We start from the raw sequence: 57,671 nt of genomic DNA, 5'->3' as shown, positions 1-57,671 counted from the left end.
TGCTGGCCGCGCTGCAGCGCGGTGAAGTGGACCTGGCGCTGGGGGTGGCGCTGGACTTGCCGCCACAGATTGAAGCCATCGCCGTGGCGCAAGACGACTTGGTGGCGGTGCTGCCCGTGGGCCACCGGCTGGCACACCGGGCACGCCTGACCTGGCAAGACCTGGCGGGCGAGCGGCTGGCACTGTTTGCGCGCGGCAGCACCTACGAGCTGGCCATGGCAACCTTGCGCCAGCACGGGGCCGACCTGGCACGTGCCGACCAGCTGCTATACAGCGAGTCGCTCTACAGCCTGGTGCGTTGCGGGCTGGCGGTGGGGGTGATCTCGCGGCTGTACACCCACAGCCTGCACGAAGACGCCGTGAAGGTGTGCCCGCTGCAAGCCCCGGTGATCTCGCGCAAGGTGGCGCTCATGGTGCACGCCGCCAAGGAGACCCGGCCCCCGCTGGTGCAGGACTGCCTGGCGTTTCTGACCCAGGCACTGCGCACAGGCTGAGCCTTCGGCCCGCCCAACCCGTTCAACAGCCTCAGTGGCTGTGCGCTGCCCCACTCACCATCGTGACCACCACCATGCCCGCAATCAGCCATGCAATCTGCGCAAAGGTTTCTCGCGCCGTCAGGCGCTTTTGCAACTGGGGAATCAAGTCGGCCAGCGCCACGTACACAAAACTGCTCGAGGCCACGGCCAGGAAGTACGGCAGAAAGTCTTGCAGCTGACCCACCAGGAAGTAGCCCACCACCCCACCCAGCGCCGTCACGGCACCTGCCAACGACACTTTGACCAGCGCCATGCGGCGGTTGGGGCTGGTCTGGCGCAGCACCACCAGGTCGCCCATGTGGTGCGGCACCTCGTGCGCCAGCACCGACACGGCAGCGATCACGCCCAGGCGGATATCGGCCATGAAGGCCGAGGCGATCAGGATGCCGTCGCCAAAACAATGCACGCTGTCGCCCGTCAGCACCGCCCAGCCGCCCGCACGCGGGCCGTGGTGGTGGTGCGCATGGCCGTGGTCATGGGCGTGATCGTGATGAGCATGGCCGTGTGCGGCGGGCTCTGCATGGCTGTGCTCATGTCCGTGGTGCCACAGCTCAGCCTTGTCCAGCAAAAAGAAAAACACCACACCCACCAACAGGGTTGCAAACAGGTCGTGGGCGCCCGCCTGGCTCTCGAACGCCTCGGGCAGCAGGTGCATGAAGGCCGTGGCCAGCAAGGCGCCCGCCGCCAGGCTGAGCAGATGCTGCGGGCCCACACTGTCGGCCCGGCCACCCAGGCCCAGCCGCATGAGCAAGGCGGCCAGCCACACACTGCCGATACCAGCGGCCAGCGTGGCCAGGATGATTGCTACCAAAGTCATAGCTTTTTGCGCTTTATCTGTAAGCCAAAGAACCTGTTCAAGCTCTGCACGCCCGATGCAAGATGAAAAAAGCCGCCCCGGGTATGGGGCGGCTGCGGGTGGCCTGGTGGGCCGGGGGTTTGTGAATCAAACCACACCGTGCGTCTTGAACCAGGCCAGCGCACGCTTCCAGCCGTCTTCGGCCGCATCCTTGCGGTAGCTGGCGCGGTAGTCGGCATGGAAGGCATGCGGTGCATCGGGGTACACCACAAATTCCGACGCCTTGGCCTGTGGCGAGCCACTGGACAAGGCCGCTTTCATCTTATCAACCGTGTCAAGGGGGATGCCGGTGTCTTTTTCGCCATACAGGCCTAGCACTGGCGCCTTGAGGATGGGCGCCAGGTCCACGGGGTGCTTGGGGGTGAGCTCGCTCGCCTGCCCCACCAGCCGCCCGTACCATGCCACGCCGGCCTTGACAGGGCCGTGTGCGGCATACAGCCAGGTGATGCGGCCACCCCAGCAAAAGCCGGTGATCCCCACCCGGGCGCCATCGCCCCCGTTGGCTGCGGCCCATGCCACAGCGCCGTCCAGGTCGGCCATCACCTGGGCATCGGGCACCTTGGACACCACTTCAGCCATCAGCTTGGCAATGTCGGTATAGGTGGTGGCGTCGCCCTGGCGCGCGTACAGCTGTGGGGCAATGGCCAGGTAGCCCGCCTTGGCAAAGCGACGGCAGGTGTCGGCGATGTACTCGTGCACGCCAAAAATTTCCTGGATCACCAGCACCACGGGCAGGCCGGTCTTGCCCGCCGGTGCCGCGCGGTAGGCAGGCACCTTGAAACCATTGACCGTGAAGCTCACTTCCCCCACCGTAAGACCGTCTGCCGGCGTGGCAATGGCTGTCTGCGCCATGATGGGGGTGGCCGCCGCCGCATAACCCAGGCCCAACGCTGCCTGCAGCGCAGTGCGGCGCGTAGCGCCCGCTTCAGTGGTGCGGCCGGGCAACAGCGCCTGAGCGTCGGTATGGAGGTCGTCATTGAACATCGGTTTTCTCCAAAAAAAGGGGGGATAGGCCACGGGGTGGATAGTGCCAGACCTGGAGTCTATGGGGTTTGCACGGCATCCGCATTCTCGGATACCGGAAAACGGGGAGCACTGCTAGACTTTCTGTGAGCACCGTCGCTATGGGCCAAGCCGCTGGCCTGCCACCGAGCACACGTCTGCTTGCCTGCCTCTTTTAACTTTTTTCTTTCAACCACCCGCCCGACCACATCCCGCAGACTACCCGCACCGACCCGAGCGCATGCCCCCTCTCCCCACACCACTCCCCCTGCGCGGACAGCTGCTGGTCCGGCTGGTGGCCGGAATTTGCGGCGCGGGTGGACTCGGGTTGCTGACATGGGCCCTGGCGCGCCAAAGCATGGACCCCGCCATGCGCCTGGCCAGCGTAGGGGCCGGGCTGGGGCTGGTGGCCAGCGCTGCGCTGTGCTGGTGGCTCTGCCTCAGGCTGCAGGCGGTGCTTGCAACGACCAAAGCTGCGCAGGAGGACGCGCAGCGGGCTACCGCCCAGCTGTGCGCCACGCTCGACATCCTGCCCGACGGCCTGGCAATCTACGACGCCGACGACCGCCTGGTGCTGTGCAATGCCCAGTACCGGGAGGTGAGCCCTGGCGCCACCATGGCGGTGGACTACGGCACCCGCTTTGAAGACGTGCTGCGCCGCGCTGCCGGATCGGGCCATATCGTGGCCGCACGGCAGGACACCCATGCCTGGCTGGCCGACCGCATGGCCCGCCACCGGTCCCCCGGCCACCCCGAGGTGCAAGAGGTCGAGGGTGACCGCTGGATGCTGATCACCGAGCGGCTGCAAGACGGGGGCGGCATGGTGGTGCTGCGCGCAGACATCACCGACGCGGTGCACAAGGAGCGCGCGCTCAAACAGGCCCTGCACGACGCCGAGCGCGCAGAGCGCAGCCTGCGCGAAGCAGTCAACGCCATGCCTGCCGGGCTGGACATCTACGACGAGCAAGACAGGCTGGTGCTGTGCAATGACCAGATGGCCCGGCTGCGCTCCCACCTGCCGGTGGCCGAGTCCCTGGGCAAGACCTACGAAGAACTGCTGCGCGAAGGCCTGCGCTACGGCATCCCCGAAGAGGCCAAGGGCCAGGAAGAACTCTGGCTGGCGCATGAGCTGGCCATCCGGGGCCACCGGCCCGGCCCCGAAGTGCGCCACTACCCCAACGGCACGTGGATGCACATGCACGAATGCCGCACGCCGTCAGGAATGACCGTGTGCGTGCGGCTGGACATCAGCGACCTGATCGAACAACGCCAGAAGGTCGAGGCCGCCCGCCAGGAGAGCCAGCGCATGCGCCAGCTGTTGGAGCGCGCGGTGGAGGCCCTGCCCGTGGGCATCGAAATCTTCGACGAGCAGGACCGGCTGGTGCTCTACAACCAGCAGTTGTCGCGCATGTACCCGCACATCAACTACGCGGACCACCTGGGCAAGGGCTTTGCGGACATCCTGCGTTATTCGGTCTCGCGCGGGCTGATCCCGTCGGCGCAGGGGCGCGAAGAGGCCTGGATCGCAGAGCGCCTGTCAGAGCATGGCAGCAGCACCTCCACCCTGGTGCAGCGCCTGAATGATGGCCGCTGGATCAACATCTACGAAACCCGCACCCCCGAGAACTACGTGGTGGCCGTGCGGCTGGACATCACCAACCTCATCGAGCAACGCCAGGCCCTGGAGGCCGCCCAGCAGGCCGCCCAGCAGGCCCGCCAGCTGCTGCAAGACGCCGTGGAATCACTGCCCGAAGGTTTTGCCCTGTTCGATGCCGACGACAAACTGGTGGTGTGCAACGCACAGTACCGGTGCCTCTACCCCATTGCGGCCCCCATGATCGTGCCCGGCAACACGTTTGAACAGATCGCACGCTACGGCGCCGAGCGCGGACAGTACCCCGACGCCATCGGCAACGAAGACGCATGGCTGGCCCAGCGCATGACCGACCACCGGTCCGCCAACCACGCAGTGCTGCAGCGCCTACCCGAGGGCCGCTGGCTGCAGGCCGACGAGCGGCGCACGCCGCAGGGCGGCATCGCCGGTGTGCGCACCGACGTGACGCAACTGGTGCGCAAGGAGCAGGAACTGGCCGCTGCCAACGCCAAGCTGGCGCTGCTGTCCACCACCGACGGTGTGACCGGCATTGGCAACCGCCGGCGCTTTGACGAACGGCTGGCCACCGAATGGATGCGCTGCGGGCGGCACCAGCTGCCGCTGGCTGTGATCCTGATCGACATCGACCACTTCAAGCTCTACAACGATCACTATGGCCACCTGGCCGGCGACGAATGCCTGCGCCGCGTGGCGCAGCTGCTGCAGGGCACCATCCGCCGGGCCGACGAGGTGGCCGCACGCTACGGCGGCGAAGAATTTGTGCTGCTGCTGCCCGACGTGCCACTGCCCGAGGCCGTGACGGTGGCAGAGCGCTGCATGGCCAGCCTGCGCGAGGCGGCCTTGGCCCACCCCCGCTCCCCCACGGCGCCCTACATCACGCTCAGCATGGGCATTGCCAGCCTGGTGCCACGCCCCGGCACCAGTTCTGACACACTCGTGCACGCGGCAGATGCAGCCCTGTACCGCGCCAAGTACGGAGGCCGCAACCGCTTCGAGGTCTTCACACCTCCGCAGTGACCCAGTTGCCTGCGGGTGTGCCGAAGGCCTCAGGAGGTCCGCGCAGGACCTCTCCGTTTTTTGCACACTTCGCATTCTTCGCAGGACAACGCTGATGAACATTTTGCTCACCGGCTCCACCGGTTTCGTGGGCCGCACCGTGGCCGCAGCACTTACCCGTGCGGGGCACCAGGTGCATGGTGGCGTCTCTCCCCGGCACCGGTTGCCCGGCGCCCTGCAGGTGCCCATGGACTTTGCACGCGACACCACCGCCCAAGCCTGGCTACCCCGTCTGGCAGGCATCGATGCCGTGGTCAACGCCGTAGGGGTGCTGCGCGACAGCCGGGCCCGCCCCATCGACGCCGTGCACCAGCACACGCCCATGGCCCTGTTTGATGCCTGCGCCCAGGCGGGCGTGCGGCGTGTCGTGCACATCTCGGCATTGGGCATTGAAGGCAGCGCCACCCGCTACGCCACCACCAAACGCGCTGCAGACAACCACCTGCTGGCGTTGGCTGGTCAAGGGGCATTGCACCCCGCCATCCTGCGGCCCAGCGTGGTGTTTGGCAAAGGCGGCGACAGCAGCGCGCTGTTCATGAACCTGGCACGCCTGCCGGTGGCACTGTTCCCCGGCCCCATGCTCACGGCGCGGGTGCAGCCGGTGTCGGTGCACGACCTGGCCGCCGCCATCGTTGCACTTCTGGGGCCCGCCATCGCCACCCAAGGGATCGTCGAGTGCGCCGGACCCGAGGCCCTGACCATGGGCGACTTCATTGCCAGCCTGCGCCAGCAACTGGGCCACGGCAAGGCCCATGTGCTGCGCCTGCCCGACCCGCTGACCCACCTGAGCGCCCGCCTGGGCGACGCAGTGCCCAGCGTGCCCTGGTGCACCGAAACCCTGAGCATGCTGGGCAGCGACAACGTGGGCAATCCGGCCGTTTTCGAGCAGTTACTGGGGCGCAAAGGCGTGCACTACAGCCAGCTGGTGGCCAGCGCCTGGCGCTGATGAGGTGACGAACGCCACGCGCGGCAGAAGGCCGAGCTTCTTCGCGCCAAAATTTCAAGCAAAAACGCCCTGTAGCGCTTATCAGTAAAGCGCTAACAGCTATCCAATCGATAGCATTTATAGCATTCAGAGCAGCGCGGCAGCAACCGTCAGCTGCACCGCATGGCACATCCGGCCATGCGCTGACACCGCTACAACGACATCGACGGGCGCGCCGCCATGGCCGCGCGCCAGCGCAGCAGGTGCGGTTGCTGCTCGCCCGGCTTGTGCTTGACCACACGCGCAAAGTCCACCGCTACCACGGCCGTGATGTCGGCCACGCTGAAGCGGTCAGTGGCAATGAAGTCGCGGTCTGCCAGGCGCTCGTTGAGCAGGGCAAAAAACTGCCCCACGCGCACCAGCCCGCGCTCGGCCAGGGCCGGGATTTGCGGGTAGTCCACCGCGCCGGGCAGCGCCCGGTTGGCCATGGCGGGTGCGCTGTTGCGCAGCGCCTCGGCAATGGCCTGCAGGCCCTCGAACTCCATGCGCCAGTTCCAGCTCGCAATCTCGGCCTTTTCTGCAGGCGTCTCGCCCAGCAGTGCAGGCTGCGGGTAGCGCGCTTCTAGATACGCCGTGATCGCCGCGTTGTCGGTCAGCAGCAGACCTTCTTCGCTGCGCAACGCGGGTACCGTGCACTGCGGGTTGATCTGGCGGTAGGCCTCGCCCAGTTGCTCGCCGCTGCGCAGGTCCACCTGCACGGTGTCGTGGGCCACGCCCTTTTCTGCCAGCAGGATGCGCGCCCGGCGCGGGCTGGGCGCCGTGGCGCAGTCGTACAAAGTGATCATGGTGACGCCTTGCAAAAACACTCAGCGTGCGGGGGAAGAAGCTGCTGCCGCTGCCGCCGCCTCGATCTTGTCCTGCGTTTTGGTGTCAAAGTCGCTGGCGTCATGCCGCTCGCGCAACTGGCTGGCCAGGTCGCCCTGAACACGGTTCACCTTGCGCCCGCGCTGCACAGCAGGGCGCTTGGCCACCTGCTCGGCCCAGCGCACCACATGCGTGTATTCGTGCACCTGTAAAAACTCGCCCGCGTTGTAGGCTTGGCCTTTCACCAACAAGCCGTACCAGGGCCAGATCGCGATGTCCGCCACCGTGTACTCATTGCCCGCCACGTACTCGGTCACGGCCAGGCGCTGGTTCAGCACATCGAGCTGGCGCTTGGCCTCCATCGCATAGCGGTCGATCGCGTACTCGATCTTGACCGGCGCATAGGCATAAAAATGACCAAACCCGCCGCCCACGAAAGGTGCACTGCCCATTTGCCAGAACAGCCAAGACAGGCATTCGGCCCGCGCCGCGCCGTCTTTGGGCAAAAAGGCGCTACCAAACTTCTCGGCCAGGTACATCAGGATGGCGCCGGACTCGAACACCCGCACCGGGTTGGCCGGGTCGGTACGGTCCAGCAGCGCCGGGATCTTGGAGTTGGGGTTGACAGACACGAACCCGCTGCCGAACTGCTCACCCTCGTTGATGCGAATCAGCCACGCGTCGTACTCCGCCCCGCTGTGGCCTTGGGCCAGCAGCTCTTCCAGCATCACCGTGACTTTGACGCCATTGGGCGTGCCCAGCGAATACAGCTGCAGCGGGTGGCGGCCTACGGGCAGCTCTTTGTCGTGTGTGGCTCCGGCAATCGGCCGGTTGATGCTGGCGAACTGGCCGCCGTTTTCTTTGTTCCATTGCCAGATGGCGGGTGGGGTGTAGGGGGTGGGATCAGACATGCGGAGGGGCTCCAAGCAAATGATGTGGATGAAGAGCGGAATGGCCTTTGCCGGAAGCGTTATTGAGTCGGCATCATTGAACTTGAAACAACCCTTCGGGCTGAGCCTGTCGAAGCCTTGCGCGGCGCTTTGACTACGCTCAGTGAACGGCTTCAAATGGGTTGGTGTCGACTCAATAGTGCTCCGGCTCACGGCCAAAACTGTGTCGTTTGACACGCAGCGAAATCATAGACCGTAGGCTCATCCGTGACGTGATACGCCTACCCCAAGCCTGCCGCGCCACGGCAGGGCTGAAAAACGCTGAAAAAGGCGGTCGACCCCAGCACCACCAGTCGATGCGCGCCTGTGCACGCGCGATTCCGGCAAGCGCCACGGGTGTCCGTAAAGTCTGCACCTACCGCGGCTTCCGTCGCTTTCGCGCGGCACTGGGCAGTTCGCCAAAATGCTGGCGATAACTCGCGGAGAAGTCTCCGAAGTTGTGAAACCCCGCTGCTGTGGCGACTTCTGCCACGGTGAGCGAGCAAGGCGACGTGGTCAGCATGAGATGGGCTTTTTCCAGCCGTCTTTTGAGTGCGTAGCGTATCGGCGATATGCCGACATGGTTTGAAAAAGCGCGGTGCAGGGTACGTATCCCTACACCCGTCACCTGGGCGAGGTCCTCCAGCCGAGGGGCCTGGTCCAACGAACTTTCAATGTAGTCCATTGCTCGTTTCACAATCGATGCCGTCGCCAGGTCCTGCGACTTGTACGGATGGTTGTCAGTTGGCCAGGTCAGCACAAGCTGCATCAGGAGCCCTTCACTCACTCTGCTTGCAAGGTCCACATCGGAGCTATGCCCCGTATGCGGCACCTGGGCCAAGCAAGCTACCGCAGATTGCAGCCAGCGTGATTCAGGGGATTGGGCATCCATCCAGGTTTTGAACCTCGGTGTGTCTCCGTCCCAAGAATGCCCGTATAGCATCTTGCAAGTCTTCATCAAATCGGAGGCGGGTATCTTCAAGTTGACGATTCGCGAGTCCGCAGAAAGGCGCATGGCAGGCTGGTCGCCGATATTGATCGCTGCGGCATCGCCAGCGCTGAAGACACGGTCATCCGTCTTTGCATACCCCCGGCACAGCATGCTGAGATTCAAATAGTCAGTCGGCACTGTCGTCGCGAACGACACGTCGCAGCCGTATTCGACCGAGCCGCAATGCAATGCGCCAAGTTCAAACTCACGGTAGCTGAATCGAACACGCTTGTCGCGCGGGATGTTGAGCGCGTGGGGGGTGTAAACACTCTGGAGAAGTTCCATTGCGCGGTCAGCGGTTTGGGTCTCCAACACGGTGCGCCATCGGGTGGTTGCAGGCCAACCGCCAGGCGCACCGTCTAAGGGAATGAACTCGGAGGACATGCCCAACTGTGTCTCCGAACCGCCCGTTTCTCTATCAGGGATGGTACTGAGACAACGGGGCCTACACCCAAAACCCGTTGCGCTTGGAGCGATAGCGTAGCGCCGCATAGGCAGCGTCGACCAGCGATTGGCCGCGTTCATTCAATGCCGCACCAGGGGCCATGCGTGTCATGTGATATCCGAAGGACATCTGCTCTGCCGGATCACCAAACCCGATACTTCCGCCAAAACCGGCGTGGCCGTAGGCGGTAGTTCCGAGGGCAATGGAGGCATTGGCAACGTGCTGCCGGTTGTCCATCGCGCCGTGGAAGCCCAGCCCGAAGCGGCTGGACATGCGAAACGTTTGATCTATTGCGGTGGCAGCGTGAATCGTACCGAGCTGCGCCGCGTAGTCGTCGGGAAGGAGCCGAACGCCATTAAAACCACCGGCATTCACCAACGCCGCATACATGGTCGCAAGGCCTCTTCCGTTGGTCACGCCGCCTGCTGCGCCTATTTCTGACTGAAGCGACAGCCGAGAGTTGTAGGCCGGCGGGGTACTGGGAGGCGTACCAAACCACCCCCCCGCGTTGAAGAAGACCGCCGCTTGCAAACCTGTGGGATCAAGCCCGATCCTGGACATGAAGGGATCCCCTGGAAGCGTTTCATTGGTGCCAAGCATCGGAGCCACGCGTTCCAGATGCTCCGACGGCAACCCAATCCAGAAGTCCATTCCCAATGGATTTGCGACACGATCATGAAAGAACTTTCCGAGAGAGACACCGGAAACACGGCGTATCAGTTCCCCTATCAACCAGCCAAAGGTAAGGGCATGGTAGCCCTGCATGGTGCCCGGCTCCCACCAGGGGCTCATCTGTGCGATGGCTTTGGTCATGTAGTCCACATCGGCCCAGGCCTGGTCAGGAACAGGGGTTGCAAACGGAATTGCGGGGACTCCTGCGGAGTGATGCAAGGCCATCCGTACCGTGGCCGCCCCTTTGCCCTGGGCCGCAAATTCGGGCCAATAGTGCGCGATGGGACGGTTCAGATCCAGTACTCCCTCGGCAATGAGGATGTGTGCGCACAACGCGGTCGCGGCCTTGGTGCAGGAAAACACGAGCGATAGTTGATCGCGCTGCCAGGGCCGACTTGGCTTGGCGGAGAGCGTGTCGGCAAAGCCCCCCCAGGCTTCGAGCGCTGGCAGGCCCTTGTGGGTCATTGCCAGAGATGCGCCAATTTCTCCGCGTTGCTCAAAGTTGCGGACAAACTCATCAAAAACCGGCATGAATCGATCACTCACGTAACCGCTGACCAGCGCGCCATTGGAGAGGCTGACTTGCTTGAGCGGCAGCGCGGTGTTCCATGAAGAGGCCGCGGCTTCAGCGGACCCACAGCCGGCGACCAGGCCTGCCGATGTTGCAACCAAGCTGCTACCAAGTGCCAAAAAGCCTCTGCGAGTCGATTGAGGGTGGATCATCTTGTCTCCTGAGTGTCGATGTTGTGAATCGCGGAGCACTCAGTGTCGGCAGAAGCTGCCACGGCTTCTACCGGAAAAAGGACAGCCCAATACCGAAAGTCGGCCGTGCTGTCGCTTGTGTTGCAGCAGGAATTTGGAGAAGACGCGCCGAGGAGACGCCGCTTGCCATAGCACCAGCTATGGCGGTGCCTGGCGCCGTGCAGCCGCGCAGGGGCAACATGGCCGATTGCTACAAATTTTATAGCTTACAGCGCTTACCTAGTAAGCGCTAGATGCCAAAACACCATAAATTCTGGTCTCCAGCCCGCCTGTCTTTGGTTCAGTGCGCCTTATCCCAGTTCAACCCTACACCGACCTCCGCCAACAGCGGCACCTTCAGCGCAGCCACTTCCGCCATCAAGCGCGGGATGTGGGTCTTGAGCCAGTCCACCTCGCTCTCGGGTAGCTCGAACACCAGTTCGTCGTGCACCTGCATGATCATCTTGATGTCCGGCTTGTGGGCGTCCAGCTCTTTTTGCACCGCCACCATGGCCAGCTTGATGAGGTCTGCCGCCGTGCCCTGCATGGGCGCGTTGATGGCAGCGCGCTCGGCGCCGGCGCGGCGGGGGCCGTTGGGGGAGTTGATCTCGGGCAGGTACAGGCGGCGGCCAAACACGGTTTCGACATAGCCCATGGATTTGGCGGCGGCCTTGGTCTCGTCCATGTACTGCTTCACGCCGGGGTAGCGCTGGAAGTATTTGTCGATGTAGGCGGCTGCGGCCTTGGTCTCTATCCCTAAGTTCTTGGCCAGGCCAAAGCTGCTCATGCCGTAGATGAGGCCAAAGTTGATGACCTTGGCGTAGCGGCGTTGCTCGCTGGTGACCTGATCGACCTCCACACCAAACACCTCGGCAGCGGTGGCGCGGTGCACGTCAAGCCCGGCGTGGAAGGCGTGCAGCAGCGAGTGGTCGCCGCTCAGGTGGGCCATGATGCGCAGCTCGATCTGTGAGTAGTCGGCGCTGGCGATCACACGGCCTGCGGGGGCCACAAAGGCCTCGCGCACGCGGCGGCCTTCGGGGGTGCGGATGGGGATGTTCTGTAGGTTGGGGTCGTTGCTGGACAGACGGCCTGTGACGGCCACAGCCTGCGCGTAGTGCGTGTGCACGCGGCCTGTGCGTGGCAGCGCCAGCTGGGCCAGCTTGTCGGTGTAGGTGCCTTTGAGCTTGACGAGGCTGCGGTGCTCCAGCAGCTTGGCGGGCAGGGGGTAGTCCTCGGCCAGCTTTTCCAGCACTTCTTCGTCGGTGCTGCGGGCGCCGGTGGCGGTCTTCTTCACCACGGGCATGCCCAGCTTGTCGAAGAAGATTTCGCCCAGCTGCTTGGGGCTGCTCAGGTTGAAGGGCTGGCCCGCAATTTCGTACGCCTCGGTTTCGAGCTGCAGGATGCGCTGGCCCAGCTCGTGGCTTTGCGCGGCCAGCGTGGGGGCGTCAATCAGCACGCCGTTGCGTTCGATGCGGTACAGGGCCTCGCTGCTCTGCATCTCCAACTCGTAGATGAAGCGCAGCTTGTCATCCGCCTGCAGCAGGGGCCACAGGGCGTTGTGCACGTCCAGGGTCTGGTCGGAGTCTTCGCACGAGTAGGCGGCGGCCTTGTCGACCGGCACTTGCGCAAACGGAATCTGGTGCGCCCCCTTGCCGCACAGGTCCTCATACGTGATGCCCTTGCGGCCGGTGTGGCGCTCGGCCAGGCTGGTCAGGTTGTGGGGCTTGTGCACTTCGAGCACGTAGCTTTGCAGCATGGTGTCGTGCGCGTAGCCCTGCACCTCGATGCCGTGGTTGGCGAACACATGGCGGTCGTATTTGATGTGCTGGCCCAGCTTGTGGTGCTTAGGGTTTTCCAACCAGGGCTTGAGGCGGGCGAGCACTTCGTCCAGCGGCAGTTGCGCGGGGGCATCGGGGCCTTCGTGGCGCAGGGGGATGTAGGCGGCCTCGCCGGGCTGTACGCTGAAGCTGATGCCGACGATTTGCGCACGCATTTCGTCGAGGGAGTCGGTCTCGGTGTCGATGGCCGTGAGCGGGGCCTTGTGCAGGCGCTCCAGCCACTGGTCAAAGTCGGCCCAGTTGAGGATGGTGTCGTACACCACGGTGCGGTGCTGGGCTTCCTCAGCCACGGTGCTGGCGGAATGATCGGCAAACAAATCGCCGCTTTGGCCGGGCATGGCAACGGTGGGAGCGGTGGCTGCGGGGGCCGATGCACCCTTGATGGCGGCGGCCAGGCCCTTGAAGCCGTATTGTTCGTAAAACGGCAGCAGGCCGGCGTTGTCTGGCGCGTCGAGCGTGATGTCATCAAACCCAGGCAGGCCGGGGATGTAGTCGGCCAGCGCGCAGTCGGTCTTCATGGTGACGAGCTGGCGGCTCAAGGCCAGCTGGCCGCTGGCAATCGCCTCGCGCAGGTTGTTGCCCGCCACGCCCTTGATGGCGTCGGCGTTGGCAATCAGGTTGTCGAGCGAGCCGTATTCTTCCAGCCACTTGGCGGCCGTCTTGGGCCCTACCTTGGTCACGCCGGGCACGTTGTCCACGGTGTCGCCCACCAGGGCCTGGTAGTCCACCATCAGCGTGGGTGGCACGCCAAACTCTGCCGTCACGCCCGCCACATCGCGGCGCTTGCCGCTCATGGTGTCGATGATGGTGATGTGCTCGTTGACCAGCTGGCTCAAGTCTTTGTCGCCGCTGGACACGATGACTTCAATGCCCTGCGCTGCGGCCATGTGGGCCAGGGTGGCGATCACGTCGTCGGCCTCCACGCCGGGCACGGCCACTACCTTCCAGCCCAGCAGGTCCACCACCTGGTGGATGGGCTCGATCTGGCTGCGCAGGTCGTCGGGCATGGGCGAGCGCGTGGCCTTGTATTCGGTGTACAGGGCGTCGCGGAAGGTGGGGCCCGAGGCGTCGAACACGCAGACGGCGTAGTCGGCCACCACCTCTTTGCGCAGGGCCTGCATCATGTTGATCATGCCGCGAATGGCACCGGTGGCAGGGCTTGTGGGGTCGCCCGGCACGGCCCGCAGGTCGGGCATGGCGTGGAAGGCGCGGTAGAGGTAGCTGGAGCCATCCACCAGCACCAGGGTCTTTTTGTTGCTCATGCGGCAATTGTGCACGGGCAGCGCCCGCCGGGCGGCGCTCTACAATCGCCCGATGCGCGCTGTTCACCTTCTCCTGCTGCTGGGCATGGCCTGCGGCAATGCCCTGGCCCAAACCCCGTCTCCATCCCCTGCCCCGACCGCCTCAGGCACTGGCGCACAGCGCGAGGCGCTGCCCGATCCCGAGCCCCTGTCTGGCCGCACCAACCAGCGCACGGAGCGCATCCAGATCGAAGACGCAGGCAGCCGTGTGGATGAGCTGCGGGTAGGCGGGCAGACCCAAAATATCTCGGTGCAGCCCAAAACCGGCAGCCTGCCCGCCTACGAAGTGCAGTCGCCTGACGGCGCGCGCAGCCGCGCTGGCGGCAACAATGGCGCAGAGACCACCACGGCACCCCGCGTCTGGAACGTGTTCAAGTTCTGATGGCCTGCAGGGTGGCACGCACACACTGCGCTGCCACCGGTTAAGCCTCCTCCCGCCGCCTGCTGTTTAGCCCCTCCCCTTCTCATTTCTTCGACCCCCTGAGCGATGGCCGTTTTTACCGAAGTCTCCAATCCCGAGGCGCGCGAGTTGCTGCGCCGTTTGCAACTGGGCGAGCTGGTGGAGCTGCGCGGCATTGAGGGTGGCATCGAGAACACCAACTACTTTCTGACCAGCGACCAGGGCGAGTTCGTGCTGACGCTGTTCGAGCGCCTGACGGCCGAGCAGCTACCGTTTTACCTGTACCTGATGAAGCACCTGGCGCACGGCGGTGTGCCCGTGCCTGACCCGCGTGCCGACAAGAACGGCGACATCCTGCACACCGTGTGTGGCAAGCCTGCCGCCGTGGTCAACAAGCTGCGCGGCAAGAGCCAGCTGGCGCCACAAGGCGTGCACTGCGCCGCAGTGGGCACCATGCTGGCCCGCATGCACCTGGCAGGCCGCGACTTTGACCGCCACCAGCCCAACCTGCGCGGCCTACCCTGGTGGAACGAGACCGTGCCGGTGGTGCTGCCCCACATTGACAACGCGCAGGCGGCGCTGCTGCGGTCCGAGCTGGCCTACCAGAACCACGTGGCCGCCAGCTCCGCCTATGCCGCCCTGCCGCGCGGGCCCGTGCATGCAGACCTGTTCCGCGACAACGTGATGTTCGAGGGTGAAGAGCTGACCGGCTTCTTCGACTTCTACTTTGCAGGTGTGGACACCTGGCTGTTTGACCTGGCCGTGTGCCTGAACGACTGGTGCATCGACCTGCCCACCGGCGCACACGATGCTGAGCGCGCCACGCGCATGCTGGACGCCTACCAGGCCGTGCGCCCGCTGACGGCCGCCGAGCGCGAGCTGCTGCCCGCCATGCTGCGCGCCGGGGCGCTGCGGTTCTGGATCTCGCGCCTGTGGGACTTTTACCTGCCGCGCGAGGCCTCCATGCTCAAGCCCCACGACCCCACGCACTTCGAGCGCGTGCTGCGCGGGCGACTGGCCCTGCCCGTGCACGCGGGCTGATCCCACAACGGACGGGCAGCCTCTAACCCCTGGCCCAGCCACCGGTTTGGGGCAGTGGGGTAAATTCGACCTTATTCGCCCACTCGGCATCGAAAGCCGCTCGGCGCCCCTTATTGGCGCCGGGGCGCAGCCAGCGGTGCTGGGCCTCTCCTCCTTTCCAACGTATTCATGAAACTCCACATCGTTCCCGCACGCACCGGCATGGCCTGGGTCAAGCTCGGCGTCCGGGCGTTCTGGCGGCAGCCCATGGCGCTGGCTGCGCTGTTCTTCATGACCATGGCGGCGATGTCGCTGGCCACGATGATCCCGCTGGTGGGCCCAGCCATTGCACTGGTACTGCTGCCGTCGGCAACACTGGCCATGATGGTGGCGGCGGCGCAGGCATCGCAAGGGCGGTTTCCGATGCCCACGGTGCTGCTGGTGGCGTTTCGCACCGGGCGCGAGCGGCTGCGCGACATGCTGACACTGGGTGTGCTGTATGCGGTGGCTTTCCTCGGCATCATGGGCCTGTCGGCCCTGCTCGACGGCGGGCAGTTTGCACAGGTGTACCTGGGTGGCGCGCCCATGACCCGGGAGATTGCCGAGAACCCGGACTTCCAGCGCGCCATGTGGCTGTCGATGGTGCTGTACCTGCCGCTGTCGCTGCTGTTCTGGCATGCACCGGGGCTGGTGCACTGGCATGGTGTGCCGCCGGTCAAGGCACTGTTCTTCAGCATCGTGGCCTGCGTGCGCAACTTTGGCGCGTTCCTGGTTTATGGGCTGGGCTGGCTGGGGGTGTTTCTGCTGGGCGGGTTGGTGGTCAGCATCGTGTCTGCACTGCTGGCCGTGGCGGGGCTGGCGGGATCGATGGCCGGTGGCATCATGGTGGGCGCCGCCATGATGATGGCGGCGATGTTCTTCACCTCGGTGGTCTTCACCTTCCGCGACTGCTTCGAGCCCCCATCCACCCCTGCGCAAGAAGAGGCGCCCCATGACAACCCGCCCCCCAATCCACCCGACACCCCCCCTGCAGGGCCGCTCTGACGACGAGCTGGTCTGGTTCCAGCGGCGCAGCGTGGTACAGGCCGCCGCGCTGTGGGTGGCAGGCGGTGGTTGGGCCGCCGCCCATGCCCAGGCGCGCAGCAACATCGTGGAGGTGCGGGGCGAGGTGCTGCGCAATGGCGAGCCCCTGACCGCGCAGCACACCATCAGCGCCAACGACCACATCGAAACTGGGCCCGGTGCCAGCCTGGTGTTCTCGGTGGGCGACAGCGCCTTCATGGTGCGGCAGAACTCACGCATGGCGATGGAGAGCGACACCCCCACGGCCGTCAAGCTGCTGCGCCTGCTCAGCGGTGCGGTGGCCACGGTGTGGGGGCGCGGCCCCGACCGGCAGATTGCGCTGCCCACGGCTACCGCAGGCATTCGAGGTACCGGCGTGTACGCCGAGGTGTTTGCCGACCAGGACCAGCGCGGCTACCTTTGCAACTGTTATGGCACGGTGGAGCTGACGGCAGGCGGCGAGCGCCTGGTGAGCCAGTCCAGCTACCACCAGTCGTTCTGGGCTGAGCCCGCACCCCGCAATGGCCGGCTGCTGACTCCGGCCGGTGCCATCAACCACACGGACGAAGAGATGGAGTTCTTGGCGGGGCTGGTCAACCAGCGCACCGCGTGGCAGGTGTCGGGCCGCAAGGGCGTCAAGGACGGCAGCGGCGGCGCGGCCGCACCGGCCAACAGTTACGGAAGCGGCAACTCCTACGGCCCGCCCGGCTCCCGGGACTGAACGCTGCTCAGCGGTACTCTGCCGCGCTGAGCCGCAGCGCGCCGCGATGGCTGCGCGGCGCGCATTGAGGTGCCGTTACGCAGTGCGTCAGGCACTGCGTCAAACCGTCACACAAACGTCAAACCACTGTCACGGGGCGTTCCTAGGATCGCGGGCTGGATTCCATGCCACCCGCCCCACACGCCTTTCCAACAAGGTTCCCGGTCGGATCAGGGCGTGGCATGCCCGTTCGCATACCCACTTGGAAACACTCCGAAAATGACCCAACCGACGATGCCCACCCGCCGCAAGGCCCTGCAACTGCTGGCCGGCGTTCCCATGCTGCCGCTCAGCGCCAGCGCCTCGGCCGCCCTGCTGACCGCCTGCGGTGGCAGCGACTCCGCCGCGCCCGGCTATGTGTCGGCCAGCTTCACGTCGATGGCAGCCCCCACCCTGGCCAACGCCGCTGCCATGGCCACGACCACCGTGGGCTCCACGCTCAACATCAAGCTCAGCGACGACTCGGTGCGCTCGTACCAGCTGGCTTACCAGCCGTTCTTCGTGACGGGCGACATGGTGTCCGACGGCAAGGGCGGCACCATCCTGTCGGGTGGCTACTACGACATCAACAACAAACCCATCATCGACGCCACGGTGGCTGGCAAGGAACGCCAGTACTTCTCGGACTCGCCCGACGGCACCTCGCTGCTGACCGTGGCCAACCCCACCGTGACTGGCCTCAAGGGCAAGGCCGTGTTTGCCGTGGTGCAGTTTGAATACACCACCTGGGCGCAAGACGGCAAGACCGACATGTACGGCAAGCTGCCCTCGCCCATCGCCGTGCTGACGCTGGACCAGGACCAGACCACCGGCAAGCTGAGCCTGGTGAAGTACCACAACGTGGACACCTCCAAGGTGCACGGCCTGTGGATCACCTGCGGCGCGAGCCTGTCGCCCTGGGGCACCCACCTGTCGAGCGAAGAATACGAACCCGATGCGTTCAGCATCGCCAGCAACGCCATGTTCAAGGCCTACAGCAAGAACTTGTATGGCGACGAAACCAAGGCCAATCCCTACCACTACGGCCACATGCCCGAAGTGACGGTGAACCCCGATGGCACCGCCAGCATCAAGAAGCACTTCTGCATGGGCCGCATCTCGCACGAGCTGGTGCAGGTGATGCCTGACAACCGCACGGCGCTGATGGGCGACGACGCCACCAACAGCGGCTACTTCGTGTTCGTGGCCGACAAGGAAAAAGACCTGTCGTCCGGCACGCTGTACGTTGCCAAGGTGGGCAGCGGCTTCTCCATCGACCCCAAGGTCGGCACAGCAGCGCCCCTCACCTGGATCAAGATGGGCTCGGCCACCAGCGCCGAGATCGAGAACCTGGCCAACACGCTCAAGCCCACGGACATCATGACCGTGAAGACCACCGACCCGGCCGATGCCAGCTACACCAAGATCGTGGCCAACGGCAAGACCGAGTGGATCAAGCTGAACCCTGGCATGGAAAAGGCCGCTGCCTTCCTGGAAACCCACCGCTACGCCGCCTACCTCGGCGCCAGCCTGGGCTTCACCAAGATGGAAGGCACCACGGTCAACGCCAAGGACAAGATTGCCTACTCTGCGCTGCAGAACATCCAGTCGTCCATGGTGGCAGGCAACGCCGCCAACGTGCCGGGCAACGGCATCTCGGTGCCCAAGCAACTGGTGGCCGGCGCCGTGATGGCGCTGAACCTCAAGGGTGGCCAGAAGGACACCGCTGGCGGCACCATCAACAGCGAATGGATGCCCGTGGACACCAAGGTGCTGCTGGCCGGTGAAGACATCACCGCCGACGCCCTGGGCAACACCGCCAACCCCAACAACATCGCCAACCCGGACAACCTCAAGTTCTCCGAAAAGATGCGCACCCTGTTCATCGGCGAAGACAGCAGCCAGCACGTCAACAACTTCCTGTGGGCCTACAACGTGGACACCAAGCAGCTGTCGCGCGTGATGTCGATCCCCTCGGGCGGCGAGTCCACCGGCCTGCACGCCGTGGACGAGATCAACGGCTGGACGTACATCATGAGCAACTTCCAGCACGCCGGTGACTGGGGCGCCATCCACAGCGTGGTCAAGGACACGCTGGACCCGATGATCAAGGCCAACTACAAGAACAAGAACGGCGCGGCCGTGGGCTACCTGACGGCAGCGGCCAAGCAGCCCAGCCTGAACCAGGCCTGAACTCAGCCTGAAACCAGCCTGAGCTAGAGGCCAACAGGGCTGCACCCGGTGCGGCCCGCTTCAAAAACCAACGGGGCCCGAGGGCCCCGTTATCATTGGCGGCCCCGGTTTGCTATACAAACAATAGCTACCAGGGCATAAGGTACTAGCGCTAGCAGGCGATCTAGCTCAAAACGCGCTATTCGACCACCGTCAGCTTGGCCACCGACAGCGCCAGCCACTTGGTGCCGTGGCGCGGAAAGTTGACCTGTGCACGTGCGTCGTCGCCGGTGCCTTCAATGGCCAGCACCTTGCCCTCGCCAAACTTGGTGTGGAACACGGCAATGCCCGCGCGCAGGCCGTGCGAGGGCGCCGCCTTCTGCGCAGGCACTGGGGGGCTGGCAAACGTCTCGGATTTGAAGCCAAATTGGCCTCTAGCGCTAGATCCATATGCGCTACCAGCTCCTGAATTAGTAGCGAAACTGGGCGTATACGAGCCAAAGCCCTGCTGCTTGGGCGTGATCCACTTGAGGGCCGCTTCGGGCAGTTCGTCAAAAAACCGGCTCTTGATGTTGTAGCGCGTCTGCCCGTGCAGCATGCGCGTTTGCGAGTGACTCAGGTACAGGCGCTTGCGGGCGCGGGTGATGGCCACGTACATCAGGCGACGCTCTTCCTCCAGGCCGTCGCGGTCGCTGGCGGAGTTCTCGTGGGGGAACAGGCCCTCCTCCATGCCGCCGATGAACACGCAGTCAAACTCCAGCCCCTTGCTGGCGTGCACCGTCATGAGCTGCACAGCGTCCTGCCCAGCCTGGGCCTGGTTGTCACCGGCTTCGAGCGCGGCGTGGGTCAGGAAGGCGGCCAGGGGCGAGAGGGTTTCGCCGGTGTCGGCATCCACAATGCCGGGCACAGCGGGTTTCAAAGGCTCGTCGAGTACGGGCGCGTTCGGGTCCAGCCCTTGGCTGACCACGCTTTGGGTGAGCGGCGTGCCGTGCTCGTCCAGCGGCAGCGCCACCGCGTCACGGCCAAAGCCCTCTTGCGTGACAAAGCTCTCGGCGGCGTTGACCAGTTCCTCCAAGTTCTCGATGCGGTCGGCGCCTTCCTTCTCGGTGCGAAAGTGCTCCACCAGCCCCGTGGATTCGAGCATCTGCTCGATGATGCCGCGCAGGTTCAGGCCCTGGGTCTGCTCGCGCAGCACATCCACCATGGCCACAAACGCGCCCAGGTTGGCCCCCGCCTTGCCGGGCACAGCGCTCACCGCATCGTGCAACGAGCAGCCTGCGGCGCGGGCCGCGTCCTGCAGCACCTCGATGCTGCGCGCGCCAATGCCGCGCGGAGGAAAGTTGACGACGCGCGTGAAGCTGGTGTCGTCGTGCGGGTTCTCCAACAGGCGCAAATACGCCAGCGCGTGCTTGATTTCTGCACGTTCAAAAAACCGCAGGCCGCCGTACACGCGGTAGGGCACGCTGGCATTGAACAGCGCCGATTCGATCACCCGGCTTTGCGCATTGCTGCGATAAAGCACTGCAATCTCTTTGCGCTCAAAGCCGTCGTTGCGCACCAGCTGCTTGATCTCGTCGACCATCCACTGCGCCTCGGCCAGGTCCGAGCTGGCCTCGTACACGCGCACGGGCTCGCCTGCGCCCTGCGTGGTGCGCAGGTTCTTGCCCAGGCGGCGGCTGTTGTGGCTGATGAGGGCATTGGCCGAGTCAAGGATGTTGCTGTAGCTGCGGTAGTTCTGCTCCAGCTTGATCTGGCGTTGCACATCGAACTCGCGCACAAAGTCGGTCATGTTGCCCACGCGCGCGCCACGGAAGGCGTAGATGCTCTGGTCGTCGTCGCCCACTGCGATCACGCTGCCGCGCGCTTCAAAGCGCCCGCCCACGTCGTTACCCGCCAGCTGCTTGAGCCAGGCGTACTGCAGCTTGTTGGTGTCCTGGAACTCATCGACCAGGATGTGCGCAAAGCGGCGCTGGTAATGCTCGCGAATGGGGTCGTTGTCGCGCAGCAGCTCGTAGCTGCGCAGCATCAGTTCGCCAAAGTCCACCACGCCCTCGCGCTGGCATTGCTCTTCGTACAGCTGATAGATCTCGACCTTCTTGCGGGCGTCGCTGTCGTGCGCCTCCACGTTGGCGGGGCGCAGGCCTTCTTCCTTGCAATTGGCAATGAAATACGCCAGCTGCTTGGGTGGAAAACGCTCATCGTCCACGTTGTGCTGCTTGCAAAGGCGCTTGATAGCCGAGAGCTGGTCCTGGGTGTCGAGGATCTGGAACGACTGCGACAGCCCCGCCGCCTTGTGGTGCGCGCGCAGCAGCCGGTTGCACAAGCCGTGGAAGGTACCGATCCACATGCCGCGCACGTTCACCGGCAACATGGCCGACAGACGGGCCACCATCTCCTTGGCGGCCTTGTTGGTGAAGGTGACGGCCAGGATACCGCCCGGCGTGGCGTAGCCGTTCTGCAGCAGCCAGGCGATGCGGGTGGTAAGCACCCGGGTCTTGCCCGACCCGGCCCCCGCCAGGATGAGGGCATGGCCTGCGGGCAGCGTCACCGCAGCCAGTTGCTCGTCATTCAGGTTAGTCAGAAGGGGGGATGCAGCCGAGGGCGCACCGGAGTGTGGGGGCACCAGCGCATCTGGCACACCCGAAAACGGGTCTTGTGGGAACATCCAGCCATTGTAGAAAGCCCCTGCCCCACGCTGCCCCACACCATGAAAAACATTGCCCTCACCCTGGCCAGCCTGTGGCTTGCACTGGCGCATGCCCCCCAGGCGCTGGCCCAGGCCAGTTGCAGCAGCGACGGCACCCCCAGGCCTTTGGCCGTGTTCGAGCGATTCATCAGCGCCGACTGCGAGGCCTGCTGGGGCGATGCTGCCACCCCGGCACCGTCGGCCAACGCAGGTGCCATGGTGCTGGACTGGATCGTGCCCGGCAAGACGGGCGATGAAGCCCCCTTGTCGGCTGCGGCCACAACCGATGCTCTGCCGCGCCTGAAGGCCCTGGGGCGCAAGCCGCCCATTTCCACCGATGTGTATGTCACACCAGTGGATGGAGCGGCACGCGGCCGGTTGCGCGTGGCCCACGGGGTGGCGTTCAATGACTATGTGGGCACAGGTATCAACTTCACCCCCTCCCCCGTGGCGCCACAGCGCAAGGCTGCTGCCACGCCCCTTGCCTTTCGCCTGCTGCTGGTGGAGGCCATCCCCACAGGCACCGACGGCACGGTGGTGCCCCGTTTCATCGTGCGCAACCAGTTCGAGGGCACCTGGCCCCAGGCATACCGGGCCGCAAGCAGCAAAGGCAAGCCGTGGGCATGGATGGAGACCCGCTCCATGCGCATCCCCGATGGCGCGCAGGCCGAGCGGCTGCATCTGGTCGGCTGGGTGCAAGATGCCTCGGGCAGCATCGTGGCGGCCGCCCAATCCGTATGCAGGTAATACCGGGGCCGTTATGACGGCCATTTGGCAGGCGGGTAGAATCAAGCACCGGGCCCAAGTTTCTTGACGCCCGGTTTTTTGTGCCTGCGCTCAGCAGGGTTCGGAGTGACTCTCACGTTCACTCTCGCAAAGCCGGTCTGACAGCCAAGCGCCCACCGCCGTCGAAATAGTTTGGCGGCGCCCCTTTATGGAGCTTGGAATCTCATGGAAATCTTCGACTACGACAACATCCTGCTGCTGCCTCGCAAGTGCCGCGTGGAAAGCCGCTCGGAATGCGACGCCAGCGTGGAGCTGGGCGGCCGCCGCTTTCGCCTGCCGGTGGTGCCCGCCAACATGAAGACCGTGGTGGACGAAACCATCTGCACCTGGATGGCGCAGAACGGTTACTTCTACGTCATGCACCGCTTTGACCTGGACAACATCCAGTTCGTCAAGGACATGCACGCCAAGGGCTGCTACGCGTCGATCTCGCTCGGCGTCAAGCAACCCGACTACGACACGGTGGACCAGCTGGTGGCCTTGGGACTCACGCCCGAATACATCACCATCGACATCGCCCATGGCCATGCCGACAGTGTGAAGAACATGATTGGCTACCTCAAAAAGCACCTGCCCCAGTCGTTTGTGATCGCGGGTAACGTAGCCACACCCGAAGCCATCATCGACCTGGAAAACTGGGGCGCCGATGCCACCAAGGTGGGCGTAGGCCCGGGCAAGGTGTGCATCACCAAGCTCAAGACCGGTTTTGGCACGGGTGGCTGGCAGCTCAGCGCGCTCAAGTGGTGTGCCCGCGTGGCCACCAAGCCCATCATTGCCGATGGCGGCATCCGCAGCCACGGCGACATCGCCAAGAGCATCCGCTTTGGCGCCAGCATGGTGATGATCGGCTCGCTGTTTGCGGGCCACGAGGAGTCACCAGGCAAAACGGTGGAAGTGGACGGCGCGCTGTTCAAGGAGTACTACGGCTCGGCCAGCGACTTCAACAAAGGCGAATACAAGCATGTCGAAGGCAAGCGCATCCTCGAACCTATCAAGGGCAAACTGGCCGAGACGCTGATCGAGATGGAGCAGGACGTGCAAAGCTCCATCAGCTACTCGGGCGGCACCAAGCTGATGGACGTGCGCAAGGTCAACTATGTGATCCTGGGCGGCGACAACGCAGGCGAACACCTGCTGATGTAACCCAGAAGCCGGGCGCGGATTCCGGCGCGGTCAGGCCCGCAGCAGGTTCTGCGCCATGTGGTGCAGGTCATGGCCGGGCTTGGCCAGGGCATCCACGATGCTGAAGTGATTCAACCCCGGCAAGGCCACGCTGCGGGGCACGAAATGGCTGCCCCAGGCGTGCTGCATGAGCTGGTTCTGGCGCAGGAACTCGGGGCTTTCATCGGCCCCGACGGCGCAATACAGTGTGCCGGTGGGCGGCTCCAGCAAACGCGCAGGGCTGCATTGCAGTACCTGCTGCTCGGTCAGGTGCAACACCGACTGGTACATGGGCGTATGCATGACGGGTTCGAGATCGTGCACCCCAGAGATCGACAGCGCATTGCGCACCAAGCCATCTGGCAAGCCCTTGCCGATGAGCGACCACACGCTGGTGAGCAGCAGCGCCGCCAGTTGCCCGCCAGCAGAATGCCCCGCCACGGTGATCCGCTGGGGGTCGCCACCATGGGCAGCAATGTGGTGCCACACCCAACCCAGAGCCTTCTCCATCTGCCGCGCGATGTGAGGAATGGTCACCGGCGCCTGCGGAGTGCCCGGGCACAGCGCGTAGTTCACCACCACCACACAAAACCCGGCCTGGGTAAAGGGCGGAGCGATGAACGAGTGATCGGATTTGTCGAGCGACCGCCAGTAACCGCCGTGGATGAACACCAGTACCGGCACCGGCCCACCCGCGGTGCGGGTGGACGGAAACACGTCCAGGGTTTCCCCGACACCTGTGCCATAGGTCACATCCAGCGCACAGGGGACATTGGCGCGTACCTGGGCCGAGTCTTGCGCCCAACGCTGGAAGTAGTCCATGTAGTCAGGGACAAGGGCGCGGTTGTTGTACATGCGCTCCAGCCAGGCGGGGTCATACAGGGGCAAGGTCATGGGCAGTGGTCTCCGTGTAGTGCAGGCTACATTCCGCGCGGTGGGGTGCGCCCTCTGAAGGCTCGGCAGGCACAGAAATGACGCTGGTGCTACAGAATCATCTGGCCAATCGCCGTACGCTGCAAGCTCCGTGACAGGCTGCAGCGCCAAAAAGGCACATGATGCCAACAGACACGCCCTTGAATACCTTTTCGCAGCAGAGCAACGCCATGACCACCACACCGCTTCGCATCGCCGTTCTTGGCATTGGCATGATGGGGTTGCCCATGGCCAGGCGGCTCAGCGAAGCAGGCCACCAGGTGCAGGCATGGAACCGGACCCGCGCCAAGGCAGAACCGCTGACGCAATGGGGTGTGACCGTGCACGGCAGCCCTGCCGATGCCGTCAAGGACGCCGACATTGCCATCAGTCTGCTTGAGAACGGCCCGGTCGTGGGCCAGGTCCTGTTTGAACAGGGCACTGCCCGGGCGATGCGCCCAGGCGCTCTTTTCATTGACATGGCCTCCATACAGCCCAGCGAGGCCCGCGACCACGCGGCCCGCCTGGGCGAGCTGGGCCTGACCCACCTGGACGCACCGGTATCGGGTGGCACCGTCGGTGCCGAAGCTGGCACCCTGGCCATCATGGCTGGCGGACGGCCTGAAGACTTTGCCCGTGCCCGGCCCGTGTTCGCCTGCCTGGGGCGCGCCACGCATGTGGGGCCACACGGCGCTGGGCAACTGGCCAAACTTGCCAACCAGATGATCGTGGGCATCACGATTGGCGCCGTGGCCGAAGCGCTGCTTTTTGCCGCCAAGGGTGGTGCCGATATGGCTAAGGTCCGCGAGGCCATCAGTGGTGGTTTTGCCGACAGCCGCATCCTGCAGTTGCATGGTCAGCGCATGGTGGAACGCGACTTTGCGCCCCGGGGCCGCATGGCTGTCCAGCTCAAGGACATGCGCAATGCTCTGGCCACGGCCAGGGAGACGGGTTTCGACGCCCCCATCACCGCACTGTTCGAGGCGCTGTATGCCGAGGGTGTGGACCACGGTCTGGGCGAACTGGACCACAGCGGTCTCTTTGTAGAACTGGCCAGTCGCAACGCAATGCAATAATTTTTGAGCACGACTTGCAGAGTGCTAAAAAATTAGTGCATAATTCGAGGCTCTGCAGCAATGCAGACAAATTTAAAAGATTTGGGTTCTTAGCTCAGTTGGTAGAGCAGCGGACTCTTAATCCGTAGGTCGAGTGTTCGAGTCACTCAGGACCCACCAAATCAAGCCGCAAGGCACAAAAAGCCTGTTACCCATAAGTAGCAGGCTTTTTTGTTTTCAGACCGATTGCTTCCCCGCTCGCGGCAGCCCGGCCCCATGGCACGGAGTCGTCCGCCGGCAGCACCATCGTCTGGCCGCCTGGGGCCCACGGCCCCGGTGTCCGCCCTCCACGGGTGGCAACGGATGTGTCTTTGCGAGAACCGCCGCGTGCTCTGCCCGCTGTCAGCCCACCATGCCATGGTGACCAGGCAGCGCCACGGATGCGCACCGATTTTTCGAACCATGAATCCAGGCATCTACTCTTCGCGTATCTGTTGCAGTCGGGCAGCAACAATGCTGAGGCAGCAATTGCAAACAAATGTCTTGCGAAGCGGCACGGCACGCTCCCGTCGATACACTTTGTCATACAAGTGACACCATCCAGGCATGGATCCGATGCGCCCATCCGCCAGGTACGAGCCAGTAAAAAGAACACTGTGAAATCCATTTCCGCCACCCGTGCACTCCCCCTTTTTATCGCGCTGATCACTGCCGGGCTGATTTCTGCCCCCACCCCGCAAGCCAACGCCCAGACAATCAAGGCCCGCAACACTGCTGCCAAAGAGAAGGCACTGGTAAGCCAGGAGCGTGAGGTTGCCCGCGCAGTGCAGACCAGCGACAGCGCGCGCGAAACCAATCCATTGACCACTCCTGCGCTACCCGCACGGCAGTGGAAAGTCAGCCTGAAGGAACTGGGCGTTGGGCGCCCAATCGCATTGCGCGGCGTGGAGAGTGAAGCCAGCGTGGGGGTGGGCGTAAGGCGTGACGAGGTCGTGGAAGCCGCCAAACTGCGCCTGACCTTCACGCTGTCGCCCGCATTGATCCCGTCACTGTCGCATCTCAAGCTGATGCTCAACGACGAAACCTTGCAGACCGTGGTGCTGGACAAGGAGCGGCTGGGCACGCCGCAGACGGTCGAACTCAACATTGACCCGCGCTATTTCACCGACTACAACCGGTTCCGCTTCCAGTTCATCGGCCACTACACGATGGAATGCGAGACGCCCACCCATTCAAGCCTGTGGGCCACCATCAGCAACGACAGCCAGCTGGAGCTTTCGTTGAGGCAGATCCCCCTGCGCAACGACCTCGCGCTGCTGCCTGCTCCGTTCTTCGACCCCCGCGACAACCGCCCCGTGAAGCTGCCATTTGTGTTCGGTAGCCAACCCAGCACCGGCACGCTCAAGGCATCGGGCTCCATCGCCAGCTGGATCGGCATGCTCGCAGGCTACCGAGGCAACCAGTTCCCCGTGCTGGAGAACCAGTTGCCGCGCTCGCATGCCGTGGTGCTGGCCACCAATGGCCAACGCCCCGCGTTCCTGCAGGACATGGCGCCGGTGACCGAGCCTACGATCTCCATGGTCAACCACCCCGAAGTGCCGGGGGCCAAACTGCTGCTGGTGCTGGGCAAGGACGACGCCCAGCTGCAGATGGCGGCCGACGCCTTGGCCCTGGGCAAAGCGGTTTTGTCTGGGCAAACCATTGCAGTCAAATCGCTGGACTATCCCGCACTAACCAAGCCCTACGACGCCCCGCGCTGGATAACCACCCAGCGGCCCGTGAAGCTGGCCGAGCTTGTGGGCAGCCCCTCGGACCTGCAACTGCGCGGCACGGTGCTCAATGACACGGTGAACATCTACACCCGCATGGCCCCAGACCTGTTCACCTGGAACGCCAAGGGCGTGCCACTGGACCTGGCCTACCGCTACACCCCCAGCAGCGTTTCGGACAATGGCAGCCTGAACATCTCCATCAACAACCAGTTCATCCAGTCCTACCCGCTGCAGTCGCGCGATGAGCGCACCAGCGGCAAGAACACCGTGATGCTGCCCCTGTTCGACGATGGCAACGCGCAAAACCGTTCGGACCTGAAGATCCCCGCCTTCATGATCGGCGGCGACAACCAGCTGCAGTTCGCGTTCCAGATCCCACCCAACGACCTGGGCCGCTGCAAGTCCGCGCCCCCCACCGAACTGTTTGCGGCCATTGATCCGCAGTCCACCATCGACCTGACAGGTTTTCGCCACTACCTGGCCATGCCCAATCTGGCGGCCTATGCCAACAGCGGCTTTCCCTTCACCCGGGTGCCCGACCTGGCCCAGACCTCCATCATCTTGCCCAACCAGCCCAGCACCGCAGACATCGAGGTCTTCCTGACCTCCGTAGGCCGCATGAGCGCCTCGACTGGCTATCCAGGCACCCGTTTTCAGCTGCTGCGCGCTGCGGACGCCAACAAGGCGGGTGACACAGACATCCTGATCGTGTCGCAGGCAGACGCCGATGGTTTGCTGGAGCAATGGAAGAACCACCTGCCAGCCCTGCTGGCCGCTGGCGCCCGGTCGGTGCAGCCCCTGGAACGCGCGCTGGGCTCGTTCATCGAGCTGTTCAACCTGGAGTCCGAGCACCGTCTGTCCGCCTCCGGAGGACAGGCCGTGCTGCAGGGCACGGGACCGCTGGCGGCGGTCACAGGGTTCGAGTCGCCCTTGCACAGCGGACGCAGTGTGGTGGCGCTCACGGCCACCGACAAGGAAGCCATGGGGCTGTTGAGCCAGAGCCTGAACGATGCGGGCAAGATCAAGAGCCTGCGCGGCGATCTGGGCCTGATGCGGGGCGACGCCATCGAGAGCTTTCGCATCAAGCCGGTCTACTACGTGGGCGACCTGCCGTGGTGGCAACGCCTGTGGTTCCACCTGCACAGCCACCCCTTGCTGCTAGCGTTGGCGGGTATTGCCACTGGCCTTCTGCTGACATTCATTGTCTATGGCGCCCTGCGTACCATGGCGCGCCGCCGACTGGCCTCCCAGCATGACTGATCCCATTCGTCGGCGTACCGCCTTGCAAGCAGGCGGTGGTGCCGCGCTGCTGTCCTGGCTGCCCAGCCTCCGCGCACAGCCCAAACCCAGTGCAGACCGACTCGGGTGGCCTGCCTGGGAAGCGTTCAAGGCACAGTTCATCAACGAAGGCGGCCGCGTTGTTTCCGACGATGCCGAGGGCGGGCAGACCTACTCCGAAGGTCAGGCATACGCCTTGTTTTTTGCTTTGGTGGCCAATGACCGTGCCACCTTTGACAAGTTGCTGCGATGGACCGAAAACAACCTGTGCGACGGAGACATGACAGCCCGGCTGCCTGCCTGGCTATGGGGCAAACGCCCCGATGGCACCTGGGGGGTCATCGACAGCAACGCAGCCTCTGACGCCGACCTCTGGATTGCCTACGCACTGGGCGAGGCAGGTCGTCTGTGGAACGTGCGTAGTTTCCGCGCACTCTCGGCCCTGCTGGCTGCCCGTATCCTGCGCGAAGAAACTGCCAACCTGCCGGGCCTTGGGCTGACCCTTCTACCGGCGCCCCAGGGATTTGTGCAAGGAGACGGACGCTGGCGCCTGAACCCTAGCTACATGCCCATGCACCTGATGCACTGGCTGGCGGCTGTGGACCCGCAGCCCGAATGGAAGCAACTGGCGGACAGCTCGCTCAAGGTCATCCAGGGCGCATCGCCCAAGGGCTTTGCCCCCGACTGGACTGTGTACGACGCCAAGCGGGGTTTTCTGGTGGACGACAAGGGCAAGGAAAAAGGCCAGGGCAGCTACAACGCGATCCGTGTCTATCTATGGGCTGGCACGCTGCACGCCAACGCACCAGGCCGCAAGGCCCTGCTGGATAACCTGCAGCCCATGGCACGTTTTGTGCGCGAGCAGGGTTACCCGCCAGAGTACATCGACATTCAGACGGCACAGGCCTCGGGCCCTGCACCCTCAGGGTTCTCTGCAGCGGTGCTGCCGTTCTTGCGGGCCGTGGGGGACGACCGTACCCTGCAATCGCAGCGCATGCGCCTGGAGGCCCGCCCATTGCGCCCTACCGCCTACTACGAGCAGGTGCTGGGCTTGTTTGGGCTCGGCGCCATGGAGGGGCAATATCGCTTCACGGCAAGCGGGCAGCTTACTGTACGGTGGACACCGTGAAACACCACACCCGTCATTGGCTGCCGTCACTGACCTTGCTTGCAGCGGCCTGCCTGCCCGCGCAGCAAGGTGTGCTTGCCAGTACTCCGCCCGCCATCGAAGCAGAATTGCTGAGCGGCGCGCGCATGTGGGCCAGCAAAAACCGCCCCGATATGGCCCGCCAGTTGGTGGACAAGCTGCTGGCGATGGACCCCAACTCTCCGGAAGGCCTGGCCACACTGGGTGATCTGGCACTGCGCGAAAAGAAAACTGATGAGGCCCAGCGTGTACTGGCCACCTTGCGTGCACGCCATCCGGGTCACGTACTGACCCAGGAACTGGAAACCCTGGTGCGCGTGTATGGCCCCGACCGCGAAAAACTCGCCCAGATGCGCCTGATGGCGCGTGCAGGCCGCAAGGCCGAGGCCGCCGACCTGGCGCGCGAGCTGTTTCCACAAGGTCCACCCACGCTCGGCGGGCTGGCACTGGAATATCATCAGATCATGGGATCGACGGCCAAGAAGAGCACCGAGTCCCAACGCCAGTTGGCCAGGCTGTACCAGCAGACCGGGGAGTCTCGCTACCGACTGGCACAACTGGAGTTGCGCATGTACCAGGGCGAAAACCCAACGGCCGTGGTACAGGAAATCGAGGCGCTGGCAAAGCAGCCCGACACGAATGCCCAGCAACTGCAAGACCTGTGGCGTCGCGCCCTGGACCGGCTGGCCAACACTCCAGCCAACCTGCCCCGTGTGCGCGCATTCCTGCAGCGCTACCCGGCCGACAACGCGATGGTGGAACGACTGGCTGCCATGCAGCAAGCAGTCGAACGCGCAGCGCGCCTGGCCCGTGACCCGGCCAACATAGCCCGCCAGGCAGCACGCACCGCCCTTGACCAGGGCAACATTGACTTGGCTGAAGAACAGATCCAGGCAACGCTGGCGTTGCGGCCCCAAGATGGCGAGAGCCGGGGCAACCTGGGGTTGATCCGCTTGCGCCAGGGTCAGCATGCGCAGGCGCAGGAACTGTTCAGCCAAGCCTATATGCTGACGCGCCAAGGCCGATGGCAGGAGCTACAGGCCACCGCCAGGTTCTGGGGACTGTTGCGACAGGCCGACAGGGCTATCGAACAAAATGAACTGGGCACCGCCGCCAACCTGGCCGAGCGTGCGTTGCAGATGCAACCCCAAAGTGCCGACGCATTGACCACTCTGGCCGGCATTCGCGACCTGCAGGGCGACCATGCGCTGGCGCAAAACCTCTACCAACAAGCACTGCGGCAGGAGCCAGACGGCACATCCGCCATCAAAGGTCTGGCGAGTCTCTATGCCCGCACCGGTCGCGTCACCCAAGCGTTGGCACTGCTGGCTGAGGCCGCCGCACGCGATGCAACACTCGCCACAAAACTATCCAGCGCCCAGGCTGATGTGCTGGTGGCCCAAGCGGAGGACGACCTTCAGGCACAGCGCCTCGGCCCCGCACTGCGTGCGCTGGAATCTGCAGTGGTGCTCGCCCCCGACGATGCGTGGATACGGCACCGCCTCGCGCGTGTTTACATTCGCCTGGGGCGACCCCAGGAAGCGCTGCACGCCATGGATGAGGGAGTTGCGCGTATTCCGTCAGGCGCAGTCAACGCCGAGATGTTGTATGCCCGTGCCCTGATACGTTCGGCCCTGGACGATGACAGCGCAGCCCTGGCAGACATGAAGCGGATACCTACCGTCGATCAGACAGACTCCATGCGCGCGCTGGTACGGCTCTCGAGCGTCAAGTCGCTGGTCACCAAAGCCCTGACGACGCTGCCCCCAGCAGACGTCGAGGAATTGCTACGCCAGGCAGAGGAAACAGCAGGCAATGAAGCAGACCTGCTCTACACCGTGGGCAATGCCTGGTTGCGCCGTGCGCAGCCTGCAAGAGGCGTAGCGGTTTTCACCCGCTTGGCGGCCCGCGTACCCGCGCTGACGCTGGACACCCAACTGGACTACGCCCAATTGCTCAACCGGGCGGAGGACGATTCCGTTCTGGCCGAGCAATTGCCCCGCCTGCTGCAAGCCACGGACTGGACCACCGAGCAAGAAGCCCGGCTGGTTGCGCTGTACACAGCGCACCAGGAGCGGCTCATCGAACAGCAGCGCCAGGCCGGTCGAACAAGTGAAGCCTCGCGTCTGGCGCGCAAGGCGTTGCCGCTGCCTGACACACTTTCTACGCCGCGCCAACGCACCCAGGCCCAGGCCCGGTTGCTCATAGCTGCGGCCGAATATGCCGATGCCGCACAGTTGCTCAAACCTCTGGCATCCGCGCAACCCGATGACCTGTCTGTTCGCATATCGCTGGCTGACGCCCTGTCACGCCTCCAGGGCTCAGGCGACACGCGGGCCGCAGCCGACGAAGCCACGTGGTTGAAGGAGCACATCCCAACCGGCGATGCGGGGCAACAACTGGCGCTGCTGCGCATATGGCAACGTATCGGCCGCATGGACGAGGCGCGGACAATGGCGACCCGATTGCTGGAGGCCTTCCCGCAGGACAGCGACGTGCTGCTGCATGCGGCTCGCCTGGAGCGGGCCAACCGCAACTACGCGCAGGCCATGGTGTTCTTCCGCAGCGCACTCATGCTGGAGACACGCGGAAAGGACGCTGCACCCGCCACGGCACCTGACATCCAAGCCCAGGCATCCACTGACTCAGAGCGCCCACTGGTTCTTCAGCAGAGCTACACACTGTCCGTGCCCGCAGATCCCGCCGTTATCGCCAAGATCCAAGGCGAGATCGACGCTATCGAGGCGAGGCGCCAGCCGCGGATCGAAGCAGGGCACCAGGCACTGAACAAGCGCTCCACCGACGGCATCTCCAGCCTGCACGGCTGGGAACGTCCCGTAGTGGCGTGGATGCCGCGAGGCTATGACGGACACTATTTCTTGCACGTGGATCGGGTGCAGCTTGATGCGGGTGACCTCCCTACTGACGGCTCAGACTTGCTCACCTTTGGGCAAGTGGCGGCATTGCCACCAGGATCCCCTTTTGCCACTGAACGGCGCCAACGCGGCCAGGGCACCAACCTTGGTTTCGGCTATGTGGGGGATGACCTCGAGTGGGACATTGGGACCACCGGGGTCGGCTTTCCGGTGACCAATGTGGTGGGTGGCCTGGCCAAGACCGGTGATCTGGGCCGCTACAGCTACAAGCTTGAAGCGTATCGGCGCCCCATCACCGGCAGCCTGCTGTCGTATGCGGGGGCACGCGACCCCATCACCGGCCAGGTGTGGGGCGGCGTGGTAGCGACTGGCGCTGCGGGCCGCCTTTCCACCGACATTGGGCCCTACAACACCTCGCTGAGCCTGAGCCTGGCAGCCCTCACCGGCAAAAATGTGGCAACCAACACCCGCGTCCAGCTGCGATGGGCACTGGACCGCGATGTGTGGCGCCACCGCGATGGCGTGGTCAACCTCGGTGTTGCCGTGTCAGCGTGGCACTATGGCAAGGACCTGTCCGAATACAGCTTCGGCCACGGGGGCTATTACAGTCCGCGCAACTACGCGTCCATCGCACTGCCTTTGGAGTGGAGCGGACGCCGCGGCGCATTGACCTGGCTGGCTCGCGGATCCGTTTCTGTTTCACGCAGCAGCAGTGGCGATAGCGACTACTTTCCGCAAAGCGCACTTCTGCAGTCCCTGGCACGTGCGCGGCTGGCGACCGACGGTAGCGTTCCGGTCTATGCGGGCAGTTCGGGCTCGGGTTTCGGGCGGTCGTTCCGGGGTGCGCTGGAGTACCAGGTCACGTCACACCTCGCACTGGGTGCGCAGCTGGAGCTGGACCGCTCGGCCTACTACGCACCCACTAATTTCATGGTGTACGGCCGCTACCGTTTCGAACCTGGCGGGGCTCCGCTGGACAACCGCCCACGGCCGGTGCAGACCTATTCGAGCTTCTGACATGTCCTTTGCATCTGCATCACAACGCAAGAGCCCCCCTGCACCGGGTGTTCTGCGCTCGCTCGCCATGCGCCTCAGGCCCTCGTTGGGCACTGCCAGCGCCGTCCAACCGACGACGACCATCGGCATTGCAGACCTGCCAGATGGCATTGGCCACTTGCCCTCCCATGTACCCGTCTCTCTGGTTGCCGCCGACAGCGGAAGCGCTGCGGTATGGTTCCCTGCGCTGATCGAAGACGCTTTGGCCGCTGGCCCCTTGGGGCTGGTGGCGTCCAGCACGCAGTGGTTGGACGAACTCCTGGAACGCCCCGCAGTGCGGGCGGCCTACTGCTCGGGCAAGATCAAGCTCTGGGTACTATCGCCTGGCATGCAGGTGCACGTCCAGCGCCATGGTCTCCTCCCACTGATGCAGGAGCTTGAACGCACTGGCCTGCTGCCACAGCACGCACTCTATCTCTGCGACGCACAAAACCTGTTGTCCGGATTGAGCATGACCCAACTCGCCCGGGTCAGTGACCAGCTCAGCGCCCTGTGCCGCCAGCGACAGCGCCCGGTGGTGTTAGCGTTCTCGCCACCGCTGGACACCACTGCGCTTTTGCCAACGCTGCGCAACCTGTGCCAGATGTCCATGCACATCGCCACCCTGAACGCCGACGCTGACCGCTGGCGTCTCAATCTGGACCGCTGGGGTTCGGACATGGGGGCCCTTTTTCAGACCGCCTTTGGCTTGGTCCACGACGTCAGCACACACCGCCTTACAGCGGACGGCACCCGTACCCAGGGTGCCATACCCGAGCTGGTCACTGCAGCAGACCAGTGGAGTGTGTTGGCAACCCGGGCATCGGTAGAGGGTCAGCGCGGTGTGCCTGGCCACTGGCGCATCGTGGACGACCTGGAGGACATCGAAGTGGCGGCAGCCACCAGCGTGGCGTCCACTGTGCTGATCGACGCGGGCGCGGCTAGCGACTTTGAAGCCCGCGCCCGCCTGGTGCACCAGTTGCGTCTTTCGCGCCCCCCCACCCTCAAGATCGTGGTGCGCGAAAACCTGGGCAAGTTGCGCACCCACAGCGAACAGGCCCTGCTGCATCTGGGCGCCACCGTGGTGGTCTACAAAGAGGTGGGGTTCTCAAGACTACTGCAACTACTGCAAGACATCAGTACACAGAGCCACACCCGCAGAGTGCACCCTGACTACGCACAGGCGCTTGACAGCTTCATGCCTCCCCGCGAGCGCGGCTACCAGGCCCCGGCACGGTTCTGCGCGCTGGTACGCGGCATGCTCGACCGTACCCAAGGCATTGGTCTGTCACACAGCCTGGTGCGGCTGAACATGTTGGACCAGATTCCGCACCTCGATGCGTTGCGCGCATGCCATACCTCGCGCGACGGTGACCTGTTCACTGCGGACCACGAAGCTGTCTACGTGTTCCTGTTTGCCTGCCGGGAGCCCGATGTGGAGCTGGCACTGCAGCGTGTATTTGCGCTGCCGCTGACCCAGCTGTTCACCTCGCAGGCTACGGACTGCTCAGAGACCGGCATACGCGCGATGGCCGACCAGTTACAGGAGTCCCTGCGCAAGGGTGTGCAGGACTACAGTGCCATCCTGATCGCCATCAGCGCGCCCGCACCTGCAGCTCTGGTGCATCCTCCTGCACAGCCTGTGGCGCAGGTACCAGCGGACGTACCCGCACTGCCTTCGCACGCCAGCGCAGAGAGCCTGCAGCCCACAGCCTTGCCTCTAGTTGCAACAAGACTGCCCATGCGCCTCCATCCCATCGGACGGCGTGTCGTTCCGCGCCCCCTTGGGAGGACATCCACATGACAGGATGGATGTTTGTCTACATGCTGCTGGGTGCTCTGCTGGCCTGGCCTTGCGCCTGGCTCCTGCGCCGCGTCCTGCAGGCTCGCCAACCGCTGCGCTGCGTACAGCCATATCGTCCCCACCTACCGCCAAGCGAATCCCTCATTCCTCCGCAAGGCGGGATGCACAAGGCCCCATGAACAAAGAGTTTGCATGCGTGTGATTGCTGTCGTTTCGCCGCTCGGTGGGTCCGGGCGTACCACCTTGGTCGCACACCTGGCGTCCCTGGGCGCCCATCAAGGCCAGAACATGTTGGCCGTGGAACTCTGTGCCCAGAATCTGCTGGGCATTCACCTGGGCATGCCCCGCCCCGCCACACAAGGGTGGGCGGCACTCGCAGCCCAGGGCTCATGGTGGGCGGACGGCAGCTTCGACAACGCTGACGGCGTCAGCGTTCTGCCATTCGGTCCGGCTGCGCCGAAAACCATCACGTCGCTTCACAAGCTGCTGGAGGCCAACCCGCAGTGGCTGCAAGAACAGATGGAACTGCTCGACGTGCCGGAACACTGCACGGTACTGCTGGACACACCGCAATGGCCCTCGCCTCTTGCGGATGCTGCGCTGCGCTGCGCAGACACGGTGTTGGTGGTACTGGAAGCATCCGCACGCGGATGCGCCAGTGCTGACAATGTAAACACCATGCTGAAGACATCACCAGCAGCTCCCCATGCACAGGGCATCGCGGTGGCGCGTTTTGACCCACGCCGGACATCGCACCGTGAGGCGCTCAGCACACTGCGACAGCAGTGGGGAGGCCAATTGCTGCCCTACACCGTGCACGAAGACGAAAACCTCTCACGTGCGCTTGCAACATCGCAGTGCGTGAACAGCATGGCACCGCACGCGCAGTCCTCGCACGATCTCCAGGGCATCTTCCGTTGGCTGTCCGCGGCGCCCCCGTTGCAGCCGCTGCCGACACCCGCTGCTGGAGCCGCCAAACCATGACAGACCCAGCTTCCGCACACAGGGCGCTGGTTTGGCTCCGAGGCTGGCTGGAGGTTGACCCCGGAGCTCCCTGGTGGATGTGGCTCTGGCGCTGCTTTGTCCTGCCTCCCTCGCCGCAGCGCGCGCTGCGGCCCTGGTTGCTGCGCCCAGTGCGCGGGCTTTGGGCAGGACTTTGCTCAACCATGCGCTGGCTCTGGAGAACCCTGGCACTGGCGCTGACACTGCTTTTCTGGCCCATCCGGCTTTTTCTGCGCGCCATGGACCGTCTGGCCACCCACGTCAACGTGGGAAAGGGCATGCGGCTGGCCGACCAGTGGCTCACACCTGCCCTCGAAATCCCTGGTCTGCGCTGGGTGATCCTGGCCGTGGGCGCGGTGACGGGCTTGGTGGTCATGACCACCCCCTTCAACTGGTTTGGGCAACTGTTGTTCATGCTGCTTTGCTGGGGACTGTCCCTGGTGCTGCGGCGCCTGCCAGGCCGTTATCCATCGCTGGCGCTTGCCGCCATCAGCCTGCTCGCGATGGGGCGCTATGCTTGGTGGCGACTGACCTCTTCCATCGAATTCGATTCGGTCATCGAATCCTTCCTGGGCTACGGCCTGCTGGCTGCAGAGGCCTACACCTGGCTTGTGGTGGTGCTAGGCTTCATACAGACTGCCTGGCCCCTTCACCGCCGTCCAGCCGAACTGCAAGGCACGCCTGCGTCTTGGCCCACCGTAGACGTGTACATCCCCACTTACAACGAGCCGCTGAGCGTGGTGCGCACCACAGTGCTGGCGTCGATGGCGTTGGATTGGCCCAGGGAGAAGGTCAAGGTCTTCATCCTGGACGACGGCCGGCGCGAGGAATTCCGTGCATTCGCCGAATCGATGGGTGTGGGTTACATCGTGCGACCTGACAACAACCACGCCAAGGCAGGCAACCTGAACCATGCGCTGGGCAAAACCGATGGCGAGCTGGTCGCCATCTTCGACTGCGACCATATCCCCACGCGATCCTTCCTGACCACGGCCGTGGGCTGGTTTCAGCGCGATCCGAAGTGCGCCATGCTTCAAACGCCGCACCACTTCTTCTCGCCCGACCCGTTCGAGCGCAATCTGGGCACCTTCCGGCGCGTGCCCAATGAAGGCGCTTTGTTCTATGGCCTGATCCAGGACGGCAACGATTTCTGGAACGCGACCTTCTTCTGCGGATCGTGCGCGGTGATCCGCCGCGGCCCTCTGATGGAAGTGGGTGGCATCGCCGTGGAAACGGTGACCGAGGACGCCCACACCGCGCTCAAACTACATCGGCGCGGCTACACCACGGCCTACATCAATGAGACGCAGGCCGCTGGCCTGGCCACAGAAAGCCTGTCGGCCCATGTAGGCCAACGCATCCGCTGGGCGCGCGGCATGGCGCAGATCTTCCGTGTGGACAACCCCTTTCTGGGCAAGGGGCTCACGGTCTGGCAACGCATCTGCTATGCCAACGCCATGGTGCACTTCTTTTTCGGGCTTCCGAGGCTGGTGTTCCTCACCGCTCCCATGGCCTTCCTGTTCTTTGAATGGCACATCATCAACGCGGGCGCCATCATGATCGCCCTGTATGTGCTGCCCTACATCTTGCAATCGAACATTGCCAACGCGCACTTGCAAGGCGAGCACCGACACACTTTCTGGGCCGAGGTCTATGAAACCGTGCTGGCCTGGTACGTGGCACTGCCCACCACGGTGGCGCTTATCAACCCGCGTCTGGGCAAGTTCAACGTGACTGCCAAGGGCGGGCTGGTGGATGAGCCGTACTTCGACTGGGTGATCTCCCGCCCATACACCGTGCTGGTGCTGCTCAACTTTGCGGCCTTTGGCATGGGACTCCTCCGCTTGTTCTTCTGGAACACCGAGGAAACGGCCACCGTACTCCTCAATCTGCTGTGGACGGTGTACAGCATTCTCATGCTAGGTGCTGCATTGGGTGTTGCGTCCGAGGCGCGCCAGGTGCGGCGAATGCACCGCGTCGCCACGCAGTTGCCTGCGACCTTGTACAAGGACGATGGCACTGTGTTGCAGGCCCTTTGCATCGACTTCTCTATGACCGGCGTGGGACTACAACTGCCAGAAGGCACCCCGCTGGTCGTGGGGGACAAAGTGCAGATTGGACTGTGGCGCAGCGACACGGAATGCACCTTTCCTGCCACGGCGATGCTGCACAGGGGGCAGAGCTCCACCGGTTTTCAGTTCGACCCCATGACGCGCGAACAACAAATCGACCTGGTGCAATGCACCTTTGCTCGACCAGACACCTGGCGGCAATGGAACGACAGCCATGACACCGACCGCCCCCTGCACGGCTTGCAGGAAATCGCGCAACTGGGTGTGCTGGGCTACCGCAAGTTCTGGATTTCGCTGATAGATTCGGCACGCAGCCGATGGCCCTTTAGCAAACAGCGCAGTCAGGAAGGGCTGCAGGCATGAGCTTCTGGCACCTGATTTTCCTTGCCAAGGTGGGGCTGTACTTCGGTGGCTATATTGGCCTGAACTGGTGGTTGAACCTCCTGCTGTGGCTATCCATGCTGCCCCCCATTCCACACGCTGGGTGGCGACGTGCACGCACTGCAGTTGCCCTGCCAGCAGCGGTAGCGCTCCTGTATGCAGACTCGTACCTGCCCAGCCCAGGGCGCGTGCTGTCACAGCTCAAAGCGCTGAGCGGATTCAGCGCAGACTATTGGCTGGAGCTCGCCCAGCGGGTTTTCAACCCTGAAATGCTGGTGGCGGGGTTGGTCGGTATCGTGCTTTATTTGGCATTGGCCCGACGGGTACGTGCAGGGACCTTCGCACTGCTGGCCCTGTTGAGTGTGCCGGTGGTAGCGGCCTTGCAGGAGCAGGCAGCCACCCCGCAGGCCACCGTGGCCACGGCAGACGGCAAGAACCGAGGCGCCGCACCCAACGCCAGCCAGGACACCTCGCCTGATGCCCTACTACTGCGCTTTTACGCCAGCGAAAGCCAAAGGCGCGTCCAGTTCACCGCGCCCAATGCGCCCCCGGCATTCGACATCATCCTTCTGCATGTGTGCTCCTTGTCGTGGGATGACATGGACTTTGTAGGACAGCGGGACAACCCGTTCCTCAAGCGTTTTGATGTGCTGTTCACCAACTTCAACAGTGCCGCCAGCTACAGCGGGCCGGCCTCGCTGCGGGTATTGCACGGCACCTGCGGGCAAACGCCGCACAACAAGCTGTACGAGGGCATTGATCCGCAGTGCTATGTGTTTCCCAACCTGGAAAAAGTGGGTTACCAGACCGCTGCGCTGCTCAACCACGACGGTGTGTACGAAGAGTTTGCCCATGCGCTAGAACAGCGCGGAGGCCTTGCTGGCAAGCTGCAGTCCAATCAGGGCGCACCTGTGCACATGCAGAATTTTGATGGCTCGCCCATCTATAACGACCACGCCCTGCTGGCGCAGTGGTGGAAGAAGCGCAGCAATGACCGAAGCGCAGGGCCCGTGGCACTCTACTACAACACCATATCCCTGCACGATGGCAACAGGGTGCCTGGCATGGCTTCGCGCAACAGCCTGGAGACGTTCAAGCCCCGTCTGGTGCAGCTGTTGGCTGACTTCGACAAGTTCATTGCCGAACTGGAGGCAGCAGGCCGCCCTGTGGTCGTGGTGCTGGTCCCCGAGCATGGAGCATCGCTGCGCGGAGACAAGATGCAGATGTCTGGCATGCGGGAGATTCCGGGCCCCCGCATCACCCTTGTCCCTGCGGCAGTGAAGCTGGTGGGCATGAAGCCGTCGGAGGCATCCGCCCCCTCCGGCCCCCTAGTCGTGAACCAGCCGATGAGCTACTTGGGCTTGTACACCCTGCTGGGCGATCTGATTCGCGATAACCCTTACGCCGACTCCGCACGCCCGTTGGCGGAACGGCTTGCGGCCCCGGTCACCACCCCCTTTGTGTCAGAGAACGCCGATGTGATCGTCATGCGCAACATGGAGGGCAAGTACCTGATGCGCTCGGGGAACGGCGAATGGGTTCCCTACAACTATTGACGGCGTTGGCATAAAGCCTGAAGGGCGCGTGACGAGGGGTTGCGCAACAGCCCCCCCCTCTTCGACAAGCGGCCGCATACGTCCCGCATAATCTATCCGCACCTCGCACCATCCTGCGATGCTGCGGAGGTGCGATGTCCTTTCGCGTGCCCTTAACACCCATCTGCCACCACCCATGAACCCACAAGCCCATCTGCTCTGGAAAGCACCCCGCTGGGCGCTCGCGATCCTGTTGGCTGTGCTGGGCATGCTCGGGCCTTTCTCTATCGATACCTACATCCCCGCCTTCTCGGGCATCGCTGCGGCACTGGGAGCCACGCCGGTGGAAATGCAGCAGACGCTGTCCGCCTACCTGTTCGGCTTTGCGTTCATGAGTCTGTTCCATGGCGCGCTAGCGGACAGCTTCGGGCGCAGGCCCGTGATCTTGTGGGGCATTGCCGTGTTCACGCTGGCATCCGCCGGGTGCGCACTGTCACAAACGATTGGTCAATTGGTCTTTTTTCGCGCCCTGCAAGGTTTGTCCACGGGGGCAGGCATCGTGGTCTCCCGCGCGGTGATCCGCGACATGTTCCCTCCTGCACAAGCGCAGAAGGTTATGAGCCAGGTGACCATCTACTTTGGAGTGGCTCCAGCAATTGCTCCCATCATCGGAGGCTGGCTGTTTGTCCACACTGGGTGGCACAGCATCTTCTGGTTCCTGACCCTGGTGGGGGTTGCGCTGTGGACGGCCAACTTCCGACTGCTGCCCGAGACCCTGCATGTGGAGCAGCGCCAGCCCTTTCATGTGCGCCACCTGATGCGCGGCTACGTACAGCTGGGCACCAGTGCGCGCTTTGTGCTGCTGGCTCTGGCCAGTGGCGTGCCCTTCAATGGCATGTTCCTGTACGTGCTCTCGGCCCCTGCATTTCTGGGAGAGCACCTGTCGCTGGCACCCACGCAATTTTTCTGGTTTTTTGTGCTCACCATCTCGGGGATCATGGGCGGCGCGTGGCTAAGTGGACGGCTCGCGGGGCGTATCCCCCCCAAGCGCCAGATCCGCCACGGGTTTGTCATCATGTTTTCGGTGGCTGTACTGAACCTGGCAGCCAATCTGCTGTTCACCGCCCACGCCTGGTGGGCACTGGCACCCATCGCGATGTTCTCTTTTGGCTGGGCGCTGATGGTGCCCGTGGTGACTTTGCTGGTATTGGACCTCTACCCGGAGCGTCGGGGCATGGCCTCGTCCATGCAGGCGTTTGTCGGTTCTTCGGCCAATGGGCTGGTGGCGGGCCTCATAGCACCGCTGGTGATGCACTCCACCGTTTTACTGGCACTGTCATCGCTGCTGATGTTGTGCATCGGCATGCTTTCCTGGATCTATCTGCACCATCGCTGGCCCGAGATAGGTCGTACGCCAGTCCACCTCTGATCAGGACACTGATCAAGGACTGGACTGACGCCGGTCCACGTTCTTTTGCTGGTAATACCGGTTCTTTTCTGCATACATCGCCTGGTCTGCGCGGTGGATCGCTGCCTCCACCGCATCTCCCGACTGGCAACAGGCAATCCCCATGGCCAGGCTCAGATGCTGGCCGGGGTAGAACTGGTTGTTGAGTTCAAGCATCGACAAAATGCGTTCCTGCAATGCCATGGCCCCGCGCTCGTCCGTTCCAGGCAGCAACACCATGAACTCATCTCCACCAATGCGGGCTGCGCAGGCCGGGGTATCCACGGCCTTGGCCAACACCTCGCCGGCACGGCGCAGCAGGGAGTCCCCCGCTGCGTGGCCCTGCTCGTCGTTCACGACCTTGAGACCATTGAGATCAATGGCGATAACGGACAGCGGCCAAGGGCCCTTGCGGGTCAGGCGGTTGAGCTCTTCCGCGTAAAAGGCGCGGTTGCGCAACTGCGTGAGTACATCGTGCTTGCCCAGGTACTCCAGATAAGCCTCGGCCTTTTTGCGCGCCGTGATGTCCACCAGCGACAGCAGCACCAGGCCCCAGTCGCTCATGTGGTCGGCCAGCACCGAGAACTGCATGTGTATATGCACCGCGTCGCCAGACAAGGAGTAGTTGACCACCTCCCGCTGCTGGAAGGTCTTGCCTTCCCACAGGTCCAGCAGCTGCTCTGCAAAGGACTCATGCATCTCTCCGCGAAACACTCGACTGATATTGTTCAGCAGCATTTCCTTGCTCGCGGCACCAAACATGCGCAGTGTCTGCTGGTTGACATCGATCACCCGAATTTCGTGCATGCAGCGCGTCACGAACTCAGGATGCACCCGGATGAAAGTCTTGAAATCGTCGATACCCTGGGCACGCACGCCATCGAGCAGGTTCTTGACCGCGCTGAAATCCTCTACCCACAAGGACACCGGGGAATGCTCGAACAGGTCACGCGCATACTGCTCGCTGCGGCGCAGTTCAGCACCAGCGCGTACAGTGCCCGTCACATCCTCAAGCGACACCAGCACACGACTCCAGTTGTCCTCATACCCGGGCAAGATACGCGCACGGATCTGCACATCCAGCCGCCGCCCGTCGAGCGCGTAGTTCACAGTCTGGTTGGAAAACTCCAGCTGTCCGTCCCACAGCTGTGACAGTTCATGCGCCACCGCGTCGTGCATGTCGTCACGGAACACCTTGTCCAGGTTGGCCTCCAGAACCCGCTGGTTCTCGGCGGCAAACAGGTCCAGTGTGCGCTGATTGACCTTGAGCACCTTGAGTGCGGAGCTGCAGGCCCGCAGGCGGGCCGGATCTTGGGCCAGATACGTGCGGATATCAGTCACGCCTTCGGCGCGCCACTGGTCAAATAGCTGCTTGAGCGCACTGTAGTCCTCCAACCAGAGCGACACTGGCGCCAGCCCGAACATGTGCTCAAAGTCCGCACTCGAAGATAAAGAAGACGACACAGCAGATTCCTCCGGCGGCCATTATTGACGAGTCGCCGATGGCATCTGCGGCTGAAAAGGCGTCTACCATGAAAAAAGGCCAGCACCTTGCGGTACCAGCCTTTGCAACAGCGGTGGCGCTAGGCCACCAAACTGTCAGCGATCAGCGCGCGGGGCGTGCAGGACGCTTGCGGGCGTCGTGGGCCACGAAGGGCTTGCCAGCACCACCAGCAGGCTTGGCAAACGCCGGCTTGCGAGGAGCGAAATCGCCGCGCGGTGCACCCGCATCGCCACGGGGAGCAAAGCCACCACGGCCCGCGTCACCAAAGCCAGGCTTGCGGCCATAACCCTCACCGTCACGACGCGGCGCAAAACCACGGTCGCCGCCACGGTCATCGCGGCCAGCAAAACCGCCGCCGCCTTCACCACGGGCAGGGGCGCCACGGTTGTCACGACCAGCAAACCCACCGCCAAAACCACCACGATCATTGCCACCGCGTGCGGGACCACCGAAGCGACCGCGCGACTGGTTGTCACGGTTGTCATATGAACGGCCTGGGGCGCCACGGCCACCACCGAAATCGCCACCGCGAGGTGCCTGCGGCGCGCGCTGCGAGGGCTCCATGCCCGGAATCACTTCGGCCTTGAACTGCTGGCGGCTGTACGACTCAATGTCGTAGATCTTGCGGCGATCGCGGAACTCGGCAAACGTGATGGCCAGGCCATCGCGGCCCGCACGGCCGGTACGACCAATGCGGTGGGTGTAGTCCTCAGCCTTCATGGGCAGGCCGAAGTTGAACACGTGGGTGATGGTGGGCACGTCGATACCACGCGCGGCCACGTCGGTGGCCACCAGGATCTGAACCTGACCAGCGCGCAACGCCATCAAACGGCGATTGCGCAGGCCCTGGCTCAGGGCGCCGTGCAGCGCCACGGCCGAGAAGCCTTCTTGCTGCAGGTCGTTGGCCAAACCGTCACACTCCACCTGGGTACTGGCGAATACGATGGCTTGGTTGATCGTGGTGTCACGCAGCCAGTGGTCCAGCATCTTGCGCTTGTGCTGGGCGTTGTCGGCCCAGTACAGCACCTGCTTGATGTTGGCGTGCTTCTCTTGCGGAGAATCGATGGTCACCTTTTGCACAGACGAACCACCATCGTGCATCACGCGCATGGCCAGTTGCTGGATGCGGGGCGCGAAGGTGGCGCTGAACATCATGGTCTGCTTGCGCTGAGCGGTCAGCTGGTTCAGTTCGGCCAGGTCGTCCGAGAAGCCCAGGTCGAGCATGCGGTCGGCTTCGTCAACGACCAGGAACTGCACCTTGTCGAGCTTGATCTGCATCGAGCGCTGCAGGTCCAGCAGACGGCCGGGTGTTGCCACCACGAGGTCAGCGTTCTGCAGCTTGGCGATCTGCAGCTGGTAGGGCATGCCACCCACCACGTTGGCCACGCGCAGGCCGCGGCAATGCTTGACCAAGTCGATGGCGTCGTGCGCAACTTGCTGAGCCAGTTCACGCGTGGGGCACAGGATCAGGGCACCAGGGGTGGCGGCCTTGAAGTTGCGCGAGCTTGTGGGGTCCTTGCGCTTGGCACGCTTGGGAGCAGGTTCGCCACGGGCAGCGGCTTCGGCCACGGCGCGTTCAAAAGCGGCGCGCTCTTCGGCTTCGGCAGCGGCTTGCTGGTTGATCAGCGTGTGCAGCACGGGCAGCAGGAAGGCGGCGGTCTTGCCGCTGCCAGTCTGGCTGGAGACCATGAGGTCAATGAACTTGGTGGAGTCATTGCCACCGCCCATCGCCAGGGGGATGGCCTTGAGCTGCACGCTGGTGGGTTGGGTGTAGCCGAGGTCAGCCACAGCTTGCACGAGTTCAGGGGCCAGGCCCAGCTCAATGAAGCCGTTGGGTTCAGCGGTCACGGAAGCGTCGGCTTCGACAGCAGATGCCACGGCGTCCAGGGGGGAAGACTGCACGGAAATGTCGGCAGCAAAGGAAGTATCTGCAGGCGCGAATTCGCCCTGCACCAAAGAGGTGTCGGTCATGATTTTTCTCTCACGAAGACGGTCGCGGGCGCAGCCCACGATTGGCTTCGTCAAATGGTTAAAAAACATCAACCATCAAACGAAACCTGCGCTGGCGCAGAAAAGGCCGGAGCGGGTGGGCATTATTCGCCAGTCCTGCACTGTCGATGGACAGTCGGCTGGCAAGCCCGGTGTGTGAGGGGAGATGCACAATCTGCGAGGAATTCCTGCGCAGCCAGCGATTATTGCACGATTAAGGGTTTGCCCGCAATACCCCCTTTGCTTTTACCGGGGGAACCACCTCGATTGCGCCGAATTCTTTCGCGCGCCTTCGTAATGCACGCGCGCCCAGGGGCGGACATCACGCGGAACTACTGCCCTCCTCCCTTCCCCACCAAGAAAGAGGAGCAGCAACTTAGGACGTTTTCACATCCACGGCCAATAGGTGCTGGCGGTAATGCGCCAGCTCGTCGATGGACTCGTGGACATCTGCCAGGGCCGTGTGTTTTTGCGCCTTCTTGAAGCTGGTGTAAGCCTCAGGCTTCCAGCGCTTGGCCAGCTCCTTGAGCGTGCTCACATCTACGTTGCGATAGTGAAAGAACCGTTCGAGCTTGGGCATGTAGCGGACCAGAAACCGCCGGTCCTGGCCAATGCTGTTGCCGCACATGGGCGCGGTGCCCTTGGGGACGTACTGGGCCAGGAAAGCAAGGATCTTCTGCTCCGCTTCCTCCTCCGTCACCGTGGACGCCTTCACCTTGTCGATCAGGCCGCTGCGGCCGTGCGTGCCTTTGTTCCAGGCATCCATCTTGTTCAGCAATTCATCCGGCTGGTGAATGGCGAACACGGGGCCTTCGACGCGGGGTTCCAGGCTCGGACCGGTCACAACCACGGCGATCTCCAGCAGGCGGTCGGTGTCGGGCTCCAGGCCGGTCATTTCACAGTCCAGCCAGACCAGGTTCTGGTCGGATTTGGCAAGCGTGGCAGGGGTGGGGTTGTTGGCTTCTGACATGGCGCGCATTGTCGCCGATGGCCTAAACTCGCCGCACATGCCCACCTCTGACGACATTTCCCCCTCTTTGCTGTTCACCCTGGCCTTTGCAGCCGCGCTGCTGCTGGGCCTGGCCCTCAAGTTCTGGCTGGCGACGCGCCAGGTCCGGCATGTAGCACGCCATCGCGCTGCGGTCCCGGTACCGTTTGCCGAGCGCATCGCCCTGGCGGCGCACCAAAAGGCGGCCGACTACACCATCACCAAGGCCCGGCTGGGCATGCTGGAGATGGCGCTGGGCGCGGCCGTGCTGCTGGGCTGGACCTTGCTGGGCGGTCTGGACTCTTTGAACCAGACACTGCTTGCCGCACTGGGCGGCGGCATGTGGCAACAGATAGCATTGCTGGTGGCCTTTGCCGCCATCAGTGGCCTGATCGACCTGCCCCTGTCGCTGTACCAGACCTTCGTGGTGGAAGAACGGTTTGGCTTCAACAAGATGACCTGGCGCCTGTGGTTGGCGGACGCGCTCAAGGGGCTGCTGGTGGGCGCGATCATCGGGCTGCCCATTGCCGCGCTGATCCTCTGGTTGATGGGCGCTGCAGGCCCGCTGTGGTGGCTGTGGGCCTGGTGTTTCTGGATGGGTTTCAACCTGCTGCTGATGGTGATCTACCCCACCTTCATTGCACCGTTGTTCAATAAATTTCAGCCGCTCGAAGACGAGTCGCTCAAGACCCGCGTGACTGCGCTGATGCAGCGTTGCGGCTTCTCGGCCAAGGGGCTGTTCGTGATGGATGGCAGCCGCCGCAGCGCGCACGCCAACGCCTATTTCACCGGTTTTGGTGCCGCCAAGCGCGTGGTGTTTTACGACACCCTGCTGCGCCAGCTGGCGCCTGGCGAGGTCGAAGCCGTGCTCGCCCATGAGCTGGGCCACTTCAAGCACCGCCACATCATCCAGCGCATCGTGACCTTGTTCGCACTGAGCCTGGCGGGCTTTGCGTTGCTGGGCTGGCTCTCCACCCAGGTGTGGTTCTACACCGGGCTGGGCGTGCGACCCAACATCTCGCTCGACCCTGTCATCGCCGCCGCACCCAATGATGCGCTGGCACTGTTACTGTTCATGCTCGTCGTGCCGGTGTTCACCTTCTTCATCTCGCCGCTGTTTTCGCAACAATCGCGTCGCCATGAATTCCAGGCGGACGCGTATGCCGTAGCCCAGGCCAGCGGCGCCGACCTGTCGTCGGCCTTGCTCAAGCTGTACGAAGACAATGCCTCCACGCTGACACCCGATCCGGTATACGTGAAGTTTTACTACTCGCATCCGCCCGCCACTGAACGACTGGCGCGCATGCAAACCCCTGTCCACCCATGACTACCATGTTGAAGAAAAAAGATTGGTCCACGCTGATACGCCGGGCCCTGACAGCTACAGAAGTAGTAGCAAACCTAGCCAAGCTGGAGGGCTGGAGCCTCAGTGGTGACGGTGCCAACGTCGCCATCGAGAAGACCTACCACTTTGCCAATTACTACGAGACGATCTCGTTCGTGAACGCCCTGGCTTTCATCGCCAACGCGCAAGACCACCACCCTGATCTGTCGGTGCACTACAACCGTTGCGTGGTGCGACTGAACACGCACGACGTGCACGGCATCTCAAGCACCGACTTCGAGTGTGCCACCCAGTTCGACGCGCTGGTCTCGCTGTGACACAGGCCCACCATGGCTGAACGCAGCGCCCTCATGGAAGGCACCGTGGTGGCCAGCCATGGCCGCCACTGCATGGTCGAGACCCCCGATGGGGAGCGCCGCATCTGCCACCCCCGTGGTAAAAAAAGCCAGGCCGTCGTCGGCGACCATGTGCTGTGGCAAGCACCGCCGCCCGGCCAAGGCGAAGAAGGTACCATCGAAAAGGTCAAGGAGCGGCGCAACCTGTTTTACCGACAGGACGAGATCCGCACCAAGTCATTTGCTGCCAACCTCGATCAGGTGCTCATCCTGATTGCGGCGGAACCGGTGTTCTCCGAAAGCCAGCTCGCCCGCGCGCTGATTGCGGCAGAGGCCGAGGGCATCAAACCCATCATTGCCCTCAACAAGAGTGATTTGGTCGAGCCCTTTGCCCGTGCGTGGGAGCGCCTGTTGCCCTACCGGCACATGGGCGCAGGCAAACACTATGGCGTACTGCCGCTGTCGCTGACGCTGTCCAGCGATGTGGACCGCGCCCTGCTCATGGAACACCTGCAGGGCAAGACCACGCTGGTGCTGGGCCCGTCGGGGTCCGGCAAGAGCACGTTGATCAACCTGCTGGTGCCAGGCGCCTCGGTACTGACCGGCGAAATTTCACAGGCGCTGAACTCGGGCAAACACACCACCACCAGCACCCACTGGTACTGGATGGATGCAGCGCGCACCACAGCGCTGATCGACTCGCCAGGATTCCAGGAATTCGGGCTGCACCACATCGCCCCCATGCAATTGGCGGCCTGCATGCCCGACATCGCCGAGCACGCAACAGCCTGCAAGTTCTACAACTGCACCCACCTGCATGAACCAGGGTGTGGTGTGCTGGACGCCGTCAAACAGGGCCCAGGTGCTGGAGGAATAAGCCCCTCTCGCTACAAAATATATAGCGATTTATTTGAAGAGCTGAGTCACACCCGGTATTGACTGGCATCTGCCAGCAGCGCTGCGCCAAATAACGCCACAAAAACTGGCTAGCCCAGCAAACGCGCCAGCGTCAGCAGTGCCAGCAGCAGCATCCAGACCACCACCGAGCGCCACACCAGGCCCACCACGCTGCGCAGGTGACCCACCTCGGGCTCGCGACCGGGGGTGGAATCGCTGTCGCCCATGTCGGCGTCAATCTCCAGGCCTTGCGGCGCATGCAGCTCGGTACGTGCCTTCAACGCCTCACCGCCCAGGCGCACATTGATGGCACCTGCCGTCGCGGCGAGCACCACACCATCGTTGTCGTTGGGAAATCGCTGCGCGTGAAAACGCCAGCCTTCAATCGCTTCTTCAAAGCTACCGACCACCGCAAAGCTCAATGCCGTGAGCCGAGCGGGCAACCAGTCGATGGCGGTCCAGGCCTGTGCTGAGGCCTGTTGCAGGGATTCGCTAGCGGGCAAGGCGCCCGTGCGCTGCTTGTAATGCCAGTAGCGCGAGACAAATTCAGCCAGGCGATAAAGCACCGCCCCCGTCGGCCCCAAACCCAGTGCAGCCAGCACCGAGAACCAGGCCAGCACGCCAAACACGTGCCGGTGGGCTGCCAGCACCGAATACTCAATCACATGGCGCACGATTTCGCTGCGCGGCAGCGCGCCTACGTCCACCTGCTGCCAGTGCGCCAAACGCTCGCGCGCCGAATCTTCATCGCCCTCCTCCAGCGCATCGCGAATGCCAGTGAAGTGGTGACTGAACTGCCGAAACCCCAGCGTGACGTACAGCACGGCGACGCTCCAGAGCACAGCAAACGGCCAACCAAGGCCCCACAACAACAGCCAGTGGATGGCCAGTGTGACCAGAGCGGGGACGAGTACCGCGAGGCTCCACGCCACCCAGCCGTGGTGCGACTTGCCCGCATCGAAATTGCGGCTTACGGACAGCGCCCATGCACGCAGCCCCGCATGGATAGGATTGCTGCGAGCCAGAGGGCGGGCCTGCTCGATCAGCAGAGCGAACAGGATGGCGAAGAAACTCATGGGGGGCAATGATACTGGCGCCAAGCCACCGGAGCACGTGATTCCGCCGAACCTCAGCGACACATGCACCACGAAGAGCGCAACACGCTCGCAACCCTAGAAACCGGCACAGCCTGAGCCAGTGCCCCTGCGCAAGGGCCGCCCCGCCAAACCGGAGGCGCCCCCCAGCGGAGGAAGCCGCCAAAGCGACTCAAGGGGGTTCATTCAGCCATCATGAACCGGTAGAAATTGCGCAGCATGCCAGCCGTAGCGCCCCAGATGAAATGGGTTTTGTCGCCCTTCTGATAGGGCATGGAGAACCATTCACGGTGCACGCCATCGCGGTCGAACACATGGCGGCGGTGGTGGGCCGGATCGAGCAGGAAGGCCAGCGGCACCTCGAACAGGTCGGCCACTTCATACGGGTTGGGCCGAAGCACGCAGTCTGGCCGCACCAGGGCGACCACTGGAGTGATGATGAACGACGATCCAGTCACATAGGTTGGCAAGATTCCCAGCACCTCGACAAACTCCCGGTCCAGCCCCACTTCCTCCTGTGCTTCGCGCAAGGCGGTTTCGGCAGGGCTGGCATCTTCCGGATCGGCGCGACCACCCGGGAAAGCGACCTGCCCGGAATGCGTGGACAGGTGTGCAGTGCGCTCCGTCAACAGCACCACGGGCTGCTCGCGCAACACGATAGCCAGCAACACGGACGCATGGGCTGGCTCGCGGTTCATGAATTGCTTCTCCAGCACCACCTCTGGCTCCCACTGGGGTGGTTGCGCAAAACGCGCGCGCAAAGCATCGGGCGTTTGCGCAGCCAGTGACACGGCGGGCAGGTGGGCATCCACACCCACCACCGGCACCATGCGGGGGTCAAAATCGGGCAGGCTCGACAAAGGCGCAATGACCGACGACACGGCAGGAGGAGAAGTAGGGTTCACAAGAAGCAGGTTCCACGGACCAAAAAAGCAAAAAGCCGCTACAGGCTGATGCTGTAGCGGCTTGTCAGGACAGGCCCTCGCCTTGCTTGAATTAAGCGGCGGTGGCGGCAGCAACCTTGACGCGTTGTGGCAGCTTTTCCTTGATACGTGCCGACTTGCCGCTGCGGTCACGCAGGTAGTACAGCTTCGCACGGCGCACGTCGCCGCGGCGCTTGACTTCGATGCCGGCGATCAACGGGCTGTAGGTCTGGAACGTACGTTCCACGCCTTCGCCGCTGGAGATCTTGCGCACGGTGAAGCCGCTGTTCAGGCCGCGATTGCGCTTGGCAATCACCACACCTTCGTAAGCCTGCACGCGCTTGCGGGTACCTTCCACCACGTTCACGCTCACGATGACGGTGTCACCAGGGGCGAATTCGGGGATGGTCTTGTTCAAGCGGGCGATTTCTTCCGCTTCCAGGGTCTGGATCAGGTTCATGTGAGTTTCCTAGTGATCTTGTCCGCGCCAAAAATGGCTGCATCGGGATTGACGTCTCAGTGTTTTGCGGGAGAACTCCCAGGCAAAACGGCCGGCCAGAGGATCGAAAAGCCTTTGATTATAGCAATTTAGCCGAGCTTGGCCAATACCGCCTCATCGGCGGGTGCCAAACGCCCCGCTTTGCGCGCAGCATCGATGAGATCAGGCCGGTGGCGGGCCGTGGTGGCCAGGCGCTGATCACGCCGCCAGCGTTCGATCTGCGCATGGTGGCCCGACAGGAGGGCAGCAGGTACCTGCTGCCCCGCCCACTCTTCGGGCCGCGTGTAATGCGGGCAGTCCAGCAGGCCATCGAGCGCGGGATTGAAGCTGTCGAGCTGGTGGCTGCCCTCGTCGTTGAGCACCCCGGGCTGCAGGCGCGCCACGGCGTCCAGCAGGGCCATGGCGGCAATCTCGCCGCCCGAGAGCACGAAGTCGCCCAGGCTCATCTGGACATTCACATGGGTGTCAATGAACCGCTGGTCGATGCCTTCATAGCGTCCACACAGCAACACGGCCCCCTCGCTGGCAGACCAGCGCTCCACGGCGGCGTGGTTCAGCGACTCGCCAATGGGAGAAAAAAGAACCAGCGGCGCCTCGCCGCCCTCGGGCTCACCACGCTCTGCCCGGATGGCCGCAAGACACCGCGCCAAGGGCTCAGCCATCATCACCATGCCCGGGCCACCGCCAAACGGGCGGTCATCCACCCGGCGGTAGTTGCCGTCGGCATAGTCCCGTGGGTTCCACAGGCGCACATCGACCTGGCCGCTCGCGTAGGCGCGCCGGGTCACACCGCTCGCCAGGAAGGGCGCGAACAGCTCGGGAAAGAGGGTGATGATGTCAAAGCGCATAGGGCGCGGCTCGTGACGGCGCGGTCAGTAGTCGGGCTGCCAGTCCACGGTGATGCGTTTTTCGGCCAGATCCACCTTGTCCACGAAGGCCGAGACAAACGGAATCATGCGCTCCTGTGCCTTGCCGTCCTGCTCATAGGCCAGCACCAGCACGGTCTGGGGGCCGGTAGACATCAACTCGCGCACCTCACCCAGCGCCACACCTTCACGGTTGAAGACCGACAGGCCGATCAGATCGACCCAGTAGTACTCGTCTTCGGAGGTGGATGGAAAACTGGACCGTGGCACAAAAATCCGCGCACCCCGCAGTGCCTCCGCGCCATTGCGGTCGTCAATGCCCTGCGCCCAGGCCACTACGGAGTCCGAATGGTCCTTGGCCTGGCGGATGGGCAGCAACACGGTGCCACTGAAGGTCTTGGCACCCCGCTCGGAGGGCTGCAGGTACCAGCGTTTGGACGAAAAAAGCGCCTCGGGATTGCTGCTGTGCGGCAGCACCTTGAACCAGCCCTTGACGCCCCAGGCATCCGCGATGCGCCCCACTTCAACGGCATCGGCAGGCAGTTCTGCGGGTTCGAGGGTCAACGGTGTGGTGGCCATGGCAGTGAATCCAGAATGAGAAAAGGGCGGGTTCCGCCAGACCAGCCGACGGAACCCGCCCTTTTCAGGGAGCTTTAAGCAGCCTTCTTGGCGGCTTGCTTGATCAGGCGGTCCACCGTGGGGGAGGACTGTGCGCCAACGCCCACCCAGTAAGCCAGGCGGTCTTGCACGATGCGCAGGCCTTCTTCGGATTCCTTGGCGGTGGGGTTGTAGAAGCCGATGCGCTCGATGAAGCGGCCATCACGGCGCACGCGCTTGTCAGCAACGACGATATTGAAGAAAGGACGGCCCTTGGAGCCGCCGCGGGAGAGTCGAATGACGACCATGATTTATCCTTCGGGTGGTGAACTCCGGCAACATTTGCCGTAAGCCACAGTGTTCGCAACCATATTCGCAACGCTTGAGACACGCGACATGGCCACCCGGCCAGCGACACGCTGCAAAGCCTGCGATTATATCCATTTCCCCAAAATGCCCTCTATCCGCCCCAGCACTGACAGCGATATTCCTGCCATCACGGCCATTTACCAACACCATGTGCTCCACGGCACGGGCACCTTCGAGATAGATCCCCCCTCCGAAGCCGACATGGCAAGCCGCCGCGCTGACGTGCTGGCGCGTGGCCTGCCCTGGCTGGTTGCGGAGAAAGACGGTCAAGTGCTGGGCTTTGCCTATGCCAACTGGTTCAAGCCCCGCCCGGCCTACCGCTTCTCGGCCGAAGACTCGATCTACGTGGCCGACCAGGCCCGCGGCATGGGCCTGGGCCGCAAGCTGCTGGCCGAGCTGGCGGTACAGGCCGAAGCGGCTGGCGTGCGCAAGCTGCTGGCGGTGATTGGAGACTCTGCCAACGCAGGCTCGATCGGCGTGCACCGGGCCCTGGGCTTCACCGATGTGGGCATCATGCGCTCGGTGGGCTGGAAGTTCGGCGCCTGGCGCGACATCGTGCTCATGGAAAAGACCCTGGGCGCGGGCGACACCACCTCCCCCGAATAAAGCAGCACTCCATGAAAAACAAAACTGTGGCGGCCTGGCTCGCCTTCGTGGGCGGGCCTTTGGGCCTGCACCGCTTTTACCTGCATGGCCTGTCCGACATGCTCGGCTGGTTGTTGCCGATCCCCACTGCGCTGGGCATCTATGGCATCCAGCGGGTGCAGCAACTCGGCCAGGACGACCACTACAGCTGGGTGCTGATTCCGCTGCTGGGCTTCACGATTGCCGCATGTGCGTTGCGTGCCATCCTGTACGCGCTGATGACACCCGAGACATGGAATGCACGCTACAACCCCAGCGCAGCACCCGATGCCGCGCCGGGCAGGACGCAATGGATCACGGTGGGCGCCATCGTGGTGTCCCTGCTGATAGGCACCACGGTGCTGATGGCCAGCCTGGCGTTCAGTTTCCAGCGGTACTTCGAGTACCAGATCGAGGAAGCGCGCAAGATCTCGCAGTGATCTGCTGGCAGACACATACGCAAACGCCCCATCGAATTCACACTCAATGGGGCGTATGCGCTAGTACTGATTGCCTGGCCTGCTATTTATTCAATAGCATTCAGGACCACTCGGCCATCAGAACAACTGCAGGCTGATCCAGTAAGCAACGGCGGCCACAAATGCGCTCGCCGGGATGGTCAGAATCCACGCCCAGATGATGTTGCCCGCCACGCCCCAGCGCACGGCGCTGGCGCGCTGGGTGGAGCCCACACCGACGATGGCGCCCGTGATGGTGTGCGTGGTGGACACAGGAATACCCAGCGTGGTGGCCAGGAACAAGGTCAGCGCCCCGCCCGTTTCGGCACAGAAGCCGCCCACTGGCTTGAGCTTGGTAATCTTCTGGCCCATGGTCTTCACAATGCGCCAGCCGCCAAACATGGTGCCCAGGCCAATGGCCACGTAGCAGCTGATGATGGCCCAGGTAGGGGGCGAAGCGTCAGACGCCGACGAGTACCCCGTGGCAATCAGCAGCAGCCAGATGATGCCAATGGTCTTTTGCGCGTCGTTGCCGCCATGCCCCAGGCTGTAGGCGCCTGCAGATACCAGCTGCAACCGGCGGAACCATTTGTCCACCTTGCTCGGGCGCGTGCGCCGGAAGATCCAGGCCACGGCCACCATCATGAGCGAGCCCAGCGCAAACCCCAGCAGCGGAGAGACAAAGATGAACGCCACGGTCTTGAGGATGCCCGCCGAGATCAGCGCGCCCGCACCAGCCTTGGCAATCACGGCCCCCACGATGCCGCCGATGAGCGCGTGCGAGGAGCTGCTGGGGATACCGTAGTACCAGGTGATCACGTTCCAGGTGATCGCGCCCACCAGGGCGCCAAACACCACGTGCGTGTCCACAATGCCGGGCTGCACGATGCCCTTGCCCACCGTCGCTGCCACGCTCAGATGAAAGACAAAGATCGCCACAAAGTTGAAGAAGGCGGCAAACAGCACCGCCTGAGCGGGCTTGAGCACGCCGGTGGAGACCACCGTGGCGATCGAATTGGCCGCGTCGTGGAACCCGTTCATGAAGTCGAACAGGATTGCCAGGGCCACAAGCAGAACCACAACCCAGAGGGCCGTCTGTACGGTTTCCATACTGGTCAGCCTGCGCGGATCAGGAGTTCTCGAGGACGATGCCCTCGATGCAGTTGGCCACGTCCTCGCACTTGTCGGTGATCGTCTCCAGCAGCTCGTAGATGGCCTTGAGCTTGATCACCTCGCGCACATCAGGCTCCTCGCGGAACAGCTTGCTCATGGCGCTGCGCATCACGCGGTCGGCGTCGGATTCGAGCCTGTCGATTTCTTCGCAGGTCTTGAGCGCGGCCTCGGCCACGGCCGGGTCGGCGATCTTGTCCAGCAGCTTGACGGCATCGCGCAGACGTTCGCAGCACTTGAGGCTCAGGTCCGTGAGGCGCGTGATTTCTTCCGTCATGTGGCGCACGTCGTACAGCGCCATGGTTTCAGCCGAGTCCTGGATCAGGTCGGCCACATCGTCCATGGTGTTGATCAGCGTGTGGATCTGCTCGCGGTCGATGGGGGTGATGAAGGTCTTGTGGATGGCCTTGTTCACCTCGTGCGTCACACGGTCGGCGGCACGCTCGGCGTTGTCCACATCCTGGTTGTACTTGTCGCGCAGGTGCGGGTCGCTGTAGTTGGCCACCAGTTGCGAGAAGGCCCGGGCCGCCTCGACGATGCGGTCCGCATGCTGGTTGAACATTTCGAAAAAATTGCCTTCGCGTGGCAACAGCTTGGCAAACAGCATGAAAACTCCTGGATCGGGAACGAATGGTGAGAAAAGGCCGCGCCATGACAAAACCATGACGCTTTCGTGACATGACGAGTTTAACCGTGCGCCCTGCAGGGACTGATGCCGCCGCCTCATACAGTCATGCGCATGGCGCGATAGGCGGCGGGGCGCCGGCCGTTCGGATGTTCTGTCGTCAGGCGCCCCGGAAGATGAAATACACCGCACCTACCAGGCAGAGCCCGGCCCAGAGGTAGTCCCATTTCAGGGGTTGGCCCATGTAGAACACGGCGAAGGGTACAAACACGCCCAGCGTGATGACCTCCTGCATGATCTTGAGCTGCCCCACGTTGAACTGGGTGAAGCCAATGCGGTTGGCAGGCACCTGCAGCAGGTACTCAAACAGCGCAATGCCCCAGCTGACAAGGGCGGCGACGTACCACGGCGAGGACGCGAGGTTCTTCAGGTGGCCGTACCAGGCAAAGGTCATGAAGATATTGCTGGCAGTGAGCAGCAACACCGTTTGCAGCGAAATGGGCAGAGATTGGAGCGCGTTCATGTGAGGGCGACAGGCTGGGTGGGTGAACGAAGCGGCAGATTATGAACAAAATCAGCCGATTGCGCCGGTGTTACATACCTTGACAGCTATATATTTAATAGCAAATTATTTCACCACCCACAGCATCTCCAGGCACAAAAAAAGGCACTCCCGAGGGAGTGCCTTGCTGGAAAGCAGCCGCACCACACAAGCGGTGCGCAGGCTTGCAGCCGCTTATTCGCCCAGGTAGGCAGCACGCACCTTGGGGTCGTTGAGCAGTTGCTGGCCGGGGCCCGACATGGTGATCAGGCCGGATTCCATGACGTAGCCACGGTCGGCAATCGCCAGCGCGCGGCTGGCGTTCTGCTCCACCAGCACGATGGTCACGCCCAGGGCGTACACGTCGCGCACCACCTCAAAGATCTTGTCCACCATGATGGGCGACAGGCCCATCGAGGGCTCGTCCAGCAGCAACACCTTGGGCTGGCTCATCAGCGCGCGGCCCATCGCCAGCATCTGCTGCTCACCGCCGGACATGGTGCCGGCCAGCTGGTCCTTGCGCTCGCGCAGGCGCGGGAAAATGGTAAACATCTTCTCGATGTCGGCCAGAATTCCCGCCTTGTCCTTGCGGGTGTAGGCGCCCATCTGCAGGTTCTCGGTAATGGTCATGCGTGCGAACACGCCACGGCCTTCCGGCACCATCACCAGGCCCTTTTTCACCAGGTCCCAGGCGCCCTTGCCCTTGATGCTTTCGCCCAGGTACAGGATGTCGC

The 57,671-nt window shown here is 63.5% G+C and carries 47 protein-coding genes and 1 tRNA gene (2 of these 48 running past the window's edge); 26 read left to right on the top strand and 22 right to left on the bottom strand.

What is annotated here, in order from left to right; genetic code table 11:
- Nucleotides 1-494: the 3' portion of a LysR family transcriptional regulator gene (locus tag AC1Q64_RS07875; RefSeq protein WP_492250959.1), read on the top strand. Its footprint begins 448 nt before the window's first position; the window shows 494 of its 942 coding nt (coding positions 449-942); its start codon lies off the left edge, out of view; it ends in the stop codon at nucleotides 492-494.
- A gap of 31 nt (nucleotides 495-525) precedes the next feature.
- On the opposite strand, the gene AC1Q64_RS07870 is transcribed toward AC1Q64_RS07875, so the two are convergent.
- Nucleotides 526-1,353: a ZIP family metal transporter gene (locus AC1Q64_RS07870; protein ID WP_291434716.1), complete on the bottom strand. Its 828-nt coding sequence runs from the start codon at nucleotides 1,351-1,353 to the stop codon at nucleotides 526-528.
- Nucleotides 1,354-1,479: 126 nt separating this feature from the next.
- A complete protein-coding gene (locus tag AC1Q64_RS07865) occupies nucleotides 1,480-2,376 on the bottom strand; it encodes a dienelactone hydrolase family protein (RefSeq protein ID WP_291434718.1) in 897 nt (298 codons plus the stop codon).
- A gap of 259 nt (nucleotides 2,377-2,635) precedes the next feature.
- Here AC1Q64_RS07865 and AC1Q64_RS07860 point away from each other — a divergent pair, with 259 nt between their 5' ends.
- Nucleotides 2,636-5,026 carry a sensor domain-containing diguanylate cyclase gene (locus tag AC1Q64_RS07860; protein WP_492250958.1) on the top strand — a complete coding sequence of 797 codons (2,391 nt, stop codon included), beginning with the start codon at nucleotides 2,636-2,638 and terminating at the stop codon, nucleotides 5,024-5,026.
- Between the two features lie 94 nt (nucleotides 5,027-5,120).
- Entirely contained in the window at nucleotides 5,121-6,011 is an 891-nt protein-coding gene (locus tag AC1Q64_RS07855; protein ID WP_492250957.1) for an NAD-dependent epimerase/dehydratase family protein, read from the top strand.
- Nucleotides 6,012-6,202: 191 nt separating this feature from the next.
- Here AC1Q64_RS07855 and AC1Q64_RS07850 read toward each other — a convergent pair whose 3' ends face one another.
- The 5 genes from AC1Q64_RS07850 to polA all read right to left on the bottom strand — a co-directional run bounded on the left by AC1Q64_RS07850 (nucleotide 6,203) and on the right by polA (nucleotide 13,732).
- On the bottom strand, nucleotides 6,203-6,835 hold the full coding sequence (locus AC1Q64_RS07850; RefSeq protein ID WP_492250956.1) for a glutathione S-transferase family protein: 633 nt from the start codon (nucleotides 6,833-6,835) through the stop codon (nucleotides 6,203-6,205).
- Between the two features lie 21 nt (nucleotides 6,836-6,856).
- A complete protein-coding gene (gene yghU / locus AC1Q64_RS07845; protein WP_492250955.1) occupies nucleotides 6,857-7,765 on the bottom strand; it encodes a glutathione-dependent disulfide-bond oxidoreductase in 909 nt (302 codons plus the stop codon).
- Between the two features lie 394 nt (nucleotides 7,766-8,159).
- Nucleotides 8,160-9,059, bottom strand: a complete 900-nt coding sequence (locus tag AC1Q64_RS07840) for a helix-turn-helix domain-containing protein (protein WP_291434727.1) — start codon at nucleotides 9,057-9,059, stop codon at nucleotides 8,160-8,162.
- Between the two features lie 160 nt (nucleotides 9,060-9,219).
- Nucleotides 9,220-10,614: a serine hydrolase domain-containing protein gene (locus AC1Q64_RS07835; protein ID WP_492250954.1), complete on the bottom strand. Its 1,395-nt coding sequence runs from the start codon at nucleotides 10,612-10,614 to the stop codon at nucleotides 9,220-9,222.
- A 319-nt stretch (nucleotides 10,615-10,933) separates the two neighbouring features.
- The gene (gene polA / locus AC1Q64_RS07830; RefSeq protein WP_492250953.1) at nucleotides 10,934-13,732 is read right to left on the bottom strand and encodes a DNA polymerase I; all 2,799 of its coding nucleotides are present in this window, start codon (nucleotides 13,730-13,732) and stop codon (nucleotides 10,934-10,936) included.
- Between the two features lie 52 nt (nucleotides 13,733-13,784).
- Here polA and AC1Q64_RS07825 point away from each other — a divergent pair, with 52 nt between their 5' ends.
- The 5 genes from AC1Q64_RS07825 (at nucleotide 13,785) to AC1Q64_RS07805 (ending at nucleotide 19,185) form a co-directional block, all read left to right on the top strand.
- Nucleotides 13,785-14,153, top strand: a complete 369-nt coding sequence (locus AC1Q64_RS07825; protein ID WP_291435426.1) for a hypothetical protein — start codon at nucleotides 13,785-13,787, stop codon at nucleotides 14,151-14,153.
- A gap of 105 nt (nucleotides 14,154-14,258) precedes the next feature.
- Nucleotides 14,259-15,212 (top strand): homoserine kinase, encoded by a 954-nt coding sequence (locus AC1Q64_RS07820; RefSeq protein WP_492250952.1) that lies wholly within the window; start codon nucleotides 14,259-14,261, stop codon nucleotides 15,210-15,212.
- Nucleotides 15,213-15,380: 168 nt separating this feature from the next.
- Entirely contained in the window at nucleotides 15,381-16,235 is an 855-nt protein-coding gene (locus AC1Q64_RS07815) for a BPSS1780 family membrane protein (RefSeq protein WP_492250951.1), read from the top strand.
- The gene (locus tag AC1Q64_RS07810) at nucleotides 16,183-16,974 is read left to right on the top strand and encodes a FecR family protein (RefSeq protein ID WP_492250950.1); all 792 of its coding nucleotides are present in this window, start codon (nucleotides 16,183-16,185) and stop codon (nucleotides 16,972-16,974) included. Before AC1Q64_RS07815 ends, AC1Q64_RS07810 begins: the two co-directional genes overlap by 53 nt.
- Before the next feature lie 258 nt (nucleotides 16,975-17,232).
- Nucleotides 17,233-19,185, top strand: a complete 1,953-nt coding sequence (locus tag AC1Q64_RS07805) for a PhoX family protein (protein ID WP_492250949.1) — start codon at nucleotides 17,233-17,235, stop codon at nucleotides 19,183-19,185.
- Nucleotides 19,186-19,363: 178 nt separating this feature from the next.
- Here AC1Q64_RS07805 and AC1Q64_RS07800 read toward each other — a convergent pair whose 3' ends face one another.
- The gene (locus AC1Q64_RS07800; RefSeq protein WP_492250948.1) at nucleotides 19,364-21,829 is read right to left on the bottom strand and encodes a UvrD-helicase domain-containing protein; all 2,466 of its coding nucleotides are present in this window, start codon (nucleotides 21,827-21,829) and stop codon (nucleotides 19,364-19,366) included.
- Between the two features lie 42 nt (nucleotides 21,830-21,871).
- Here AC1Q64_RS07800 and AC1Q64_RS07795 point away from each other — a divergent pair, with 42 nt between their 5' ends.
- Both AC1Q64_RS07795 and AC1Q64_RS07790 read left to right on the top strand, forming a co-directional pair.
- Nucleotides 21,872-22,597, top strand: a complete 726-nt coding sequence (locus tag AC1Q64_RS07795) for a hypothetical protein (protein ID WP_291435399.1) — start codon at nucleotides 21,872-21,874, stop codon at nucleotides 22,595-22,597.
- Between the two features lie 204 nt (nucleotides 22,598-22,801).
- The gene (locus tag AC1Q64_RS07790) at nucleotides 22,802-23,779 is read left to right on the top strand and encodes a GMP reductase (protein WP_291435397.1); all 978 of its coding nucleotides are present in this window, start codon (nucleotides 22,802-22,804) and stop codon (nucleotides 23,777-23,779) included.
- A 30-nt stretch (nucleotides 23,780-23,809) separates the two neighbouring features.
- Here the strand turns inward: AC1Q64_RS07790 and AC1Q64_RS07785 are convergent, their stop codons facing one another.
- Nucleotides 23,810-24,691, bottom strand: a complete 882-nt coding sequence (locus AC1Q64_RS07785; RefSeq protein ID WP_492250947.1) for an alpha/beta hydrolase — start codon at nucleotides 24,689-24,691, stop codon at nucleotides 23,810-23,812.
- Between the two features lie 209 nt (nucleotides 24,692-24,900).
- Between AC1Q64_RS07785 and AC1Q64_RS07780 the strand changes: the two genes are divergently transcribed.
- From AC1Q64_RS07780 to AC1Q64_RS07735, 10 genes are all read left to right on the top strand, one after another.
- Nucleotides 24,901-25,785: an NAD(P)-dependent oxidoreductase gene (locus AC1Q64_RS07780; protein WP_492250946.1), complete on the top strand. Its 885-nt coding sequence runs from the start codon at nucleotides 24,901-24,903 to the stop codon at nucleotides 25,783-25,785.
- Between the two features lie 83 nt (nucleotides 25,786-25,868).
- A tRNA-Lys gene (locus AC1Q64_RS07775) sits at nucleotides 25,869-25,944 on the top strand.
- A 476-nt stretch (nucleotides 25,945-26,420) separates the two neighbouring features.
- On the top strand, nucleotides 26,421-28,796 hold the full coding sequence (bcsB, locus tag AC1Q64_RS07770; RefSeq protein WP_492250945.1) for a cellulose biosynthesis cyclic di-GMP-binding regulatory protein BcsB: 2,376 nt from the start codon (nucleotides 26,421-26,423) through the stop codon (nucleotides 28,794-28,796).
- On the top strand, nucleotides 28,789-29,943 hold the full coding sequence (gene bcsZ, locus AC1Q64_RS07765) for a cellulose synthase complex periplasmic endoglucanase BcsZ (RefSeq protein ID WP_492250944.1): 1,155 nt from the start codon (nucleotides 28,789-28,791) through the stop codon (nucleotides 29,941-29,943). Before bcsB ends, bcsZ begins: the two co-directional genes overlap by 8 nt.
- On the top strand, nucleotides 29,940-33,854 hold the full coding sequence (locus AC1Q64_RS07760) for a cellulose synthase subunit BcsC-related outer membrane protein (protein WP_492250943.1): 3,915 nt from the start codon (nucleotides 29,940-29,942) through the stop codon (nucleotides 33,852-33,854). Before bcsZ ends, AC1Q64_RS07760 begins: the two co-directional genes overlap by 4 nt.
- 1 nt (nucleotide 33,855) lies before the next feature.
- On the top strand, nucleotides 33,856-35,676 hold the full coding sequence (gene bcsE, locus AC1Q64_RS07755) for a cellulose biosynthesis protein BcsE (protein WP_492250942.1): 1,821 nt from the start codon (nucleotides 33,856-33,858) through the stop codon (nucleotides 35,674-35,676).
- A gap of 192 nt (nucleotides 35,677-35,868) precedes the next feature.
- The gene (gene bcsQ, locus AC1Q64_RS07750; RefSeq protein WP_291435385.1) at nucleotides 35,869-36,660 is read left to right on the top strand and encodes a cellulose biosynthesis protein BcsQ; all 792 of its coding nucleotides are present in this window, start codon (nucleotides 35,869-35,871) and stop codon (nucleotides 36,658-36,660) included.
- A gap of 182 nt (nucleotides 36,661-36,842) precedes the next feature.
- Nucleotides 36,843-39,113: a UDP-forming cellulose synthase catalytic subunit gene (gene bcsA, locus AC1Q64_RS07745; protein ID WP_492250941.1), complete on the top strand. Its 2,271-nt coding sequence runs from the start codon at nucleotides 36,843-36,845 to the stop codon at nucleotides 39,111-39,113.
- Nucleotides 39,110-40,687 carry a cellulose biosynthesis protein BcsG gene (bcsG, locus tag AC1Q64_RS07740; RefSeq protein WP_492250940.1) on the top strand — a complete coding sequence of 526 codons (1,578 nt, stop codon included), beginning with the start codon at nucleotides 39,110-39,112 and terminating at the stop codon, nucleotides 40,685-40,687. Before bcsA ends, bcsG begins: the two co-directional genes overlap by 4 nt.
- A 175-nt stretch (nucleotides 40,688-40,862) precedes the next feature.
- Nucleotides 40,863-42,095, top strand: a complete 1,233-nt coding sequence (locus AC1Q64_RS07735; RefSeq protein ID WP_291435381.1) for a multidrug effflux MFS transporter — start codon at nucleotides 40,863-40,865, stop codon at nucleotides 42,093-42,095.
- Between the two features lie 12 nt (nucleotides 42,096-42,107).
- Here AC1Q64_RS07735 and AC1Q64_RS07730 read toward each other — a convergent pair whose 3' ends face one another.
- Both AC1Q64_RS07730 and AC1Q64_RS07725 read right to left on the bottom strand, forming a co-directional pair.
- Nucleotides 42,108-43,577 carry a sensor domain-containing diguanylate cyclase gene (locus AC1Q64_RS07730; protein ID WP_492250939.1) on the bottom strand — a complete coding sequence of 490 codons (1,470 nt, stop codon included), beginning with the start codon at nucleotides 43,575-43,577 and terminating at the stop codon, nucleotides 42,108-42,110.
- 142 nt (nucleotides 43,578-43,719) lie between these two features.
- Nucleotides 43,720-45,588, bottom strand: a complete 1,869-nt coding sequence (locus tag AC1Q64_RS07725; RefSeq protein ID WP_492250938.1) for a DEAD/DEAH box helicase — start codon at nucleotides 45,586-45,588, stop codon at nucleotides 43,720-43,722.
- On the opposite strand from AC1Q64_RS07725, the gene AC1Q64_RS07720 reads away from it, so the two are divergent.
- Nucleotides 45,587-45,766 (top strand): hypothetical protein, encoded by a 180-nt coding sequence (locus AC1Q64_RS07720; protein ID WP_143227242.1) that lies wholly within the window; start codon nucleotides 45,587-45,589, stop codon nucleotides 45,764-45,766. The two genes, AC1Q64_RS07725 and AC1Q64_RS07720, sit on opposite strands and share 2 nt — an antisense overlap.
- Nucleotides 45,767-45,982: 216 nt before the next feature.
- Here the strand turns inward: AC1Q64_RS07720 and orn are convergent, their stop codons facing one another.
- The gene (gene orn / locus AC1Q64_RS07715) at nucleotides 45,983-46,576 is read right to left on the bottom strand and encodes an oligoribonuclease (protein ID WP_056062110.1); all 594 of its coding nucleotides are present in this window, start codon (nucleotides 46,574-46,576) and stop codon (nucleotides 45,983-45,985) included.
- A 37-nt stretch (nucleotides 46,577-46,613) separates the two neighbouring features.
- Here orn and AC1Q64_RS07710 point away from each other — a divergent pair, with 37 nt between their 5' ends.
- From AC1Q64_RS07710 to rsgA, 3 genes are read left to right on the top strand one after another with little or no spacing between them, the layout of a single operon-like run.
- The gene (locus AC1Q64_RS07710; RefSeq protein WP_291435375.1) at nucleotides 46,614-47,921 is read left to right on the top strand and encodes a M48 family metallopeptidase; all 1,308 of its coding nucleotides are present in this window, start codon (nucleotides 46,614-46,616) and stop codon (nucleotides 47,919-47,921) included.
- Complete coding sequence (locus AC1Q64_RS07705) at nucleotides 47,918-48,256, top strand: 4a-hydroxytetrahydrobiopterin dehydratase (protein ID WP_099729612.1); 339 nt, start codon at nucleotides 47,918-47,920, stop codon at nucleotides 48,254-48,256. The genes AC1Q64_RS07710 and AC1Q64_RS07705 overlap by 4 nt, the downstream gene beginning before the upstream one ends.
- 12 nt (nucleotides 48,257-48,268) lie before the next feature.
- The gene (gene rsgA / locus AC1Q64_RS07700) at nucleotides 48,269-49,213 is read left to right on the top strand and encodes a ribosome small subunit-dependent GTPase A (protein WP_492250937.1); all 945 of its coding nucleotides are present in this window, start codon (nucleotides 48,269-48,271) and stop codon (nucleotides 49,211-49,213) included.
- A 47-nt stretch (nucleotides 49,214-49,260) separates the two neighbouring features.
- Here the strand turns inward: rsgA and AC1Q64_RS07695 are convergent, their stop codons facing one another.
- From AC1Q64_RS07695 to rpsP, 6 genes are all read right to left on the bottom strand, one after another.
- Nucleotides 49,261-50,247 carry a CobD/CbiB family protein gene (locus tag AC1Q64_RS07695; protein ID WP_492250936.1) on the bottom strand — a complete coding sequence of 329 codons (987 nt, stop codon included), beginning with the start codon at nucleotides 50,245-50,247 and terminating at the stop codon, nucleotides 49,261-49,263.
- A 200-nt stretch (nucleotides 50,248-50,447) separates the two neighbouring features.
- Entirely contained in the window at nucleotides 50,448-51,170 is a 723-nt protein-coding gene (locus AC1Q64_RS07690; RefSeq protein ID WP_291433738.1) for a CoA pyrophosphatase, read from the bottom strand.
- A gap of 91 nt (nucleotides 51,171-51,261) precedes the next feature.
- Nucleotides 51,262-51,648 (bottom strand): 50S ribosomal protein L19, encoded by a 387-nt coding sequence (gene rplS, locus AC1Q64_RS07685; protein ID WP_099729610.1) that lies wholly within the window; start codon nucleotides 51,646-51,648, stop codon nucleotides 51,262-51,264.
- 128 nt (nucleotides 51,649-51,776) lie between these two features.
- Nucleotides 51,777-52,535, bottom strand: a complete 759-nt coding sequence (trmD, locus tag AC1Q64_RS07680; RefSeq protein ID WP_099729609.1) for a tRNA (guanosine(37)-N1)-methyltransferase TrmD — start codon at nucleotides 52,533-52,535, stop codon at nucleotides 51,777-51,779.
- 24 nt (nucleotides 52,536-52,559) lie between these two features.
- Nucleotides 52,560-53,132 (bottom strand): ribosome maturation factor RimM, encoded by a 573-nt coding sequence (gene rimM, locus AC1Q64_RS07675; RefSeq protein ID WP_099729608.1) that lies wholly within the window; start codon nucleotides 53,130-53,132, stop codon nucleotides 52,560-52,562.
- Nucleotides 53,133-53,206: 74 nt separating this feature from the next.
- Nucleotides 53,207-53,458 carry a 30S ribosomal protein S16 gene (rpsP, locus tag AC1Q64_RS07670; RefSeq protein ID WP_015013104.1) on the bottom strand — a complete coding sequence of 84 codons (252 nt, stop codon included), beginning with the start codon at nucleotides 53,456-53,458 and terminating at the stop codon, nucleotides 53,207-53,209.
- Nucleotides 53,459-53,603: 145 nt separating this feature from the next.
- Between rpsP and AC1Q64_RS07665 the strand changes: the two genes are divergently transcribed.
- Together AC1Q64_RS07665 and AC1Q64_RS07660 are read left to right on the top strand one after the other, a co-directional pair.
- Entirely contained in the window at nucleotides 53,604-54,125 is a 522-nt protein-coding gene (locus AC1Q64_RS07665) for a GNAT family N-acetyltransferase (RefSeq protein ID WP_056061071.1), read from the top strand.
- Nucleotides 54,126-54,136: 11 nt separating this feature from the next.
- Nucleotides 54,137-54,583 carry a TM2 domain-containing protein gene (locus AC1Q64_RS07660; protein WP_492250935.1) on the top strand — a complete coding sequence of 149 codons (447 nt, stop codon included), beginning with the start codon at nucleotides 54,137-54,139 and terminating at the stop codon, nucleotides 54,581-54,583.
- A gap of 117 nt (nucleotides 54,584-54,700) precedes the next feature.
- Here the strand turns inward: AC1Q64_RS07660 and AC1Q64_RS07655 are convergent, their stop codons facing one another.
- From AC1Q64_RS07655 to AC1Q64_RS07640, 4 genes are all read right to left on the bottom strand, one after another.
- Nucleotides 54,701-55,711: an inorganic phosphate transporter gene (locus tag AC1Q64_RS07655; RefSeq protein ID WP_056747483.1), complete on the bottom strand. Its 1,011-nt coding sequence runs from the start codon at nucleotides 55,709-55,711 to the stop codon at nucleotides 54,701-54,703.
- 19 nt (nucleotides 55,712-55,730) lie between these two features.
- Entirely contained in the window at nucleotides 55,731-56,378 is a 648-nt protein-coding gene (locus AC1Q64_RS07650) for a DUF47 domain-containing protein (RefSeq protein WP_063461305.1), read from the bottom strand.
- Nucleotides 56,379-56,556: 178 nt separating this feature from the next.
- Nucleotides 56,557-56,919, bottom strand: coding sequence for a DMT family protein (locus AC1Q64_RS07645; RefSeq protein ID WP_015013099.1), 363 nt, complete (start codon nucleotides 56,917-56,919; stop codon nucleotides 56,557-56,559).
- A gap of 213 nt (nucleotides 56,920-57,132) precedes the next feature.
- Nucleotides 57,133-57,671, bottom strand: partial view of an ABC transporter ATP-binding protein gene (locus AC1Q64_RS07640; protein ID WP_291433728.1) — the 3' portion only. The gene runs 190 nt beyond the window's last position; only the last 539 of its 729 coding nucleotides appear in the window; its start codon lies off the right edge, out of view; the stop codon is at nucleotides 57,133-57,135.

Source organism: Acidovorax sp. GW835-FHT14G06 (assembly GCF_058793595.1).
This window is presented reverse-complemented; position numbering and strand designations above follow the sequence as displayed.

Coding starts and splice junctions, on each gene's coding strand:
- AC1Q64_RS07870 (WP_291434716.1), bottom strand. CDS start 1,353: ATGACTTTGGTAGCAATCATCCTGGCCACGCTGGCCGCTGGTATCGGC.
- AC1Q64_RS07865 (WP_291434718.1), bottom strand. CDS start 2,376: ATGTTCAATGACGACCTCCATACCGACGCTCAGGCGCTGTTGCCCGGC.
- AC1Q64_RS07860 (WP_492250958.1), top strand. CDS start 2,636: ATGCCCCCTCTCCCCACACCACTCCCCCTGCGCGGACAGCTGCTGGTC.
- AC1Q64_RS07855 (WP_492250957.1), top strand. CDS start 5,121: ATGAACATTTTGCTCACCGGCTCCACCGGTTTCGTGGGCCGCACCGTG.
- AC1Q64_RS07850 (WP_492250956.1), bottom strand. CDS start 6,835: ATGATCACTTTGTACGACTGCGCCACGGCGCCCAGCCCGCGCCGGGCG.
- yghU (WP_492250955.1), bottom strand. CDS start 7,765: ATGTCTGATCCCACCCCCTACACCCCACCCGCCATCTGGCAATGGAAC.
- AC1Q64_RS07840 (WP_291434727.1), bottom strand. CDS start 9,059: ATGGAACTTCTCCAGAGTGTTTACACCCCCCACGCGCTCAACATCCCG.
- AC1Q64_RS07835 (WP_492250954.1), bottom strand. CDS start 10,614: ATGATCCACCCTCAATCGACTCGCAGAGGCTTTTTGGCACTTGGTAGC.
- polA (WP_492250953.1), bottom strand. CDS start 13,732: ATGAGCAACAAAAAGACCCTGGTGCTGGTGGATGGCTCCAGCTACCTC.
- AC1Q64_RS07825 (WP_291435426.1), top strand. CDS start 13,785: ATGCGCGCTGTTCACCTTCTCCTGCTGCTGGGCATGGCCTGCGGCAAT.
- AC1Q64_RS07820 (WP_492250952.1), top strand. CDS start 14,259: ATGGCCGTTTTTACCGAAGTCTCCAATCCCGAGGCGCGCGAGTTGCTG.
- AC1Q64_RS07815 (WP_492250951.1), top strand. CDS start 15,381: ATGAAACTCCACATCGTTCCCGCACGCACCGGCATGGCCTGGGTCAAG.
- AC1Q64_RS07810 (WP_492250950.1), top strand. CDS start 16,183: ATGACAACCCGCCCCCCAATCCACCCGACACCCCCCCTGCAGGGCCGC.
- AC1Q64_RS07805 (WP_492250949.1), top strand. CDS start 17,233: ATGACCCAACCGACGATGCCCACCCGCCGCAAGGCCCTGCAACTGCTG.
- AC1Q64_RS07800 (WP_492250948.1), bottom strand. CDS start 21,829: ATGTTCCCACAAGACCCGTTTTCGGGTGTGCCAGATGCGCTGGTGCCC.
- AC1Q64_RS07795 (WP_291435399.1), top strand. CDS start 21,872: ATGAAAAACATTGCCCTCACCCTGGCCAGCCTGTGGCTTGCACTGGCG.
- AC1Q64_RS07790 (WP_291435397.1), top strand. CDS start 22,802: ATGGAAATCTTCGACTACGACAACATCCTGCTGCTGCCTCGCAAGTGC.
- AC1Q64_RS07785 (WP_492250947.1), bottom strand. CDS start 24,691: ATGACCTTGCCCCTGTATGACCCCGCCTGGCTGGAGCGCATGTACAAC.
- AC1Q64_RS07780 (WP_492250946.1), top strand. CDS start 24,901: ATGACCACCACACCGCTTCGCATCGCCGTTCTTGGCATTGGCATGATG.
- bcsZ (WP_492250944.1), top strand. CDS start 28,789: ATGACTGATCCCATTCGTCGGCGTACCGCCTTGCAAGCAGGCGGTGGT.
- bcsE (WP_492250942.1), top strand. CDS start 33,856: ATGTCCTTTGCATCTGCATCACAACGCAAGAGCCCCCCTGCACCGGGT.
- bcsQ (WP_291435385.1), top strand. CDS start 35,869: ATGCGTGTGATTGCTGTCGTTTCGCCGCTCGGTGGGTCCGGGCGTACC.
- bcsA (WP_492250941.1), top strand. CDS start 36,843: ATGCGCTGGCTCTGGAGAACCCTGGCACTGGCGCTGACACTGCTTTTC.
- bcsG (WP_492250940.1), top strand. CDS start 39,110: ATGAGCTTCTGGCACCTGATTTTCCTTGCCAAGGTGGGGCTGTACTTC.
- AC1Q64_RS07735 (WP_291435381.1), top strand. CDS start 40,863: ATGAACCCACAAGCCCATCTGCTCTGGAAAGCACCCCGCTGGGCGCTC.
- AC1Q64_RS07720 (WP_143227242.1), top strand. CDS start 45,587: ATGATTTTTCTCTCACGAAGACGGTCGCGGGCGCAGCCCACGATTGGC.
- AC1Q64_RS07725 (WP_492250938.1), bottom strand. CDS start 45,588: ATGACCGACACCTCTTTGGTGCAGGGCGAATTCGCGCCTGCAGATACT.
- orn (WP_056062110.1), bottom strand. CDS start 46,576: ATGTCAGAAGCCAACAACCCCACCCCTGCCACGCTTGCCAAATCCGAC.
- AC1Q64_RS07710 (WP_291435375.1), top strand. CDS start 46,614: ATGCCCACCTCTGACGACATTTCCCCCTCTTTGCTGTTCACCCTGGCC.
- AC1Q64_RS07705 (WP_099729612.1), top strand. CDS start 47,918: ATGACTACCATGTTGAAGAAAAAAGATTGGTCCACGCTGATACGCCGG.
- rsgA (WP_492250937.1), top strand. CDS start 48,269: ATGGCTGAACGCAGCGCCCTCATGGAAGGCACCGTGGTGGCCAGCCAT.
- AC1Q64_RS07695 (WP_492250936.1), bottom strand. CDS start 50,247: ATGAGTTTCTTCGCCATCCTGTTCGCTCTGCTGATCGAGCAGGCCCGC.
- rplS (WP_099729610.1), bottom strand. CDS start 51,648: ATGAACCTGATCCAGACCCTGGAAGCGGAAGAAATCGCCCGCTTGAAC.
- trmD (WP_099729609.1), bottom strand. CDS start 52,535: ATGCGCTTTGACATCATCACCCTCTTTCCCGAGCTGTTCGCGCCCTTC.
- rimM (WP_099729608.1), bottom strand. CDS start 53,132: ATGGCCACCACACCGTTGACCCTCGAACCCGCAGAACTGCCTGCCGAT.
- rpsP (WP_015013104.1), bottom strand. CDS start 53,458: ATGGTCGTCATTCGACTCTCCCGCGGCGGCTCCAAGGGCCGTCCTTTC.
- AC1Q64_RS07665 (WP_056061071.1), top strand. CDS start 53,604: ATGCCCTCTATCCGCCCCAGCACTGACAGCGATATTCCTGCCATCACG.
- AC1Q64_RS07660 (WP_492250935.1), top strand. CDS start 54,137: ATGAAAAACAAAACTGTGGCGGCCTGGCTCGCCTTCGTGGGCGGGCCT.
- AC1Q64_RS07655 (WP_056747483.1), bottom strand. CDS start 55,711: ATGGAAACCGTACAGACGGCCCTCTGGGTTGTGGTTCTGCTTGTGGCC.
- AC1Q64_RS07650 (WP_063461305.1), bottom strand. CDS start 56,378: ATGCTGTTTGCCAAGCTGTTGCCACGCGAAGGCAATTTTTTCGAAATG.
- AC1Q64_RS07645 (WP_015013099.1), bottom strand. CDS start 56,919: ATGAACGCGCTCCAATCTCTGCCCATTTCGCTGCAAACGGTGTTGCTG.